General features: G+C 56.0%; 41 protein-coding genes. 16 read left to right on the forward strand and 25 right to left on the reverse strand.

Annotated features, from left to right (window positions below):
• Positions 1-19: 19 nt before the first annotated feature.
• Entirely contained in the window at positions 20-1,867 is a 1,848-nt protein-coding gene (locus tag BEI65_RS01600) for a polyurethanase (RefSeq protein WP_099061822.1), read from the reverse strand.
• A 240-nt stretch (positions 1,868-2,107) separates the two neighbouring features.
• Here BEI65_RS01600 and sodC point away from each other — a divergent pair, with 240 nt between their 5' ends.
• Complete coding sequence (sodC, locus tag BEI65_RS01605; protein WP_099061823.1) at positions 2,108-2,629, forward strand: superoxide dismutase family protein; 522 nt, start codon at positions 2,108-2,110, stop codon at positions 2,627-2,629.
• A 9-nt stretch (positions 2,630-2,638) separates the two neighbouring features.
• Here sodC and BEI65_RS01610 read toward each other — a convergent pair whose 3' ends face one another.
• The 3 genes from BEI65_RS01610 to BEI65_RS01620 are packed head-to-tail and all read right to left on the reverse strand — an operon-like array spanning position 2,639 to position 5,779.
• Positions 2,639-4,672: an FUSC family protein gene (locus BEI65_RS01610; protein WP_099061824.1), complete on the reverse strand. Its 2,034-nt coding sequence runs from the start codon at positions 4,670-4,672 to the stop codon at positions 2,639-2,641.
• 9 nt (positions 4,673-4,681) lie between these two features.
• Positions 4,682-5,539 (reverse strand): HlyD family secretion protein, encoded by an 858-nt coding sequence (locus BEI65_RS01615; protein WP_099061825.1) that lies wholly within the window; start codon positions 5,537-5,539, stop codon positions 4,682-4,684.
• A 3-nt stretch (positions 5,540-5,542) separates the two neighbouring features.
• Complete coding sequence (locus BEI65_RS01620; RefSeq protein WP_170925021.1) at positions 5,543-5,779, reverse strand: DUF1656 domain-containing protein; 237 nt, start codon at positions 5,777-5,779, stop codon at positions 5,543-5,545.
• 180 nt (positions 5,780-5,959) lie between these two features.
• On the opposite strand from BEI65_RS01620, the gene slyA reads away from it, so the two are divergent.
• Positions 5,960-6,394, forward strand: a complete 435-nt coding sequence (gene slyA / locus BEI65_RS01625) for a transcriptional regulator SlyA (RefSeq protein WP_099061826.1) — start codon at positions 5,960-5,962, stop codon at positions 6,392-6,394.
• Between the two features lie 87 nt (positions 6,395-6,481).
• On the opposite strand, the gene BEI65_RS01630 is transcribed toward slyA, so the two are convergent.
• The gene (locus tag BEI65_RS01630; RefSeq protein ID WP_099062075.1) at positions 6,482-6,946 is read right to left on the reverse strand and encodes a glycine zipper 2TM domain-containing protein; all 465 of its coding nucleotides are present in this window, start codon (positions 6,944-6,946) and stop codon (positions 6,482-6,484) included.
• A 367-nt stretch (positions 6,947-7,313) separates the two neighbouring features.
• Here BEI65_RS01630 and anmK point away from each other — a divergent pair, with 367 nt between their 5' ends.
• The 5 genes from anmK to pdxY all read left to right on the forward strand — a co-directional run bounded on the left by anmK (position 7,314) and on the right by pdxY (position 11,991).
• A complete protein-coding gene (gene anmK / locus BEI65_RS01635; protein ID WP_099061827.1) occupies positions 7,314-8,435 on the forward strand; it encodes an anhydro-N-acetylmuramic acid kinase in 1,122 nt (373 codons plus the stop codon).
• 45 nt (positions 8,436-8,480) lie between these two features.
• A complete protein-coding gene (locus tag BEI65_RS01640) occupies positions 8,481-8,783 on the forward strand; it encodes an MliC family protein (RefSeq protein WP_099061828.1) in 303 nt (100 codons plus the stop codon).
• Positions 8,784-8,870: 87 nt separating this feature from the next.
• Positions 8,871-9,524 carry a pyridoxamine 5'-phosphate oxidase gene (gene pdxH, locus BEI65_RS01645; RefSeq protein ID WP_099061829.1) on the forward strand — a complete coding sequence of 218 codons (654 nt, stop codon included), beginning with the start codon at positions 8,871-8,873 and terminating at the stop codon, positions 9,522-9,524.
• Positions 9,525-9,790: 266 nt separating this feature from the next.
• A complete protein-coding gene (gene tyrS, locus BEI65_RS01655; protein WP_099061831.1) occupies positions 9,791-11,065 on the forward strand; it encodes a tyrosine--tRNA ligase in 1,275 nt (424 codons plus the stop codon).
• A 65-nt stretch (positions 11,066-11,130) separates the two neighbouring features.
• On the forward strand, positions 11,131-11,991 hold the full coding sequence (gene pdxY, locus BEI65_RS01660) for a pyridoxal kinase PdxY (RefSeq protein ID WP_099061832.1): 861 nt from the start codon (positions 11,131-11,133) through the stop codon (positions 11,989-11,991).
• A 51-nt stretch (positions 11,992-12,042) separates the two neighbouring features.
• Here pdxY and gstA read toward each other — a convergent pair whose 3' ends face one another.
• The 4 genes from gstA to BEI65_RS01680 all read right to left on the reverse strand — a co-directional run bounded on the left by gstA (position 12,043) and on the right by BEI65_RS01680 (position 14,859).
• Positions 12,043-12,648, reverse strand: a complete 606-nt coding sequence (gene gstA / locus BEI65_RS01665) for a glutathione transferase GstA (RefSeq protein ID WP_099061833.1) — start codon at positions 12,646-12,648, stop codon at positions 12,043-12,045.
• Between the two features lie 92 nt (positions 12,649-12,740).
• The gene (gene dapA, locus BEI65_RS01670) at positions 12,741-13,625 is read right to left on the reverse strand and encodes a 4-hydroxy-tetrahydrodipicolinate synthase (RefSeq protein WP_099061834.1); all 885 of its coding nucleotides are present in this window, start codon (positions 13,623-13,625) and stop codon (positions 12,741-12,743) included.
• A 204-nt stretch (positions 13,626-13,829) separates the two neighbouring features.
• Positions 13,830-14,096, reverse strand: coding sequence for a DUF3811 domain-containing protein (gene yjbD / locus BEI65_RS01675; protein WP_085116604.1), 267 nt, complete (start codon positions 14,094-14,096; stop codon positions 13,830-13,832).
• Between the two features lie 97 nt (positions 14,097-14,193).
• Entirely contained in the window at positions 14,194-14,859 is a 666-nt protein-coding gene (locus BEI65_RS01680) for an HD domain-containing protein (protein ID WP_099061835.1), read from the reverse strand.
• 233 nt (positions 14,860-15,092) lie between these two features.
• Between BEI65_RS01680 and BEI65_RS01685 the strand changes: the two genes are divergently transcribed.
• On the forward strand, positions 15,093-15,488 hold the full coding sequence (locus tag BEI65_RS01685; RefSeq protein WP_099061836.1) for a nuclear transport factor 2 family protein: 396 nt from the start codon (positions 15,093-15,095) through the stop codon (positions 15,486-15,488).
• Here the strand turns inward: BEI65_RS01685 and BEI65_RS01690 are convergent.
• Positions 15,485-15,754: a hypothetical protein gene (locus tag BEI65_RS01690; protein ID WP_099061837.1), complete on the reverse strand. Its 270-nt coding sequence runs from the start codon at positions 15,752-15,754 to the stop codon at positions 15,485-15,487. The genes BEI65_RS01685 and BEI65_RS01690 overlap by 4 nt on opposite strands.
• Positions 15,755-15,868: 114 nt before the next feature.
• Positions 15,869-16,246, reverse strand: coding sequence for a RidA family protein (locus BEI65_RS01695; protein ID WP_099061838.1), 378 nt, complete (start codon positions 16,244-16,246; stop codon positions 15,869-15,871).
• A gap of 143 nt (positions 16,247-16,389) precedes the next feature.
• On the opposite strand from BEI65_RS01695, the gene BEI65_RS01700 reads away from it, so the two are divergent.
• Positions 16,390-17,244 carry an aminoglycoside phosphotransferase family protein gene (locus BEI65_RS01700; RefSeq protein ID WP_099061839.1) on the forward strand — a complete coding sequence of 285 codons (855 nt, stop codon included), beginning with the start codon at positions 16,390-16,392 and terminating at the stop codon, positions 17,242-17,244.
• Here the strand turns inward: BEI65_RS01700 and BEI65_RS01705 are convergent.
• The 3 genes from BEI65_RS01705 to BEI65_RS01715 all read right to left on the reverse strand — a co-directional run bounded on the left by BEI65_RS01705 (position 17,209) and on the right by BEI65_RS01715 (position 19,557).
• Positions 17,209-17,709 carry a cupin domain-containing protein gene (locus tag BEI65_RS01705; protein WP_099061840.1) on the reverse strand — a complete coding sequence of 167 codons (501 nt, stop codon included), beginning with the start codon at positions 17,707-17,709 and terminating at the stop codon, positions 17,209-17,211. The two genes, BEI65_RS01700 and BEI65_RS01705, sit on opposite strands and share 36 nt — an antisense overlap.
• Before the next feature lie 70 nt (positions 17,710-17,779).
• On the reverse strand, positions 17,780-18,259 hold the full coding sequence (locus tag BEI65_RS01710; protein ID WP_099061841.1) for an MEKHLA domain-containing protein: 480 nt from the start codon (positions 18,257-18,259) through the stop codon (positions 17,780-17,782).
• Positions 18,260-18,375: 116 nt separating this feature from the next.
• Positions 18,376-19,557 (reverse strand): benzoate/H(+) symporter BenE family transporter, encoded by a 1,182-nt coding sequence (locus tag BEI65_RS01715; RefSeq protein WP_099061842.1) that lies wholly within the window; start codon positions 19,555-19,557, stop codon positions 18,376-18,378.
• Positions 19,558-19,670: 113 nt separating this feature from the next.
• Here BEI65_RS01715 and BEI65_RS01720 point away from each other — a divergent pair, with 113 nt between their 5' ends.
• Complete coding sequence (locus tag BEI65_RS01720) at positions 19,671-20,234, forward strand: helix-turn-helix domain-containing protein (protein WP_099061843.1); 564 nt, start codon at positions 19,671-19,673, stop codon at positions 20,232-20,234.
• A 164-nt stretch (positions 20,235-20,398) separates the two neighbouring features.
• Positions 20,399-22,489, forward strand: coding sequence for a prolyl oligopeptidase family protein (locus BEI65_RS01725; protein ID WP_099061844.1), 2,091 nt, complete (start codon positions 20,399-20,401; stop codon positions 22,487-22,489).
• 81 nt (positions 22,490-22,570) lie between these two features.
• On the opposite strand, the gene dtpA is transcribed toward BEI65_RS01725, so the two are convergent.
• From dtpA to rsxD, 5 genes are all read right to left on the reverse strand, one after another.
• Positions 22,571-24,091, reverse strand: a complete 1,521-nt coding sequence (gene dtpA / locus BEI65_RS01730; protein ID WP_099061845.1) for a dipeptide/tripeptide permease DtpA — start codon at positions 24,089-24,091, stop codon at positions 22,571-22,573.
• Positions 24,092-24,695: 604 nt separating this feature from the next.
• A complete protein-coding gene (gene nth, locus BEI65_RS01735) occupies positions 24,696-25,337 on the reverse strand; it encodes an endonuclease III (protein ID WP_099061846.1) in 642 nt (213 codons plus the stop codon).
• Complete coding sequence (locus tag BEI65_RS01740) at positions 25,337-26,035, reverse strand: electron transport complex subunit E (RefSeq protein ID WP_099061847.1); 699 nt, start codon at positions 26,033-26,035, stop codon at positions 25,337-25,339. The genes nth and BEI65_RS01740 overlap by 1 nt, the downstream gene beginning before the upstream one ends.
• A complete protein-coding gene (gene rsxG, locus BEI65_RS01745; RefSeq protein WP_099061848.1) occupies positions 26,032-26,661 on the reverse strand; it encodes an electron transport complex subunit RsxG in 630 nt (209 codons plus the stop codon). The genes BEI65_RS01740 and rsxG overlap by 4 nt, the downstream gene beginning before the upstream one ends.
• Positions 26,662-26,670: 9 nt before the next feature.
• Positions 26,671-27,756 (reverse strand): electron transport complex subunit RsxD, encoded by a 1,086-nt coding sequence (rsxD, locus tag BEI65_RS01750; RefSeq protein ID WP_099061849.1) that lies wholly within the window; start codon positions 27,754-27,756, stop codon positions 26,671-26,673.
• A 379-nt stretch (positions 27,757-28,135) separates the two neighbouring features.
• Here rsxD and BEI65_RS01755 point away from each other — a divergent pair, with 379 nt between their 5' ends.
• Positions 28,136-29,029, forward strand: a complete 894-nt coding sequence (locus BEI65_RS01755) for a helix-turn-helix domain-containing protein (RefSeq protein WP_099061850.1) — start codon at positions 28,136-28,138, stop codon at positions 29,027-29,029.
• Between the two features lie 95 nt (positions 29,030-29,124).
• Here BEI65_RS01755 and rsxC read toward each other — a convergent pair whose 3' ends face one another.
• The 6 genes from rsxC to BEI65_RS01785 form a co-directional block, all read right to left on the reverse strand.
• Positions 29,125-31,350, reverse strand: coding sequence for an electron transport complex subunit RsxC (gene rsxC, locus BEI65_RS01760; RefSeq protein WP_099061851.1), 2,226 nt, complete (start codon positions 31,348-31,350; stop codon positions 29,125-29,127).
• Positions 31,343-31,915 (reverse strand): electron transport complex subunit RsxB, encoded by a 573-nt coding sequence (rsxB, locus tag BEI65_RS01765; RefSeq protein ID WP_085116623.1) that lies wholly within the window; start codon positions 31,913-31,915, stop codon positions 31,343-31,345. The genes rsxC and rsxB overlap by 8 nt, the downstream gene beginning before the upstream one ends.
• Positions 31,915-32,496 (reverse strand): electron transport complex subunit RsxA, encoded by a 582-nt coding sequence (rsxA, locus tag BEI65_RS01770; RefSeq protein ID WP_085116624.1) that lies wholly within the window; start codon positions 32,494-32,496, stop codon positions 31,915-31,917. The genes rsxB and rsxA overlap by 1 nt, the downstream gene beginning before the upstream one ends.
• Before the next feature lie 271 nt (positions 32,497-32,767).
• On the reverse strand, positions 32,768-33,208 hold the full coding sequence (locus BEI65_RS01775) for a DUF2569 domain-containing protein (protein ID WP_099061852.1): 441 nt from the start codon (positions 33,206-33,208) through the stop codon (positions 32,768-32,770).
• 159 nt (positions 33,209-33,367) lie between these two features.
• Positions 33,368-34,873 (reverse strand): L-arabinose isomerase, encoded by a 1,506-nt coding sequence (araA, locus tag BEI65_RS01780; RefSeq protein WP_099061853.1) that lies wholly within the window; start codon positions 34,871-34,873, stop codon positions 33,368-33,370.
• A gap of 34 nt (positions 34,874-34,907) precedes the next feature.
• Positions 34,908-36,593, reverse strand: coding sequence for a ribulokinase (locus BEI65_RS01785; protein WP_099061854.1), 1,686 nt, complete (start codon positions 36,591-36,593; stop codon positions 34,908-34,910).
• 361 nt (positions 36,594-36,954) lie between these two features.
• Between BEI65_RS01785 and BEI65_RS01790 the strand changes: the two genes are divergently transcribed.
• From BEI65_RS01790 to BEI65_RS27070, 4 genes are all read left to right on the forward strand, one after another.
• A complete protein-coding gene (locus tag BEI65_RS01790; protein WP_085116628.1) occupies positions 36,955-37,938 on the forward strand; it encodes an arabinose ABC transporter substrate-binding protein in 984 nt (327 codons plus the stop codon).
• 60 nt (positions 37,939-37,998) lie between these two features.
• Positions 37,999-39,534, forward strand: a complete 1,536-nt coding sequence (araG, locus tag BEI65_RS01795) for an L-arabinose ABC transporter ATP-binding protein AraG (RefSeq protein WP_099061855.1) — start codon at positions 37,999-38,001, stop codon at positions 39,532-39,534.
• Positions 39,535-39,551: 17 nt separating this feature from the next.
• The gene (gene araH, locus BEI65_RS01800) at positions 39,552-40,535 is read left to right on the forward strand and encodes an L-arabinose ABC transporter permease AraH (protein ID WP_099061856.1); all 984 of its coding nucleotides are present in this window, start codon (positions 39,552-39,554) and stop codon (positions 40,533-40,535) included.
• Positions 40,536-40,637: 102 nt separating this feature from the next.
• Positions 40,638-40,922: AraC family ligand binding domain-containing protein (locus tag BEI65_RS27070; RefSeq protein ID WP_232518952.1), on the forward strand; the 285-nt coding region annotated here is incomplete at its 3' end.

A 40,922-nucleotide genomic window follows, 5' to 3' on the forward strand; every position in this document is an offset into this window, starting at 1 on the left:
TATGCCGGAGGATATTTATTTACGCCAGTACCACCTGGCCGTCAGACAGGCTGCTCAGCCCCTGACCGACCAGCGTGACCGTATTACCGCCGAAGTTAAACACCAGATTGTCGTTCACTTCAGAAACAAAATCGCGGAAGTTACCGCCCGCGCTGCTGCCATCGGTCCCGATAAACACCAGCTTGTCCTGCGCCTGATAGCCGTAAATCTGATCCTGACCAAAGTCGCCACTGAACAGGAAGGTGTTGCTGCCGCCCTGACTGTGCATAACGTCGTTACCGGCACCGCCGACAAAGACATCATTACCTTTGCCACCGAACAGTTGGTCATTGCCCTCCAGACCGAACAGCCAGGAACCGGAAGCCTTGGCGGTCAGGGTGTCATCGGCTGCACTGCCGTTGGCCGAACTGGCATAGGCGGTCAACCCTTTGTCGGATCGCAATCCGCTGTCGGTCACCTGGTGATCAACGTTTTTGGTAAAAATCAGCAGTGCTGATTCTTTGCTTTTCAGCGTATTAATCGAACTTGCCAGAGTGATGCCGCCTTTGGCATCGCGCAGGTAGAGCGTATTACCGTCGTAGGCGACCTCGCTATTTTTCAATGCATGCTGCAGATCCAGGGTGTTATTGCCTTCGCCGCCGGAAATAATATTAAAACCGCCGCTGTCACGGAAAGTGTCATTGCCGGCACGGCCTTCAAGATAATCATTACCGGCACCGCCCTTGATTAAATCATTGCTGTCGCTACCCACAATAAAGGTTGGGCCGCTGTGGTGCTCGGCGTTGCGATTGAGATCCTCAACCCAGGTATTGCCGCGAGTCACATCGGAGAGGTTGGAGACAATCACCGTCGAGTCTTTATTGGTCAGCGAGTAAAACTCTGAATTTAATACTCGCATCAAGCCGTCCTGATAAAAGAACGGCAGGTGGGATAGCCAGGTCGGAATATTCAGGATCGAGAAGGGCAGAATATTCCAGGCATCAGAGGCGTAATGGTCGTTGAAATTAACGATATTATTGGTGGCGGACTCCTGCGGCGCATCATGCACCCCTAAGGAGGCCAACGTCAGGTTTGTGCCGTCCAGTGCGCGGAATACCGGGTCGTTTTCATAGCCGATATTAATCACCTTGCCGCCGGTCTCGTATTGCGTGGGGGATGCGAATGCCACATAGCTGGATTGCGCATAGAAACCGCCCCAATTGTCGTCGCTGAGCGCCGCCATGCTGTTCACCGCCAGCCCACCGAGACTGTGCCCGCTGATGGTCACGTCATCGCCGCTCAGCCCGTTTGACTGGGCGAATTTAGCGACGTCGCCCAGCAGGGTGCCAAAGGCCTTCAGGCTGTAGTTATCGGAATAACCGGCAGGGCCAAATCCCGCCAACAAGTCATTGATCAGATCGCCGATGGTATCGGTAATCAGGGATTCCCGCGGCCCGCTGGTACCACGAAAAGCAATGCCAATGCCGGTGAGGTTGCCTTCGCTGTCATATTTCCCCAGTACTTCAGCCTGGGCGGTGGTGTAGCCCAGAGTTTCGCCATAATAGGTACCACGGGCATCGGTCTTACCCTGGTAGCCTAATTGGTCAGCGCCAATTAATGACCAACCGGCGTTATTGACCGCTTCCAGCGCCGCCTTTTCCGAGTCGGGGTTCCAGGGAATACCGGGTAATCCGCCCTGTGATTGCGTGCTGCCAATCAGCGCTGTCACCAACGTCAGGGGTAAGCCCAGACCGAATCCGGTATTGTGGTAGCCCTCATCAAATCCATTGTCGATATTGTGATAGGCGTAAGTAGAAATTGCCAAGGCGTCACTAAACAATACTTTGGACTTCGCATCATCGAGATCTTGATAATTAAAGATTCCCATATCAGTTCCTTATGAATTCGCTGCATTGCCGGGTTGATCTTTGAATAGCTATTGCAGCTTGTGTCGGTAGGTAAGGTATACCGAACGGCAGCTGGTCAGAGGACCGACATCGGTAGAATTATTATTAGTATGAATTATTAAGAATGCGAATTTGATCGGCAAAATTGTGTGCGTTTTGAGCGGTGGCTTACAGCTTCCCCTATACTTGAAGGCTCACAGTGAGTTCAGGGAGATTAATTAATGAAATATTATTGGTATGCGGCCTTCGGCCTGATGGCCTGCGGAGCCGCTCAGGCGGCAACGGTGGATGTTGACATGAATCTGGTGACCGGACAGGGAATAGGTCAGGAAATTGGCAAAGTGACAATCAGTGAAACGCCTTATGGCCTGCTGTTTACCCCACAGCTCAAAGCGTTACCAGCCGGGGTACACGGTTTTCACGTTCATGAGAACGGCAGTTGCGAGCCGGGAATGAAAGAGGGCAAGGCGGTTGCGGCATTGGCGGCGGGCGGCCATTTTGATCCGCAAAAAACCGGTAAACACCTTGGCCCCTATGCCGATGGCCATTTGGGAGACCTGCCGGCAATTTACGTAACGAATGACGGCATGGCCAGCGATCCGGTGTTGGCACCGCGGCTGAAAAAAATCAGCGAAATAACCGGTAAGGCGCTGATGGTGCACGCCGGCGGTGATAACCATTCCGACCAGCCTAAACCTCTGGGCGGCGGAGGGGAGCGTTTCGCCTGCGGTGTCATTAAATGATAAAGCCGGTTAGCGTGAGGCGGGGACCGCTGCTGTACTGTCAGGCGGGGTGATCGCCTGCTGTAACTGTTGCAACGAACAGTAAAGTCGCCAAATTAAGCCGGCAAGATCGCGCGCCGCCTGTTCCGGGTGGTGCGCCAGTGCACGACTCATGCGTTGCAGTTCCTGCAAGCTGGCGTCCAGTGAACTGTGCTGTACGCCTTTCTCCGTCATAATGCCCCGCAGGCAGTGAATACAAACATCTCGCACCGCCGAGAGTGGATCGGAGCGGGTCTGCCAGTCGCGCAATTGCCAAACGATATGGCTGCAGTTGAGCAGCACCACGCCCCAGCGCAATAACCAACTGCGTGCCTCTTGATCCTTGCTTTGATTCAATTGGCTGATACGGTGATAAATCAGCGATTCGAACCGACTCTCGCTCTGCTGCGGCTTTTTGCTCAGTTGATCGATAAAGTCGCGTCGCAGGGCGCGGATAATGCGCCGGCTTTTGCGTTTGTCCGAACTGGGCCGCAAGATTTGGAACGCCATACCGGCCAACAGGACGCCGACAATTTTGCCAAGGCTGTCATTGATAAACGACTGATAATCGTAACTCGGTGGATTGGTGACGGACAGAAACGAGCCCATAAACACGATCAGTTGCCCCCAAAGCGCGGCATAGGGGGGATTCTGCAGCTTGAGCATCTGCATGGTCACCAGCACCGGGAACAGGAAGGCGCAGAACAGCCACAAATCATCTATCTGGATCATCAGGCCAAACTTCACCATAAAACAGACGATCGAAAGCAGCGTCACCGCCTTCAGCAAAGTCGTGATGCTGTTGATCGGCGAAGGCGTGGAGGAATAGAGCACGCAACTGATGGCGACCAGCGTCAAAGCGGAGCTCCCGGCTTCCCATTGGGTGTTAATCCAGTAAGCACAGCCGAGGACAATGCACAAAAAGGTGCGTAACCCGTTATAGGCGGCTTCGTAGCTATCTGTGTGACGTGCCAGAGAGGTCACATGCGGCGGTTGGATATCGCTGACCGGGGTAGCGTTTTCCAGCCGCAGCAGCCAGCGACTGCAATTCAGATACAGCCAGCAGAAATGCCGTAGCCGCAACCAGAAGGCGCGGTGGCGGTAGTCGGCAGGATCTTGCGGGGCGATTTGCTGCAGAATACGGGCCAGCCGATATTTATCGGTATCAGGACTGCGCAGCTCGTTCAGCAGTTGATCCAGCACGCTCGCCAGATTGGCCGGGCGATCCGGCCAGTTTAACAGCATGCGGCGCAGGCTGGAGATCACGCTGGTAATGCGCAACTGCTGATGCAGCATATAATTGAGCAGGTTATTTTGCCTACGCAGCCGATAGTGGCTCCAGAAGGCCTGAATACGCAGCAGGTTCATGGTCAGGATCTGGCCGATGACCCCTTCGTGCGACGTACGCATCTGCACGGTAATTTCCGGTTGCCACAGCATGGCGGCATGCTCCAGCAACCGCAGGTGCATGCGCCGCAGTGAGGTCAGCAGGGCTTCACCGTCCGAGGTGCTGGGCAGGATCATCATCATCAGACCACCGCACAGAATACCGGTGATCACTTCGCAAACGCGCGCCTGGGCGATATCAAAGATTTGCTGGGTGTCGGTCACGTTGACCGTGCTGAAGGCGATGATGGCGGCGGTATAGCCCGCCAGCGCAAAGGCGTAGGAGACATTGTTCTGATAATGATTGGAAATGTAGGTGCACAGGCCAATCCAGGCGGCAATAAACAGGGTGAACAACCAGGGATCGTTCAGGCAATGGCCGGCAATCGCCACCGAGGCGGCGGCTCCGACCAGACTACCGAAAACACGACCGATGCTTTTACTGATCACGCCGCCGACGGTAGGAAAACTGACCACCGCCGCCGAGGTTAGCGCCCAGTAGGGTTCGTCAAGATTGAGAACAAAAGCCACCCACAGTGACAGGCACATCGCCAGCGAATTGCGCAGTGCATAGCGCCATTGCCCGCCGGTGGCTTTCCCCCAGGGCGTGCGGTTCCATTCCAAAAAAGGCAGATTCACTGGTTAGCCTTACTGATGAATGGAGATGGTGCAGGTGGTGCCGGCCACCAAGGGCAAATCGGCGGGCACGTTCAGCAGTTTTATCCGCACCGGTACGCGTTGCGCCAGACGTACCCAGGGCACGTTGGGCTTTACGTCCATTAATAAATCACTGCTGCTGTCGACGCTTTGATCGTAAATGGCTCGGCCAATGCTCTCCACTTCGCCCTGGAGCGGGATGTTGCCATTATATAAAACGATATCCGCCTGATTGCCTTCTTTTATATGTTTTAGCTTGGTTTCCTCAAAATAACCGAGTACATAAAAAGAGTGCACGTCAACCAGTGCGACCAGTGGGGTTCCGGCACTGGCATAGTTTCCAACCCGTGCCTGTAAATTGGTGATATAGCCGTCGGTAGGGGCGAAAATTTTAGTTTTACTTAAATTCCATTTGGCCTGTTCCAGATTAGCTTGCGCGGCTTTATACGAAGCCTTCATTGCCTGGGCCGCTAAATTTGACTCGTCCATGTCTTCGGCAGAAATAACATTTTTCGGCAGGCCGCGACGGCGTGCCGCCTCATGGTCGGCCTTGGCCATATCTGACTGCGCTTTTGCCAGCGCGGCCTCAGCATTGTCGAGTGCAATCTGGTATGGAACCGGGTCGATCGTAAAAATCAGACTTCCCGCAGGTATGAACTGATTGTCATGAACGGTTATTTTCTCTAATCTTCCAGATACTTCTGGCGTGATATTGACGAGTTCTGCGCGCACCTTTCCGTCACGGGTCCACGGGGATTGCATATAATAATTCCATAGCCACCAACCGGCACAGATGGCAATGGCGCAGACGATTACCGTAGAAAAATATTTTAAAGTTTTATGCGTCATCAGTTACCAACTCGCTAAAAGCCACAGGGAGCCGCTGACGGCAATGACGAAAATAGACAAATCCATCAGCATGGGATGCCAAATTTCGCCGGAATAAATCCAGTCTCGCAGCAGGTGGTGTACCAGTAACCATAAAACCAGGCCAAGCAACACAGCCTTAAATATGGGTGGAAAATAAAGCGAGGCGCCCAGCACCAAATCGGGTAGCGGGGACGAGGCATGAAGCCATGAAGTATTCACATTAACAATCCCGATGAGTGAATATGTTGAGTCTTTGCATAGAGAATAAACAATAACAGATCAAAATGGTGGCTATTTCCACAATATACATTATATACATTTGTGTTTTTAATGTTTGTTACTCAAAATAGTCTAAGCTCTGGGAGGGTATGTTAGCATGCTAATTATAAGGAGGGGTAAGTGGAGTCAACATTAGGTTCAGATTTAGCACGATTAGTTCGTGTATGGCGCGCGCTCATTGATCATCGGCTCAAGCCACTGGCGCTCACGCAAACACACTGGGTAACCTTGCACAGTATCAATCGTTTGCCGCCGGAGCAGTCGCAGATCCAACTGGCCAAGGCGATCGGCATTGAGCAACCGTCATTGGTTCGTACGCTGGACCAACTGGAAGAGAAGGGGTTGATTACTCGCCACACCTGCGCCAATGACCGGCGTGCGAAGCGTATCAAACTGACCGAAGCGGCCGACCCGATTATCCGGGAAGTGGACAGCGTCATCAGTTCTACGCGAGGTGAAATTTTGAGCGGAATTACCACCGATGAAGTGCATTTGCTGGTGGGTTTGATTGGCAAGTTGGAACAAAACATCACTGAACTGCAAAATAAACAATAATAATTTCTTCTTTTTTCGATTTGATTTCACAGCATCGGAAATGAAACCGGAGGCCTAAAGCCTCCGGTTTTACCTGCTAGATTCAGCTTACAGCGGGGATACGGTAATGGTATCGCCAGTGCGAGCCATACGAACGCGTTGCCCTGGGCTGAACTTGGTGTCGCCTGCCTTCTGAACCACCACGATGTTCTCTTTCTGGTCGGTCTTGATTTCCAGCTCATAGCCTGTAGTACGACCGGCTGCTTCACCGATACTGTTACCGGCAACGCCACCCGCTACCGCACCGGCTGCCGTTGCCAGGCTACGGCCTGTGCCGCCGCCAACGGTGTTACCGAGGAAACCACCCAGCACGGCACCGCCGATGGCGCCAATGGTGTTCGATGTTTCACTACCCTGGATCTTGACCGGGCGCACAGAAACCAGCGTGCCATAAGTCACGGTTTGCACCTGTTTGGCCTGCGAAGCGGAATAAACGTCGCCGGACATGGAATCATTGGCACACCCTGCCAGCGTAACTGCGGCGATGGCAACGACGAGAAGACGCTTGATCATATAAAACTCCTGTTGGTAGTAGTCCATAACCTGGGGAACCTTTCCAGGCCAGATTCATAAAAATGATAGACAAAGTATGGCCTAAACGCACGCACATCACCATGACCCGCTACTGCACGCAGCTTAACTTTGCTCTGTTCAACCAATATTAAACGGTGGTTTAGCTTTATAACAGCGTCGAAAGAAAATACGTTGCGGGTTGAACCACTGTTTAACCGTAGTTATCAATATGTGGCTCTGGCAGGAAACAGGCACATTGCTCACAGAGGTGAAAAAATACAACATAATTCATGGCGTTAATGTGGCAATTCTGGTTTATTTGTCAGGTCAAAATTTTGCTTCCCCGTAAAGGGTAAAGGATGTCGCTATGAAGTCAGGCCGCTATATAGGTGTTATGTCTGGCACCAGTCTGGATGGCGTCGACGTGGTGCTCGCTGCGATCGATGGACGTATGGTTGCGCAACAGGCCAGTTACAGCCATCCGATGCCGATCCAACTGAAGCAGGATATTCTCGGGATGTGTCAGGGCCAGCAGACCACGCTTTCTGCGGTGGGACGGCTGGATGCACAGCTTGGCACGCTGTTTGGCGAGGCCGTACTGGGCTTGCTGAAGCAAACCGGTGTGGCGGCGCACGACATCACTGCCATCGGTTGTCATGGGCAGACGGTCTGGCACGAACCGGAGGGGGATGCGCGTTTCTCTATGCAGCTGGGTGACAATAATCGCATTGCCGCGTTGACCAATATCACCACCGTTGGTGATTTCCGCCGACGTGACATGGCCTACGGCGGCCAGGGGGCTCCGTTAGTGCCTGCCTTTCATCAGGCGCTGCTGGCGCATCCAGTAGAGCGTCGTATGGTGCTGAATATCGGCGGCATTGCCAATCTGTCGATGTTGTTGCCGGGGGCTGCGGTGCGTGGCTTCGATACCGGGCCGGGCAATATGCTGATGGATGCCTGGATATGGCGTCATCACTCACAGCCTTACGATAAGGACGGCGCTTGGGCGATGGAAGGACGGGTTTGCTTACCGCTGTTGCAACAGATGTTGGCCGATCCTTACTTCGCGCTGCCGGCACCGAAAAGCACCGGGCGAGAATATTTCAATGCAGCCTGGCTGGAGCGTCAGTTAGCGGGTTTGGCGGCGATAAGCCCGGTTGATGTGCAAACCACGCTGACAGAACTGACGGCAATCACCATTTGTGAACAGGTCCAGTTGGCGGGCGGCTGCGAACGTGTGCTGGTCTGTGGCGGTGGGGCGCGTAATACCTTGTTGATGGCACGGATGTCTGCGCTATTGCCGGGTACCGAAGTGTGCCTGACAGATGATTTCGGCATCAGCGGTGATGATATGGAGGCTTTGGCCTTTGCCTGGCTGGCGTTTCGCACCTTGTCCGGGCAGCCCGGTAACCTGCCTTCGGTCACCGGCGCCAGCCGTGAGACCCTGCTGGGTGGGATTTATCCGGTTTTGCCTTTAGGGGGCCGCTAGCTCTGTTAGGATAGAAATCGATGGATTTCCCTAAGGAGCAACAGCATGAAAAAAATCATCATTGCCGCTGGCGTACTGGCACTGGCTGGCTGCAGCTACGTTCTGCCGCAAAACAGCCAGACCTTGCATTACCAGTGCGGCACCACGCCGTTAACGGTGTCACTGGACGGTAACGAGAGCACCGTCAGCATGTTGATGGACGGTGAGCAACTGAAGCTGAAACAGGTGCTGGCCATGTCCGGTGCAAAATACAGCGACGGTAAATATACCTTTTGGTCGAAGGGCCAAAACGCCTATCTTGAGCGCAATGGCAAAGTGATCATGAGCGATTGTACGTTGACGAATTGATCAGGCCGGTGCGGCGTCAGAGCGATTGAGATCCTGACGCCGCTGGCGCAGAATAGAATCACGATTTTTCAGTTGGTTGATAACCGAATGATTGAAAATAATGAATTTGATGTTGCGGACCTGCGCCGCGAATACACCCGTGGCGGCCTGCGCCGTAACGACCTGTCCGCCAATCCGCTGGAACTGTTCGAACATTGGCTGAAACAGGCCTGTGACGCCCGCCTGGCCGATCCGACCGCCATGTGTGTGGCGACGGTGGACGAAAACGGCCAGCCCTACCAGCGTATTGTGTTGCTCAAGCATTTTGATGACAAAGGGCTGGTGTTCTACACCAACCTGGGGAGTCGCAAAGCTCAGCAACTGGCGAATAACCCGCACATCAGCCTGCTGTTCCCGTGGCACATGCTCGACCGTCAGGTGATTTTCCTCGGTAAAGCAGAGCGCTTGTCTACGTTCGAAGTGATGAAATACTTCGCCAGCCGGCCGAAAGACAGCCAGATCGGTGCCTGGGTGTCGCAGCAGTCATCGCGTATTTCAGCGCGTGGCGTGCTGGAGAGCAAATTCCTCGAACTGAAGCAAAAATTCCAACAGGGCGAAGTGCCACTGCCGAGTTTCTGGGGTGGATTCCGGGTTAATTTCGATTCCGTCGAGTTCTGGCAGGGCGGTGCCAACCGTCTGCATGACCGTTTCCTGTATCAGCGGGACGGGAATGACTGGAAAATTGACCGACTGGCACCCTGAACAGCGAAAATCCCCCTTAAGCGCTGGTACTGATGCCGCTGGCGCTTTATTCTATATCCCCTTCATACTTGAAGCTGCATCTGTGTTGGCGGCGTCCGCGCACCCCAGTCACTTAGTTGACTAAGCTCCTGGGGATTTACGGTCTGGCCGCCTTGATGCAACCCCAATTATTTTGGGTATAGTCGTTATTCTGAATTTAATATTTCGCCAGTGGGCGAAAGGTCGTGTACCGACAAAGGTGCATTCGTTTATACATGGAGTCATTGATGGCAAGCAGCAACTTGATTAAACAACTGCAAGAGCGGGGCCTCGTTGCCCAGGTTACGGATGAAGAAGCGTTAGCAGAGCGACTGGCGCAAGGGCCAATTGCACTGTATTGCGGTTTCGATCCGACCGCTGACAGCTTGCATTTGGGCCATCTGGTTCCTCTGTTGTGCCTGAAGCGCTTCCAGCTCGCCGGGCACAAGCCGGTAGCCTTGGTTGGCGGTGCCACCGGTCTGATTGGTGACCCGAGCTTCAAAGCGGCTGAGCGCAAGTTGAACACCACCGAGACGGTGAATGAGTGGGTGGATAAAATCCGCAAACAGGTTTCTCCGTTCCTCGATTTCGACTGCGGCAGTAACAGCGCAATTGCCGCCAACAACTACGATTGGTTCGGCGGTATGAACGTGCTGACCTTCCTGCGTGATATTGGCAAGCATTTCTCCGTCAACCAGATGATCAATAAGGAAGCGGTGAAGCAGCGTCTGAACCGTGACGACTCGGGCATTTCTTTCACCGAGTTCTCCTACAACCTGTTGCAGGGCTATGACTTCTCCGAACTGTACAACCGTCATCAGGTTGAACTGCAGATCGGCGGTTCCGACCAGTGGGGCAATATCACCTCCGGTATCGATCTGACTCGCCGCATGCACCAGCAACAGGTATTCGGCCTGACCGTACCGTTGATCACCAAGGCTGACGGGACCAAATTCGGTAAGACCGAAGGCGGCGCAGTCTGGCTGGCACCAGAAAAAACCAGTCCGTACAAGTTTTACCAGTTCTGGATCAACACGGCCGATGCCGACGTATACCGCTTCCTGAAGTTCTTCACCTTTATGGATCTGGCCGAGATCAACGCGCTGGAAGAAGAAGACAAGAACAGCGGTAAAGCGCCACGCGCCCAGTATGTTCTGGCAGAAGAAGTGACCGGTATGGTACACGGGGCGGAAGGTTTGGCCGCGGCCAAGCGTATCACCCAGAGCCTGTTCTCTGGCGCGCTGCACGAGATGACCGAAGCAGACTTCGCCCAGTTGGCGCAGGACGGCATGCCGACCATCAAGCTCGATGGCGACGCCGATCTGCAACAGGCGCTGGTAAATGCCGAACTGGTGCCTTCCCGTGGCCAGGCGCGCACCATGATCGGTTCCAATGCGGTGACCATCAACGGTGAGAAGCAGTCCAACGCCGAATACGGCTTCAGCGATACCGATCGCCTGTTCGGTCGCTACACGCTGCTGCGCCGCGGCAAAAAGCATTACTGCCTGGTCGATTGGAAGTAATCAAAATTACAGCAAAGGGGCCCTCAGTGGCCCCTTTATTTTTAAGGCCTCAGAGTAGGTTTTTGATGAAAAACATTCTTTCTATTCAATCCCATGTGGTATTTGGCCATGCAGGCAACAGCGCGGCTGAGTTTCCGATGCGCCGCATGGGTGTTAACGTTTGGTCGCTGAATACCGTGCAGTTTTCCAATCATACCCAGTACGGCAAGTGGACCGGTTGCGTGATGCCAGCCAGCCATCTGACGGAGATTGCTCAGGGCATTGCGGATATTGACCAACTGAAGCATTGCGATGCCGTACTGAGTGGTTATATCGGTTCGCCGGAGCAGGGCAGCCATATCCTGGAGATTGTGCGTCAGGTCAAACTGGTCAATCCGAACGCCTGGTACTTCTGCGATCCGGTGATGGGTCATCCGGAAAAGGGCTGTATCGTGGCGCCGGGTGTGGCAGAGTTTCACTGTCAGCAGGCTTTGCCGTGCAGTGACATGATTGCCCCCAACCTGCTGGAACTGGAATTGCTGAGCCAGCGCACCGTGAGCAACGTGGAGCAGGCGGTTAGTGCTGCACGCGAGTTGATCGCCAAAGGGCCGAAAGTGGTGCTGGTCAAGCATCTTAGCCGCGCCGGTTACCATCTCGACTGTTTCGAGATGCTGTTGGTTACGGCAGACCAAGCCTGGCACATCAGCCGTCCGTTGGTAGATTTCGGCGAGCGTCAACCGGTCGGTGTCGGTGATCTGACCAGCGGTCTGCTGTTGGTTAATTTGCTGAAGGGCGAGGCGTTGGACAAAGCGCTGGAGCACGTGACGGCGGCGGTGTATGAGGTGATGCTGACGACTCAGGCCATGGGTGAGTATGAATTGCAGGTGGTCGCGGCTCAGGATCGTATTGTGCAGCCGGGCTGTGAGTTTAAGGCGGTAAAACTGTAACTTTGCTGACGAAGTGCCCCGGCGGCGGATTGTCGCGCCGGGGCGCAGATATTATTTCAAACCTTCCGCATTCAAGGTCGCATCTACGGCTGGTCGTGCGGCCACGCGATCAAAATAGGCCGAAAGCTGGGTGCGCTTTTTGATATCAAACTGCAGGGCGATGGCCCAACGCATCACGGTGAACAAATAGGCATCCGCCACGCTGAACTTGTTGCCCAACAAGAAATGCTGCTTCGCCAACACTGAATCCAGATAGTCGAACTGCTTGTCCAGTTTTTCCCGCGCGATGGTTTTGTATTCTTCCGGTGTTTTTGGGTTAAACAGCGGGCTGAATCCCTTGTGCAACTCAGTGGCGATATAGTTCAGCCATTCAATCGCATGATAACGCGACAGCGTACCAGCAGCGGGGATCAGGCCGCGATCCGGCACGCGGTCCGCCAGATATTGCACAATCGCCACACCTTCGGTCAACAGGCTGCCATCATCCAGCAGCAGCGCCGGCACTTGTCCTTTCGGGTTGATGGCCAGGTAGTCCGCGCCGCTTTCGGTTTTTTTCAGCGCCAGATCAACCTTTTCCGCTGTGAAATCCAGGCCAGCTTCGCGCAGAACAATATGGGGAGACAGAGAACAGGCACCGGCTTTATAGAACAGTTTCATCGAAAGCTCCTTGATAGTGATGAGTGACAGGCATGCTTAACCTGTGATCCTAGCTCTATAACGTCAAAATTACAGCGGTTTAATCGACAAATTTAACTTATCAGTTCGGTCTGCGGCTGCAACTGCGCCAGGGTATCGGCAATTTGCTGTTGCAACGCCTGCGGCACGGCTTGCATGGGTGAGCGCAACTCATTGTGAATCAACCCCTGCTGTGCCAGCGCCGCTTTGACCGGTGCCGGATTAGGGAAGCTGAACATCTGGTGGATCATCGGCAGCAGGGCATAGAAATTTGCCCGGGCGGCAATCAAATCTCCCTCTGCGACCTGTTGTACCAGCTGTACAAAGCGCTGCGGGTGAATGTGTGCAGAGGCAGAAATTGCACCGGTACCGCCCAGGCACAGCGTAGTGAGGATCAGGTTATCTTCACCGGTCAGTACGTCGATGTCACCGTCATTAATCAGCGCCATCATGGTGTCAGGATTACCGCTACATTCTTTGATCGCTTTCACTTGCGGGTGACGCGCGATCTGCCGCAGGGTAGCCAGCTCGATCACAATACCGGTGCGTTGCGGAATGTTGTAGAGGATCACCGGTACGCTTGAGGCATCGGCAAGCTGGGTGAAGTAGTCCACCAGGCCGCATTGCGATGGGCGAATATAATAAGGGGCAGGGATCAATACGCCGGCGATATCACGCAGTTGGATCGCCTGCTGCATTTGCAAGGTGTCGACCATGTTATTGCCGGACAGGCCCATAACCACCTGATGAGCCGGGGTGACGGCCAACACCGCATCGAGCACTGCCAACTGCTCGTCCTGGCTTAACGCGGCTGCCTCACCGGTAGTGCCACAGACCACCAACCCATCGACGCCAGAGGCGATCAGATGTTGAGCCAGTCGTTGGGTCGCAGGCAGGTCGACGGCGTGATGATTAAATGGGGTAACCAGCGCCACCCAAATACCGGAAAATGAGGCCATAGTAAGTTCCTTCAGTGCGAGCAATAAGAAGCCAGATAAGAAAACAAGCGAGGAGATGATGCGCTGATAATGAATATTCTGCATGAGGCTGTCAATTTACAACCGCTTGATAACATGGTTATTCATGATTAAGTCGTGCAGATGAGTTTGGCTAATAAAAAAGGGAAATAAAAAACCCCGCCTTGGCAGGGTTTTCTGGCGGTCTTAGCGGGGGCGGCGGGTGCTGTTCATCGAGGCCGTCCAGTTGAAGGTTTCACCGGTGGGCTGGATGCGATTGGCTTTACGCTCGGCCCGGGTGGCTTTTTCAATTTTCGCTCGGGCGGCAGTAATGCGTGCCACCACTTCATCTTTGATCTTGTTATTTTCGGCGTTGGTTAATGCACGGCCGAGGTTTTTGCGTGCTTTATCCAGCTCGGTTTTAACTTCACGTTGCTCGCTTTCTGTCATGTCTTTCAGCGTCAGTTTTTTCATTGTTGTAGCCTGGTCAGTGAAGATGACAACCAGTGTACAGCAATTAAAGGCCCGAAGATGCCGCTGCCGTAACCTAAATGCCGAGAGAGCCAGCTTGTCACATCTCTTCCTGCAACTCGCTGAGAAAACGCCGCATGCGCTCGGTGCGTTCCAGCGCCATTTTCTTGCCGGTCGCGGTTTGAAAACCTTCCTGCAACTTGAACAGTTTGGTTTCGAAGTGATCCAGACAAAAACGCTTGTCGTCATATTGGCGCTGCTGTGCCAGCGGATCGGCAGCATCGTACAATGCGCTGCGCATACGCCCGCCAATATAGAAACAGCGCGCCACGCCAATCATGCCGATGGCGTCCAGGCGGTCGGCATCCTGAAGTATTTTGGCTTCCAGCGTTTCCGGGGTAATGGCGGCGGAGAAACTGTGGGCCTCGATAGCATGGGCGGTTTTGGCGATCTCCTGCGGCTCCCAGCCCAGTTGCGTCAACATCAGGGTGGCTTTTTCCGCCGCCATGCGTGAGGCCAGATGGCGCTGTGGCGAGTTCTTTTCCACCGCCACACAATCATGTAACAGCACGGCCGCACAGAGCACGCGGCGGTTACCGCCTTCCTGCTGGCTGATAGTGTGAGTATTTTTCCACACGCGGTGCAAATGAGCCACGTCATGTGAGCCGTCATCGGAGTCGAGAGTCAGTGGCAACAGTGCCTGGGCCAATTCCTGATGAGGTGAAAACGGCTGCAGCAATTCCTGCGCCAGGGTTGAAAAATGCACGCTATGCTCCTTATGGGTGGCAAACCTAAAATCATAGCAGCCGACGATGAGGCGGTTATGACAGATCTGTAAAAGGATTGTTTACTGTATTGCAACAGACTATTGCCGTAATCGCGGTTTTTATACCGGAATAAGCAACCTAGAATGTCCCTATTCCGGTCATCCCCGCTTGGTGTAAGCCTGTGTCCGTGGGGTTGGCCGGAGTATCCCGCTTATGCAACTGGAGAAAAGCCATGTCAACGAATCTTGAAATCGTACGCGCTACCTATGAAGGCGGCAGTGCCGAAGAGAATGGCCGCAACCTGCTGGCGGCATTGGCGCCAGACGCGCAATGGACCGAAGCCGCAGGCTTTCCCTACGCCGGCACCTATATTGGTCCAGAGGCGATCTTCAAAAATGTTCATCAGCGCCTGGGAACGGAATGGCAGGGTTATCGCGCCGAAGTCGATCACTTCTATGATGCCGGTGAGAACGTCATCGCCCAGGGCTTCTACCATGGCACCTATGGCGCGACCGGCAAATCATTCACCGCATCCTTTGCACATATTTATCAGTTGCGCGCCGGAAAAATCATCAAGTTTGTGCAAATCGTTGACAGTGCAAAAGTGCTGGAAGCCATGCAGGGCTAAAGGCCGCTGTGTTTGCCAAATTTGCGATCGTACTCCCGTCGGTAAGCGCGTGCCTTGTTGCGATAGCGGATCCACAAATAGCCGCATACCAGTGCGACAGCGCCTGAAAAGGTAATGTTGCGCATATCCCGGTCATAAAAAAACACCAGCACCGCGTCCATCGCCGCGATAAAGGCAATCCACTTGTACATATGGGATTGCCGTCGCGTGGCGGCGTTGAGGCGCTTTAACTGTCTGGCTTCGTGCATAACCGGCTTTTGCTGCATAACGTCTCGTCGGTAATAAATTTCTTAGGATAAATTAACAGAAGTCTCCTGAAGGTGGTAAAGACAAACGTGCGCCGGGTCGGTTTTCATAGGGCGGGCTATAGCGCCCTTATCTTATAACGCCAGGACGGCTTCGATCTCAACGCTGACCTGCGGTGAGAACAATGCGCTGACCGCGACCAGTGAACAGGCCGGTAGCGCCCCATCAAAATAATCAAACAGCACCGGTCGTACGGCCTGCAGATCGCCGATATCGGTTAAAAACACCGTTATTTTAATCAGCGCCTTGAGATTGGTCCCTTCGTCGGCGGCAATAGTCGCCAACTGCTCAATAATCGCCTGCGCCTGTTGCGCCGTGCTTTGCCCCTGAGCCTCGGTGGCAAATGCCGTCAGTCCGGAAATATACAGCGTATCCCCATGGCGCACCGCATGGACATAGGGTCCGCCCGGCGTCGGCAATTGCGGATAATTAATGCGCTTTAATGATGTCATGGTAAAAACCCCGAGAGATTAATTAAAAAAGTAAACAAACTTGGTTAGGATGGAGTAGTGAACATCGGAAGTACGCTGAGACTTATTGCTTTTAAATAATATCACTAACATTCATTTATAACTGTGAAGGACGTTTCAGGGTAATGAATCAGGTCTTAATTCCCTATATGCAACGTTGGCAGTTGCAGCCCGACGGCCCGGCATTTGAAACTCACAGCAGCCTGCTGATGCCGGTACGCTATCAGGGGGTCGCCGCCATGCTGAAAATTGCCCGCGAACAGGAAGAGAAGTTCGGCGGACTACTGATGTGCTGGTGGCAGGGCGAAGGCGCTGCGCGAGTGCTGGCCTGGCATGACGATGGTATTTTGCTGGAGCGCGCGCAAGGTGGCCTCTCACTGCCGCAGATGGTGCGAGACGGCGACGATCGGCAGGCGACGGCGATCCTGTGTCAGGTGATTGCCCGTCTGCATGCGCCGCGCGCTCAGCCTTTGCCGGAGCTGATCCCTTTAGATCAGTGGTTTAACTCGCTGTGGCCGGCGGCGCAGGCGCACGGCGGCATGCTGCGTCTCAGTGCCACGGTGGCGGCGGAGCTGCTGACCAGTCCGCGTGAACTGAGCGTGCTGCATGGCGATATTCACCATGACAACGTATTGGACTTCGGCGAGCGCGGCTGGTTGGTGATCGACCCTAAACGTCTGTATGGCGAACGCGCCTTCGACTACGCCAATATCTTCTGTAACCCCAATTACGGTATTGCTACCGACCCCGATATTTTTCTCCGCCGGGTAGAGCAGGTCTGCCAACTGGCCGGGCTGGATCGCCAGCGTCTGCTGCAGTGGATCCTCGCCTGGGCCGGGTTGTCCGCGGCCTGGTTTATGGAGGATGGAGAGGCAGCGGATATCGATTTCCGTGTCGCAGAACAGGCCGCACGCGCGTTGGACCTCCCGCTACCGGAAGGGGACTCAGGGTTCATCCTGCCAATAATCGAGCGAGGCTGAAGGACGTTGCACATAGCGCACCGGTTCACCCTCATGCAGCGCCGTCGCCTGAAACTTGCCTGAGTCCGGGTATTCCACCAGTTCTGGCTGTTCGCGGGTGCTGATGGAGAGGTATTTCAACGGCGCGTCCGAACTGTTGATGATCTGATGTGGGTATTCCGGCCCCGGCGGGATAAAAATCATGTCACCGCTTTTAATTGGCAGGTGTTCGCCAGCCACCCGTAAAGTGCCGGTTCCCTCCAGTACGATAAACATTTCTTCCTGTGCATAGTGAAAGTGATAAGGGCAGGAACGCATGCCCGGTGCCACGATATCGATGGAAGCCCCCAGCTTGCTGGCGGCAGTAGCGGTACCCAAACGGGCACCTATGCTGTCATACAGCGGCGGGCGGGAATCGTGCGTTTTTTCAACCTGTTCGAAGTTACGGATCAGGCGCTGGGCAAGCAGCGCGGCAGGGTCATTCATGACTATCCTCGTGACATTGTCACTTAATCGTTAACAATGGCGAAACCGGCAGCAGCACGGCCTCCAGCCTTTATCGATTTGCATGTTCCGGGTGGTTATACCAGCCCGGTCGGCGTTTGGGTTGTGGCCAGAACAGCGCGGCCTGACCTCCGTTTGGGATCTGCCACACCTCACAATCATAAATAGTAAAGGTGTCACCGAATTTATCGACGCGCAGGCCGCGATAGCCTTGAGCAATACCTTGCCGAGTCACCGTATCCAGTAATTGCTGGCGCTCTGCGCGGTCCGCCGGGGATGCACTTAACCGCGAAGGCAACGCGATAAACTCATCGAAGGAATAGCCAAAGCACTGCTGAGCACAGTGGTTGGCATAGATAAACACCGGGTCACCGCCGCCGGTGTGAGCCAGCAGGCTGTAGGGGGCCTGCTGATGTAGCCAGGGGAAGCGTTCGGCGGTAGCCGCCTGTGGGCCGGGCAGGCCTTCGCCAGTCCAGTGTTGGTACGCGACATCTATCTGTTGAATCAGGTCAATCTGCGCGGAAGATGGCATAAAGGCTCCCTTAACGGTCCCGAGGGGCAACAATCGTTCCCCCTCTCAGTTAAGCAGAAGATCGCCGAAGGGGGAACATATTGCCGGGTGAACCGAGACTTAAACGCAGTTTGAGGCTATTTTGCCCGCTGCGGCAGCGACAGGATGATATGGGCAACCGCGCCGCCAATAATTCCCCAAAAAGCAGAGCCGACGCCGAGCAGCGTCACGCCGGACGCGGTGATCAGGAAGGCGATCAGCGCGGCGTCGCGCTGTTTTTCATCCTGCAGTGCGCGTTGCAGACTACCGGCGATAGTGCCCAGCAGGGCCAGCCCGGCAATGGTGTGGATCAAGGCGACGGGTAATGCACTGAACAACATACCGATAACGCCGCCGAACACGCCGGCCAGCAGATAAAATACCCCGGCGGCGACGGCAGCCATATAGCGGCGTTGTGGATTGAGATGCACGTCCGGCCCCATACAGATAGCCGCGGTGATGGCGGCGATACACACCGAGAACCCACCGAACGGCGCCAGCAAGAGTGCTGTCAGCGCCGTCCAGCTAATCAGTGGCGAAGTTGGGACGCTGTAGCCGGCCGCCTTTAGCGTGGCGATGCCGGGGGCGTTTTGTGACGCCATGGTGACCACAAAGAACGGCACGCCAATGCCCAGCAGTGTCGACCAGCTAAAGTGGGGCGTAATAAATTCCGGCATGGCGAACGCCAGCGGTTGCGGTGAAAGATGAATATTGCCCTGCAGTGCCGCAATCGCCAGCCCGACCAGCAGCGTCAGCACAATCGCATAACGCGCCAGATAGCGCCGTGTCACCAGATACACCAGGCCCATTCCGGCACTGAGCACGAAATTGACCTGTAGCGAGGCAAAAGCATCCAGGCCAAAGCGCAGCAGGATCCCCGCCAGCATCGCTGCCGAAATGGCCTGCGGAATATAATCCATCAGTCGGGCGAACAGCCCGGTTACGCCGCATAGCAGGATCAGCCCGGAGGCGAAGATGAATACGCCAATCGCTTCGTTAATCGGCGTGCCGGGCAGGCTGGTGACCAGCAGGGCGGCACCGGGGGTCGACCAGGCCGTCAGAATGGGCGTACGGTAATACAGCGACAGCCCGAGCGAGGTAATGCCCATCCCCAGCCCCAACATGCTCAACCAGCCGCCGATCTGCAACGGCGTGGCGCCGGCCGCGGCAGCAGCCTGAAAGATAATCGCGGCAGAACTGGTGTAGCCGACCAATACCGCAACAAAGCCAGCCATGACGGCAGGCAGGGACAGATGACGTAAAGAGATAGCAGGGCGCATGGCACACTCCGGCAGCAGCTGTGCGTTATAACGCACGATGAACGGCGAGCATAGCACCGTGCGTTATAGCGCACAAGTGGCTATAATCAGCCGCATTATCAGGGGAGAGAAATATGCAGGAATTGTCTGGCCATCTGGCACAAACGCTTCGATCGCTACGCATGCAGCGCGGCTGGAGCCTGGCGCAGGCGGCCGAAAACACCGGTGTCAGCAAGGCGATGCTGGGGCAGATCGAACGGGGGGAGTCCAGCCCGACGGTGGCTACCTTGTGGAAAATCGCTACCGGTTTTAACGTGGCTTTTTCTGCCTTTCTGGAGATCTCGCCGCTGCAACAGCAGGCCACACTGCATCGCTATGGCGATGCTCCGGTGTTCAATCAATACAATGCCGATATGCGGGTGGTGCCGTTGTTCCCATTCGATCGGCAACTGGGTTTTGACCTGTTCGTTATCGATCTGGCGCCGGGCGCGCTAAGCGAATCTTCGGCCCACGAGCCGGGCGTGATTGAGCATGTGATTGTCATCAGCGGTGAGCTGGAACTGGCGGTAGACGGCGAGTGGCACCACCTGACCCACGGTGAGGCGATGCGCTTTCAGGCCGATCGGCCCCATGCCTACCGTAATGCCAGCCAACAGACGGTGCGTATTCACGATTTGATCCACTACCCTAAATTTTGACTTAACGATGTTGGCGCAGGCTTTGACTCCGCCTCACCAAACGCCTACTTTATTGAAAATGATTCTTATTAACTATCAAAGGGAGCTTGATTTTGCCAATCACCCACCGCAATCGACGCCAGTTTCTTAAACTCAGCGCACAAACCGCAGGAGCCGTATTCGCAATGACTTCATTACCTAACAGTATCCGCCTGGCGATGGCGGCAGAAGGCGGCGCCAGCGCCACCGATGAATTTTTATGGCTGGAAGAGCTGCAGGGCAAGGCCGCACAGGAGTGGATCAAGCAGGAAAATCAGCGGACCACCGCGCGTTTCGCTCAGGGTGAAGGCTTCCGGCAGGTGGAAAAGCAGGTGCTGGATATTCTGAATAAAGACAGCCAAATCCCGTGGGTCGCCAAGCGCGGCGATTACTATTACAACTTCTGGCAGGATCAAACCAACCCTCGTGGCTTATGGCGACGCACCACGCTGCAGGAGTACCGCAAAGCCAAACCAGCCTGGGAAACCGTGCTGGATATAGACGCGTTGGGTAAGGCCGAGGGCAAAGACTGGGTGTTCCATGGTTCGCAGTCACTGGCACCGGAATACCGCTATTGTCTGCTGGAGTTGTCGCCGGATGGCGGTGACGCGACGGAGATCCGCGAGTTTGATCTGGTCAGCAAGCAGTTCGTCAAAGATGGCTTTGTGCTGCCGGTAGCGAAAAGCCAGGCTTCGTGGATCGATAAGGACACGCTGTTTATCGCGACTGATTTCGGCGCAGGTTCGATGACTCAGTCCGGCTATGCGCGCATAGCCAAACGCTGGCGGCGTGGTACACCGCTGAGTGCCGCTCAGACGCTGTATGAGGCGCAACCGCAGGATATGACGGTATTTGCTTATCACGACCAGACGCCGGGCTTTGAACGCAACTACGTGGGACGCAGTCTGGATTTTTACCGCCGTGAAACCTATCTGCTGAATGCACAAGATCAACAAGTCAAAATCGATATTCCCGCCGATGCCGAGTTCAGCACGCACCGGGAGTGGATATTGATTAAACCGAGCAGCGACTGGGAGGTGGGGGGAACTCGTTATCCTTCAGGCTCACTGCTGGCCGCCCATTTTGACGATTATCTGGCGGGTAAGCGTGAGCTGACGGTGTTATTTACTCCGACGGCCCAGGCGGCCCTGAGTGGCTACAGCGGCACGCGTGACCATCTGATCCTCAGCATCATGGATAACGTGGTCAACCGGCTGGAAGTGCTGACGCCGCAGGGCAAAAGCTGGCAGCGCAAGCCGTTGGGCAAACCGGGGGCGATCAGCACTATTTCTGCCGGTGGCGTCGATGACGAAACCAACGATTATTTCCTGACGCTCAGTGGGTTCCTGCAACCGACCTCGCTGTACCTGGGTAATCTCGACGGCGGTGAGGCGGAATTGCTCAAGCAGGGGCCGCAGGACTTTGACGCCAGCGGCTATCAGGTCAGTCAGCACTTTACGGAGTCTAAAGACGGGACACGCGTGCCGTATTTCCAGATCTCGGCCAAGGGCATTAAGCTGGACGGCAGTAACCCCACGCTGCTGTACGGCTATGGCGGATTCGAGGTGTCGTTGTTACCGGGGTATATGGGAGCCAAGGCACCGGCCTGGCTGGAGCGCGGCGGGGTGTATGTGGTGGCGAATATTCGCGGCGGTGGTGAGTATGGCCCGGCCTGGCACCAGGCGGCGCTTAAGCAAAACCGTCATCGTGCTTATGAAGACTTTGCTGCCGTGGCGCAGGATCTGATCACCCGTAAAGTGACATCGTCACAACATCTGGGGGCGCGGGGTGGCAGCAACGGCGGCTTGTTGGTGGGCAATATGCTGACGCTGTACCCGCAGCTTTTCGGCTGCATCGTCTGTGAAGTGCCGTTACTGGACATGCAGCGTTATACCCAGCTTTCTGCCGGTGCTTCCTGGATTGCCGAATACGGCGACCCAGGCAAAGCGGAAGAGTGGGCGTACATCAAAACCTTCTCGCCGTATCACAACATCAAAGCGGGCGTATCCTACCCGCCGGTGCTGTTTTACACCGCCACCAGTGACGATCGGGTCAATCCGTCGCACGCCCGTAAAATGGCGGCACGCATGCAGCAGATGGGCTATCCGCAGGCCTACTTCTATGAGAATACCGAGGGCGGACACAGCGCCGCAGCGGACAAGAAACAGGCCGCGTTCCACGGTGCACTGGTCAGTGAGTTTATGTGGGTCAATCTGAGCGCTAAATCCACCGCCTGAGCCACGTGAGTATGACGTAAAAAAGCCGGGGCACATTAATGCCCCGGCTTTCTTTTACCTGTCTGAAACCTTTGTCAGCGATCAGTTGGCGATAGCGGCTGCCTGAGCTTTCTTCTCGGTATCTTCTGCGGTGTCCAGCGTCATGCGATACAGCTTCGGCGCGGTCAGCATCATCAGAATGGCGATCACGGCGGTGGCGATACCGATCTGCATAAACACGTGGCTGTAGATAGCCAGTGAAGCGTGCGCATCGTTGATGTTGGCAGGCACGGCAGTCAGCCCCGCGACCTTACCGGCAATCAGCGCAGCAGCAGCCGTGGTCAGGAACCAGGACCCCATGATAAAGCCCATCAGGCGTTGTGGCACCAGTTGCGCGACCATTGCCAGACCCAGACCGGAGATCATCAGCTCGCCGATACTCTGCAGTGCATAACTCAGGATCAGCCAGTTAACCGAAACGATGCCCTGTTCATTGGCGAAGCTGGCACCCCATGGCAATACCAGGAAAGCGCCGGAGCACAGGATCATACCGAAAGCGAACTTGTGTGGCATCGGCAGACGGTCACCCATCTTGTTATACAGTGCTGCCAGAATCGGGCTGGCCAGCATGATCCAGAACGGGTTCAACGCCTGATACTGCTCAGGTTCGAATGCCAGGCCCAGGATGTTGTGCTCAACGTTATGGATGGCGAAGAAGTTCAGTGAGGTTGGCATCTGGGCGTACAGCACGAAGAACACCACCGCTTCCAGCATCAGCAGGAAGGCAACGATCATCTTGCGGCGTGCCGCGCCGTGCAGAGCAAAGGCTTCCTTGGCGAACACGATCACGATACCGATGGAAATAAGCGCCAGCGCCCAGCGTGCTACCACCTGGTTGTGCAACAGCCAGCTTGAAAGGGCGACCAGCGCAACCACGCCAACCAGCACCATCAGCAGTTTCTGCACTTGCAGCGGTTTAAAGTCAGGCTTGGAACCGTGATTCTTCACCCACTTGTGGCAAACCATAAAGTTGACCAGGGTGATCAGCATGCCCACCACGCTCAGTGAGAACGCGACGCTCCAGCCATATTTCACTGCCAGCCAAGGCGTGGCCAACATCGACAGGAAAGACCCGATATTGACGGACATATAGTACATGGTGAATGCACCGTCCAAACGCGGATCGTCTTTCTCATAGCAGGTTGACAGCAGGGAGGACGGGTTGGCTTTGAACAGACCACTACCCACGGCGATGGTCGCCATCCCCAGATACACCCAGAAAATTTCATGGCCGGAGTAGGCCACCATGGCATAACCGACGGCCAGCACCAGCGCACCCAGCACGATCACGCGCTTGGAGCCCAGCACTTTATCGCCGAGCCAGCCGCCGATGGCAACGAAGCCATACACCAGCGCACTGAAGGAGGAGAACAGGGTAATGGAGTCGGCTTCGCTCAGGCCAAGCATCTTGACCAGATAAACCGCCATGATGCCTTGCAGGCCGTAATAACCAAAACGTTCCCAGAGCTCGATGGAGAAGATCAGGTAAAACGCCTTAGGCTGTTTGAAGGCGTTGAGACTGACGCTTTCAGGATGTTCGCTGTTGTTGTTTGCAGTTGACACTGGTACCTCTGATTTTTCACTGCCCCGACTCAGAAAGACGGGAAATTGCAAAAGGTGATGCAGGACTGCATCCTTCTGCGTTGTTATAGGATGGGATGACGGCGGTTAATGTTCACTATCTTTGTCAACGAGGCAAGACGTTTGTCATATTCTGTTACATATAACGCTCGTGAAGTGAAACGACCATGTTACAAATGTTATGCAGCATTAACTTTCGACTTTGTTTACTTTGCCGAGTTTTTGTTTTGATTAAAAGGGATACAGAATTTAAACAGTGAGATATTCTGCTGTAATGACTTTTGATGGTTCATATCAATAGGTGTGGTGAATAATCCATTGGATTGTTGTGCATATGGCGGCTTTTGTAAAATTATAGAAATTTGAGAAAACGACCCTGGCGGTTGTGACGACAATGTGATCGTCAAAACGTGAGGTTTACCGCAATTTTTGACTAATTTTTCGCTTGAAAATAAGCGAGAAGTGAGTTTTTCACTGAAACCCGTGGAAACACCAAGGTTACTGCTGCTTGATATCACATTTCCGATAAAAAATAGGTCAGTGCGGTGGGGACCCGAAACGGGGTGCTGCGTTGCACCCATCGGGTTCAGGCGTCGGGATAAACTTTCTCTTTAAACTCGCAGAGGTCTTCAATCATGCAGGAACCGCAGCGGGGTTTACGCGCGATGCAGGTATAGCGGCCGTGCAAGATCAACCAGTGGTGGCAGTCGACCTTGAATTCGGCCGGCACCACCTTCAGCAGTTTCTCCTCCACCAGATCGACGTTCTTGCCCGGTGCGAAATTCGTGCGGTTACAGACGCGGAAGATATGGGTATCGACGGCAATGGTTGGCCAGCCGAAAGCGGTATTGAGCACCACATTGGCGGTTTTGCGGCCAACGCCGGGCAGGGCCTCCAGCGCAGCGCGGTCTTCCGGCACCTCGCCGTCGTGCAGTTCCAACAGCATACGGCAGGTTTTGATCACGTTCTCGGCCTTGCTGTTAAACAGGCCGATGGTCTTGATGTAGCCTTTAACGCCGTCGACGCCCAGTGCCAGCATGGCGGCCGGCGTATTGGCCACCGGATAAAGCTTGGCGGTAGCCTTGTTGACGCTGACATCGGTCGCCTGTGCAGAAAGCAGCACGGAGATCAGCAGCTCAAACGGCGTGGTATACACCAGCTCGGTGGTCGGGTGCGGATCGTTATCACGCAGGCGGGTAAGAATTTCCAACCGTTTTTGCTTGTTCATTACGCTTTCTCTGCCTGTCCTTGTCCCTGCGCCGGTTCAGCCCGTAACGCCCTGGCCGTGCGCGCTTTCATCCTTTCATCAATCAGGTATTTTACCGCCAACAGCAGACCCAGGCCAATAAAGGCCCCCGGTGGCAGCATTGCCAGCAGGAACGGGCTGTCGAAGTGAACCACCTCAATACGCAGTACCTTGGCCCAACTGCCCAGCAGCATGTCGGCCCCGTCGAACAGGGTGCCGTTGCCCAGCAGTTCGCGCATTGCACCCAGCGTCACCATCACGCCGGTGGCGCCCAGACCAATAGCCAGGCCATCCAGAGCGGACAGGCCGACCGGTTTTTTAGAGGCCACCGCTTCGGCGCGACCGACCACAATGCAGTTGGTGACGATCAGCGGGATAAAGATCCCCAACGACTGGTAAAGGCCGAAGGCATAGGCATTGATTAACATTTGCACGATACTCACCGCAGCCGCGATGATCATCACGTATATCGGGATGCGCACTTCATTCGGCACCCAGCGGCGCACCGCAGATATCGAGGTATTGGTCAGTATCAAGACCAGCGTGGTCGCCAGCCCCAGACCGAGGGCGTTAGTGACGGTGGAGGTGACGGCCAGCAGCGGACACATCCCCAGCAGTTGCACCAGCGCGGAGTTGTTCTTCCACAGCCCCTGGACAATCAGATCTTTGGCTTCACTCATTCGCTGGCTCCACAGGCAGGTAAGCTATCAAGTTTAGGCGGCAGCGTTTCCATATACAATGCCGTACGCCGAACGGCGTTGACCACGGCGCGCGGTGTGATGGTCGCACCGGTGAATTGGTCGAACATACCGCCGTCTTTCTTCACCGCCCAACGTTTATCGTCCGGGCCGTCGATCTTTTTGCCACTGAAGAACGAGATCCAGTTCGAGATACGCAGTTCAATTTTATCGCCCAGCCCCGGGGTTTCGTGATGTGAGACGACCCGGGTACCCAGCACGTTACCGTTGAAATCGGCACCGACCAGCAACTGAATGGCGCCGGAGTAACCGTCCGGTGCGGTAGTTTCCAGCGCGGCTGCGGTGGGTTGACCGTTTTTGCGCGCCAGATACAGACGATGCGGCGAGCCATTGCCCAATGCCGGATCGCTGACCAGGAAACACTCGGTCTGCATGTTGTTGTCGTAGTGTTCCGGTGGCACCACCTGATCAAGCAGCGTTTTTTGTTGTAACGCCGCCTGATGGGCGATGGTGTTCTGCGTCAGGCTATGGACTACCGCAGTCAGGCCGGTGGTCACGGCGGCAAATACCGCCAGCGTAGTGCCATGCTTTCTCATTGAATTTAGCATCATGGCTCCTTAGCGATGGCCGTACACGCGGGGCTGCGTATAGTGGTCGATGAGCGGAACGGTAATGTTGGCCAGCAATACCGCGAAGGCCACGCCATCCGGATAACCGCCGTAAACGCGAATCAGCCACACCAGCACGCCCACCAATGCGCCGTAAATCAGGCGACCTTTCGGCGTGGTGGAGGCGCTGACCGGGTCGGTGGCGATAAAGAACGCACCCAGCATGCTGGCGCCGGAGAACAGGTGGATCAGCGGCGAGGCCTGCTGCGCCGGATCAAGCCACCAGGCCAAACCTGAGCACAGGGCGATGGCCGCCAGCATACTGAACGGGATCTGCCAGTGGATCAGGCGACGGCCCAGCATAAACAGGCCACCGGCCAGGAAGCCCAGGTTAACCCATTGCCAGCCGATACCGGCCAATGCACCACCGAACAGCGGTTGTTGCAGTACCTGTTCAACGCTATGGCCGCTGCGCAGGCCGGTTTTGAAGCCGTCCAGTGGGGTGGCCTGGCTGATGCCGTCGATGCCCATTTGCAGTTCATGGATGGTGGCACCCTGACCGGTATGACCGCTGAAAATGGCCAGCAGGGTATCCTGGAACGACAGCGCGGTGGCGCGCAGCTCATCCGGCGGCAACCAACTGGTCATCTGCACCGGGAAGGCGATCAGCAACACCACGTAACCGACCATCGCCGGGTTGAATGGGTTTTGCCCGAGGCCACCGTACAGCTGTTTGGCGATGACGATGGCAAAGAAGGTGCCGATGACAATCATCCACCAGGGGGCCAGCGGCGGCAGGCTGATCCCCAGCAGCAGGGCGGTCAGCAGGGCGGAGTTATCCGCCAGTCGGGTCCGCACCGGCAGCTTGCGTAGCGCAAGGATAGTGCCTTCTGCCAGCAGGGCGACGATCATTGCCAGCGCGGTCTGAACCAGCGTGCCATAGCCAAAAAACCATACCTGCGCAGCGATACCGGGAATGCAGGCCAACATCACCCACAGCATGATACGGCTGGTGCTTTGCTGGTTATGGGTGAAGGGGGAGCTGGCGATGTGCAAGCCTTTGGCGGCTGTGGGTTGTACCGGCCTGAACTTCATAGAATAACTGTACCTATCTTTGCCGGACATCGGCAGGTTCAACGCGCCTCTCAGCGGAGACGCAGGAAAAATTATAGCGCTGCATTCTACCTGAATCACCGCAAGGGTAATACGTCTTAATGGTAGGGTTATTAGCCTTATAGCACGGGGTGTACGCTGTGGTTTGAGCGTCATATGGCGCGATCGGATTTTTTTTGCTGATAAAATCGGGTTAGTTTGGTGATGCAGCTGTAAACTGTCGGCATTAACTCCCGGCGCATAACGATAACCGCTGGATTAACATGGTATTTTTGGTTCGTTTTTTCGCACAAAATAACAACTTTTACATAATCTATGTGGGTTATTATCCCGAGTATTATTGAGTTAGTGAATGTAAATAATGACAAATGAAGATGTCTTTTTTATTGAAGAATTGATTGAATGGGTTGAGATACATCTGGAAACACGGCCAAACCTGGATGAAGTCGCGCGCATTTCCGGCTACTCCAAATGGCACCTGCAACGCAAGTTCAAACGTATCACCGGTATTCAGCTCGCCACCTATATTCGCTCACGTATCCTGACGCGTGCCGCAGTGGCGTTGCGTATTACCCACCGTTCCATCATCGATATTTCAGACGAACTGGGCTTCGATTCCCAACAAACCTTCACTCGCATGTTCAAACAGCGTTTCGACACCACGCCTAACCGTTACCGTTCGATGGAAAGGTGGGACGTGAAGAATTTGATGCCACGTTTCAGTTTTGATGCCAACTTTGCGGCCGATTACTACCCAGAGATCAAACGCCTGACGCTGCCTGATATGCAGCTTGTGGGTTACTCGCGGCAGTTGGATTTTGCCGGAGAAACGGAGATTGAACATTCGTCCTGTATGGCGATGAAGGACGAGATCTTTACCGATTTTTTCCGTGGGTTGAATGTGGATTGCCGCCGGGTGTACAGCATCCATTCTGTCCGTAATCGGGGAGGTAACGAATGTTCGGCGACTCATATCATGGCGGTGGATCCTGAGAACAAAAAGGATATTCTGTCGGGCTACCAGATCGACGATATTCCCATTGCTGGGCGTGAATATATCTCTATCAATCATTTGGGGACTGCCAAAGAATGCTCGCAGTTCTTTGCCTATCTGAGTACTCATGTGATGCCGGGGTTGCGTCATGAAGTACAGGGGAGCGTGGAGATGGAAATTATTCAAACCAAGGAATGGAATCAGGACTCGAAGATGCGCCAGATTGACGTTGATTACACCTACCTGATTTCTATCGATTAGTAGGTTGCGTCCCTCAAATGACCTCCAGCGGTGCTGACCTATCATTGAGGGACACAACCTGTGCCGCCTTGCTTCCTGCAAGGCTTCTGCGTTAATTACTCTTTATCCGTATCCGCCGTGGTCAGGCTTTGTGCCGCTTTTTTGGCTTTGGCGCGGGCGATGGCTGCCGCCACTGCCGCCTTGCGCGGATCTTCTTCCGTTACCGCCGCGGGTGGCTCGGCCGGGGTTTCCACCGCCGTCTGCTGTGCGGCTTTCTTGGCTTTTGCGCGGGCAATGGCTGCTGCCACTGCCGCCTTGCGCGGATCTTCTTCCGTTACCGCCGCTGGTGACTCGGCCGGAGTGTCCGCCGTCGCCGTCTGCTGTGCGGCTTTCTTGGCTTTAGCGCGGGCAATGGCTGCTGCCGCTGCCGCCTTGCGCGGATCTTCTTCCGTTACCGCCGCTGGTGACTCGGCCGGAGTTTCCACCGTAGTCGCCTGTTGCGCGGCTTTCTTGGCTTTGACTCGCGCCAGTGCAGCGGCCACTGCCGCTTTGCGCGGGTCTTCTTCCGTTACCGCCACCGATGGCTCGGCCGGAGTATCATTCGTAGTCGTTTGTTGTGCGGCTTTCTTGGCTTTGACGCGTGCCAGTGCAGCGGCCACCGCCGCCTTGCGTGGATCCTCATCTTCGCTAGCCGATGCCGTTACCGGTGCTACAGCAGTTTCCTGCTGTGCACGTCGTTCACGCGCCTGTGCCTTACGGGCCTCGCGGGCAGCGATCATCTCGCTGTTATCCGGTGCAGCGCCGCTGATGGTGCCGGTCGCCGGTGCCGTATTTTTACTGCGAACCCGAGCCAGGGCGGCCTGAACGGCATCCTGATCGCCATCGGTCAGCTTGACCGCCGCTTTCTTATGACGCTCTTCACGCGCCAGTTTTTCACGTTCCAGGCGCGCCAGTTTGGCTTCGTAACGTGCTTTGGCTTCGGCGGTGCGAGCGGCTTCCTGATCGATGGCTTTGATCTCGGCCTTTTCCTGGCGGTAGTACTGCACCAGCGGGATATTGCTCGGGCAGACAAAGGCGCAGGCACCACATTCAATGCAGTCAAACAGATTGTGATTGCGGGCTTTCTCGTGTTCTTCGCCGCGACTGAACCAGTAAAGCTGTTGCGGTAACAGGCCTGCCGGACAGGCGTCAACGCACAAACCACAGCGAATACAGGACTGCTCCGGCTCCTGCGGTGCCATTTCGCTGACCGACGGTGCCAGAATACAGTTGCTGATCTTGACGATGGGTACGTTGAGTGCGGGCAGGGTAAAGCCCATCAGCGGGCCACCCATCACCACCATTTGCTGAGCCTGCGGCTGGAAACCGGCAAATTTCAACAGGTGCTGTACCGGCGTGCCGATGCGCGCCCACAGGTTGCCCGGTTGGCTGAGGGCCTCACCGGTCAGGGTCACCACTCGCTCGATCAAGGGTTCACCATCGACAATCGCGCGTTTAATGGCAAAGGCGGTGCCGACGTTCTGCATCAGCACACCGATAGCGGAGGAGTGCTTGCCGTGCGGGACTTCTTTACCTGTCAGGATCTTGGTGAGTTGCTTGGCGCCGCCAGAAGGGTATTTGGTCGGAACCACCCGCAGAGCGATGCCTGGCTGGTCGCGCAGTGCCAGTTTCAAGGCGGCGATCGCTTCGGGTTTATTGTCCTCGATGCCAATCAGCGTGACCTTGGGTTGCAGCAGGTGGCGCAGGATCTGCGTGCCTTCAATCACTTGATCGGCATGTTCCTGCATCAAACGGTCATCGGCAGTGATATATGGCTCGCATTCTGCGGCGTTGAGGATCAGGGTTTCCACCCCGTTCATGCCGCCCTGCAGCTTGCTGGCGGTCGGGAAACCGGCACCGCCCAGTCCAGCGATGCCGGCCTGATGAATACGTTGGATCAACTCGCTGGTGGCCAGTTGACGGTAGTCTGCCACCGGTGCACGCTCGCACCAGCGGTCTTCGCCGTCTGGCTGAATGATCACGCACAGTTCCGCCAACCCGGAAGGGTGAGCGGTGATATGCGGTGTGATGGCGCTGACAGTTCCTGAAGTCGGTGCGTGCACCGGTACGGTACGGCCCCGACCGACGGTCAGCGGCTGGCCTTTCAGCACCGGGTCGCCGACATTGACGCACAGTTCGCCTTCCGGGCCCAAATGCTGTTGCAGTGGGATCACAAAAATATCGGGCAGTGGGGCGGTACGCAACGGCACGCCGCTGGACAGGGTTTTCATTTCCGGCGGATGGATCCCGCCGTCGAAATCCCAAATCCGGTCTTTTTTGAAGGCGGCGAACAGATTAAGCATGTTGCTCCACGTGGATCACTTGCACCGGGATCGTCTTCATGTCCCACTTCCAGTTGGCGGTAGTGGTGGCGACCGGTCTCATTTCAATACAGTCGGTAGGGCACGGCGCAACGCACAGGTCGCAGCCGGTACAAAGATCGGTAATGACGGTGTGCATGGCGCGGGTAGCCCCGACGATGGCGTCCACCGGGCAGGCCTGAATGCACTTGGTGCAGCCAATGCAGTTGGCTTCGTCAATGTAGGCCACCTGGCGCACCGGTTCGACGACGGCTTCGCTGCCCAGGGGTTGCGGCTCGACGTTGAGCAATTCGGCCAACTTCAGCATCACCTGCTCGCCACCCGGCGCGCATTTGTTGATCATCTCACCGTTGGCGACCGCTTCGGCATAAGGACGACAGCCGGGATAGCCGCACTGGCCACACTGGCTCTGCGGCAGGATCTCGTCGATCTGCTCGGCCACCGGATCTTCTTCTACTTCAAAGCGGCGTGCGGCAAAGCCCAGCACCAGACCGAACAGCAGGCCAAGGGCACTTAACGCAGCAATCGCAATCCATAACGCGGTCATTAGAATTTCACCAGCCCGGTAAAGCCCATAAAGGCCAGCGACATCAGCCCGGCGGTGATCAGCGCGATGGAAGAACCGCGGAAGGGTGCAGGCACGTCGGCAACCGCCAGACGTTCACGGATCGCGGCGAACAGCACCATCACCAGCGAGAAGCCCGCGGCGGCGCTGAAGCCATATACCGCAGACTGCAGGAAATTGTAGCCCAGGTTGACGTTAAGCAACGCAACGCCGAGCACCGCACAGTTGGTGGTGATCAGTGGCAGGAAAATGCCCAGCAGGCGATACAGCGCCGGGCTGGTTTTGCGGACCACCATCTCGGTGAATTGCACCACCACGGCGATCACCAGAATAAATGACAGCGTGCGCAGATACACCAGATCCAACGGAACCAGAATAAAGGTATTGATCACCCAGGCGCTGACGGAGGCCATCGTCATCACGAAAGTGGTGGCCATTCCCATACCAATGGCACTTTCCAGCTTCTTGGAAACGCCGAGGAACGGGCACAGGCCAAGGAACTTCACCAGGACGAAGTTATTCACCAGTACGGTGCCGACAAACAGGAGCAGGTATTCGGTCATTGCGATGCCTAAAAAAATAAAAGCCGCCTATTATCGGGAATTGGCGGCCTGATCACAACATAGGGAAAGCAGGGTTATTGCCCTTTTTGCCACTTTTTGCCCATTTTTGTTGAATATTTACACAACCAGGCCCTATGAATTTCAAATCGCAGCTAGGCGCCCAGCTCGCTCATCCCCAGGCGCTTACTTAAGTAAGTAACTGGGGTGAGCGAGTGCAGGTAACAACGCTGCGGTTTGAAAGGCGACGGGCCATATTTATGTACAACGTGGTTTAGTTCTCGGTGAAGGTGCCTTTGACTCGCTTGGAACGCTTCATATAGGGCACCAATAATGCCGCCATTAACAGTGGCCAGCCGAGACTGCGTACCGCCAATTCATCCGGCACCGGCGCAAAGGCAAAGGCTTTCACCGCCAGCAGCACGGTAATCAACAGCCACAGCAGGAACAATTTGGGGAACCGCTGTGCGCGGTGGCAGAACAACCACAGCAGCCACAGGGTAAAGCACCACATCGCCAGGGTGGTCAGCACCGAGAAATACCACTGCATACTAAACGCCTGGGCGTTGGTGAGCAGATATTCGCGCGATTCCGGTACGAAAATCGCCATGCCATACAGGAGCAGCATCAGACTGGCGCTAAGCAGGGTGACAATCAGATAGGCCATCGGGGCCAGCAACCAACCGCCAATACGGGTGTATTCAGCTTGAGACATAAACGGCTTCCTGGGTAAGACATGATCCAATGTGACAGCCGCATAGCTTAGCGGGTAATGCGGGCTTCGTCATCAATATCAAACGGATGGTCGGACTCAGGCGGGGGTTGCAGCACGTTTGGCTACCGACAGCCCAATGTGCTGCCGGTAGCCGGCCGATTAACGGCGGTTAAGTTGATAGTAGGCTTCGTTCCAGCGCAGCTCGTTTTTGAACGACGGCAGGGTGGTATCCTGGTCGATCAGCAAGAACTCAATGTTATGCATTTCGGCATACAGCCGCAGCATATCGGCATCCAGCGCCTGCGAGAACACCGTATGGTGCGCGCCGCCTGCCAGGATCCAGGCTTCGGCCGCAGTCGCCAGGGTGGGTTGGGCCCGCCAGATGGCACGGGCCACCGGCAATTTGGGCAGCGGATGCGGCTGTTCCACGGTATCCACCTGATTGACCAGCAGGCGGAAGCGATCCCCCATGTCGATCAGGCTGGCATTGACGGCCGGACCGGCAGGTGTCGAGAAAATCAGTCGCGCCGGGTCGGCCTTGCCACCAATACCGAGCGGTTGAATATCCAGCAGCGGCCTGGATTCTTTGGCGATCGACGGGCAGACCTCCAGCATGTGCGAGCCGACCACCAGATCGTTACCCGGCTGGAAATGATAGGTGTAATCCTCCATAAACGAGGTCCCGCCGTGCAACCCACCGGCCATCACTTTCAGGATGCGCAGTAACGCTGCGGTTTTCCAGTCGCCTTCGCCGCCAAAGCCGTAGCCTTGCTGCATCAGGCGTTGCACTGCCAGCCCCGGCAATTGCTTCATGCCGTGCAAGTCTTCAAAGTTGGTGGTGAAGGCCTGGAAGTGACCCTGTTCGAGGAAACGTTTCATCCCCAGTTCGATGCGTGCCGCGTCGATCAGGTTTTCACGTTTTGCGCCGTTGATTTTCGCCGCGTCGCTCAGCACATAGCTGGCTTCATACTCTTCAATCAGCGTATCCACATCGCCACGGCTGACTTCATTGATCACGCTGACCAGGTCGCCGATGCCATAGGCATTGACCGAGTAGCCGAACTGGATCTGTGCGCCGACTTTATCACCATCGGTCACCGCCACCTCACGCATGTTGTCGCCAAAACGGGCCACTTTCAGCTGCTGACTGGCCTGCTTGGCGGTGGCGACCCGCATCCATTGGGCAATGCGTCGGTGTGCCTCGGGATCCTGCCAGTGGCCGGCAATCACGCTGTGCTGCTGACGCATACGGGCACCGATAAAGCCGAACTCACGGCCGCCGTGGGCGGTCTGGTTGAGGTTCATAAAGTCCATATCCATGCTGTCCCATGGCACCTGGGCGTTGAACTGGGTATGGAACTGCAGCAGCGGCTTGTGGAGCACGGAGAGCCCGGCGATCCACATTTTGGCCGGTGAGAAGGTGTGCAGCCAGGCCAGAATGCCTACGCACTGTGGCTGATAGTTGGCGTCACGGCACAGGGCGGTGATTTCATCCGGCGTGGTGACCAGCGGTTTCAGCACCAGTTTTACCGGTAACCCGGCTTCGCGGTTGAGGCTTTCCACCACCTGTTCGGCGTGCGCCTTGACCTGCTGCAGGGTTTGCGGGCCGTACAGGTGCTGGCTGCCGATGGCGAACCAGACTTCGCGCTGCTTGAATGCGTCCATTAAAAACTCCTGAATTGTCATGTCGAATCAGGGTTCAGCTTGCTGAACCGGAGGTAGAGGCGTAGCGCGGCTCGGCGGCCTGGCACCACTGTTGATAGTGTTGGTAAAGCTGTTGGTAGCGAGCGACGTGTTGCGGGCTCGGTTGCAGGGTGCGTTCGATACCGCAGGCCATCTGGCGCTGGGCTTCGGGCACGCTGCCAAATTGACCGGCGGCCACGGCGGCGAAGATCGCTGCACCCAGCGCACAGCACTGATCGGAAGCAACGATTTGCAGCGGCCGGTTCATGACGTCGGCGCAGACCTGCATGATCGCTGGTGATTTACGCGCAATACCGCCCAGCGTCAGCACGTTATCGACCGGAATATCCTGCTGTTCAAAGCACTCCATAATCGCGCGGGCACCGAAGGCGGTGGCGGCGATAAATCCGCCGAACAGCGTCGGCGCATCGGTACCGAGGTTCAGATCGGCGATCACGCCTTTCAGCCTCTGGTTGGCGTAGGGGGTGCGGCGGCCGTTAAACCAGTCCAGCACCACCGGCAGATGATCCAGTGACGGGTTTTCAGCCCAGGATGCGGTTAGCGCCGCCAGCAGGCCGGCTTCAATCTGTTGTAGCTGGGCTTGCAGTTCAGGCTGATTTTTCGCGGCTTCGCGCAGTGGCCAGCTCAGCAGGCGGCTGAACCAGGCGTACATATCGCCAAAGGCCGACTGGCCTGCTTCCATGCCGATCATTCCCGGCACCACACTGCCATCGACCTGACCGCAGATCCCCTCGATGGCGCGTCCGTCCACCCGCTGACGATCGGCGATCAGAATGTCGCAGGTGGAGGTACCAATCACCTTCACCAGAGTGTAAGGCTGGGCACCGGCACCGACGGCACCCATATGGCAGTCGAAAGCGCCGCCGGACAGCACCACCGTGGCGGGGAGCCCGAGTCGAGTCGCCCATTCGGCGCTCAGGGTGCCTACCGGCAGGTCGGCGGTGTGGCAGTCCTCAAACAGCGGCCAGGGCAGATGTTCAACCAAGAGCGGATCGAGTGCGGCAAAAAACGCCTTCGGCGGCAGGCCACCCCAGTCCGGGTGCCACAGAGTTTTGTGGCCGACGCTACAGCGCCCGCGTTTTAACTGATGTGGCGCGCAGGTACCGGACAGCAGCGCCGGTACCCAATCGCAGAGTTCAACCCAGGAGGCCGCGGCCTGACGGACTTCGGCGTCCTGGCGCGTGACGTGCAGGATCTTGGCCCAGAACCACTCAGAGGAGTAAACGCCGCCGATATAGCGGGAATAGTCGGGGAATTCGCCGCTGCGGCACAGTCGGTTGATGGCGTCTGCCTCTTCAATGGCGGTGTGATCCTTCCACAGCACAAACATGGCATTCGGGTTGTCGGCAAACTCCGGGCGCAGTGCCAACACCTGGCCTTGCTCGTCGATCGGCGCCGGCGTGGAGCCGGTGGAGTCAACGCCGATACCAATCACCTGTAGCCGCTGCTGCGGTGACATGCGTTGTACCAGACTGACGATCGCCTGTTCCATGGCTTCAATGTAGTCGAGCGGATGGTGGCGGAAACGGTTCTCCGCCGCATTGCAGAATTCGCCGCGTTGCCAGCGGGGGTAATAGACCACTTCGGTATCCAGCTCAGTACCCTTATGGCAATCGACCGCCAATACCCGCACCGAGTCGCTACCGAAGTCCAGTCCCAGGGCAATAGCACCTGCCGTCATGATGTTGACTCCTGATGTGTTAATACGCTGTGACAACCATAGGAGCCGAAGCGCGGTGCAGGTGAGGAGCCGTTAGCTGGAAGTATGCACTTTTCTGCTTCCCGCAGTGGTTTTGTGACGGCTGTCATAAGTTATCGCTTGGCGGAATTCGCTAAATATATGCACATATCAGCTGTATTCCACGGATGTGATAGCGCTCTACATTTCAGTAACAAATACCCGCTAAAACTTATGCCGTCTTACCCCCGTTGTGGATGAATGCCGCGAGATAAGCGCCACACCGACAACGGATACCCTAATGATAACGTTTTCACCGCGAGCGGGTTTCGTCGCCACAGAGAACAAAATAGCGGAGAGCATCATGCATAAATTCACTAAGACGCTGGCGACACTGGGACTGGCGGCCGTTATGTCACATTCAGCTATCGCCGAGACCATGAAGCTGGGTTTTTTGGTCAAGCAACCGGAGGAACCCTGGTTCCAGACCGAATGGAAGTTTGCCGACAAGGCCGGTAAGGATCTCGGTTTTGAAGTGATTAAAATCGCCGTGCCGGACGGGGAGAAAACCCTCAATGCCATCGACAGCCTGGCAGCCAGCGGAGCCAAGGGTTTTGTTATCTGCACGCCGGATCCGAAACTCGGCTCGGCGATTGTCGCCAAGGCGCGCAGTTACAACCTGAAAGTGATCGCCGTGGATGATCAGTTTGTCACTGCCAAGGGCAAGCCTATGGACAGCGTGCCGTTAGTGATGATGGCCGCCACCAAAATCGGTGAACGTCAGGGCCAGGAGCTGTGGAAAGAACAGAACAAGCGTGGCTGGAAATTACCGGAAACCGCGGTGATGGCGATTACCGCCGATGAACTGGACACTGCCCGTCGCCGCACCGGTGGCTCGATTGCCGCGCTGAAAGCGGCCGGCTTCCCGGAAAAGCAGATTTATCGGGTACCGACCAAGTCTAACGATATCCCTGGGGCGTTTGACGCTGCCAACTCGATGCTGGTGCAGCATCCTGAAGTGAAAAACTGGCTGATTGTCGGCATGAACGACAACACCGTACTGGGTGGCGTACGCGCTACCGAAGGCCAGGGCTTCAAGGCACCGAACGTGATCGGCATCGGTATCAACGGGGTGGATGCCGTCAGCGAGCTTTCCAAAGCGCAGGCCACCGGTTTCTACGGGTCGCTGCTGCCAAGCCCGGATATCCATGGTTACAAGAGCATCCAGATGCTGCATGACTGGGTCGAAAAGGGCGTAGAACCGCAGAAATTTACCGAAGTGACCGACGTGGTGCTGATCACCCGCGACAACTTTAAGACCGAACTGCAGAAAAAAGGCCTGATGTAATTAGCGAGCCGCCCACAGCACGTTGTCGGGCGGCATTTTTAACTGCTGGAGGAGTGCACTATGACCGCCGCACTGCCGTATTTGGCGTTTAAAGGCATCGGTAAAACCTTCCCGGGCGTGAAGGCGCTGGATGACATCAGCTTTAGCTGTCAGGCCGGGCAGATCCACGCCCTGATGGGGGAAAACGGTGCTGGGAAATCCACGCTGCTGAAAATTCTCAGCGGTAACTACGCGCCGACCCAGGGGGAAATTCAGTTACAGGGGCGATCGGTGCAGTTCGCCAACACCACCGATGCGTTGAATGCCGGGGTGGCGATTATCTATCAGGAACTGCATCTGGTGCCGGAAATGACGGTGGCGGAGAACATCTATCTTGGCCAACTGCCGACCAAACATGGGCTGGTGGATCGCAAACTGCTGCGCTACGAATCCCGATTACAGTTGGAACATCTTGGGCTGGATATTGATCCGGATACGCCGCTGAAATACCTGTCGATCGGTCAGTGGCAAATGGTGGAAATCGCCAAGGCGCTGGCGCGTAACGCCAAGGTGATCGCCTTTGACGAACCGACCAGTTCGCTGTCTGCCAGAGAGATTGAGCAATTGTTCCGGGTGATCCGTGAATTGCGCGCCGAAGGGCGGGTGATCCTGTATGTCTCGCACCGTATGGAGGAAATCTTTGCCCTCAGCGACGCCATCACCGTGTTTAAAGATGGTCGCTACGTGCGCACCTTTGACGATATGAGCCAGGTGGATAACGCGCAGTTGGTGCAGGCGATGGTCGGGCGTGACCTGGGGGACGTGTATGGCTATCAACCACGTGAGCTGGGGCCGGTACGTCTGGCGCTGGAAGGGCTGAAGGCGCCGGGGGTCAAAACGGCGATCGACCTGAGCGTGCGGGCCGGCGAAATCGTCGGGCTGTTCGGCCTGGTCGGTGCCGGGCGCAGTGAGCTGATGAAGGGCATCTTTGGTGCCACCCGGATCAGTGCCGGTCAGCTGATGCTGGACGGACAAGCCATTGCCATTCGTTCACCGATTGACGCTATCCGCGCCGGTATCATGCTGTGCCCGGAGGATCGCAAGGCGGACGGCATCATCCCGGTGCACTCGGTACGCGACAACATCAACATCAGCGCACGGCGTAACAGCATTCGTGCCGGTTGCCTGATCAACAACGGTTGGGAGGCCAGCAATGCCGAGCATCATATCCGTGCATTGAATATCAAAACGCCGAGCGCCGAGCAGTTAATTATGAATTTGTCCGGCGGCAACCAGCAGAAGGCCATTCTGGGCCGCTGGCTGTCGGAAGAGATGAAAGTGATCCTGTTGGATGAACCGACACGCGGCATTGACGTCGGTGCCAAGCATGAAATCTACCACGTGATTTACCAACTGGCGCAGCGGGGCATTGCCGTGCTGTTTGCCTCCAGTGACTTGCCCGAAGTGCTGGGATTGGCGGACCGCATCCTGGTGATGCGTGAAGGCGCGCTGTCCGGCGAATTACACCATGACGAGGCCAGCGAGGAAAAAGCCCTCAGCCTGGCGATGCTGCGCACCCCTGATATAGCCCCTGATGCCGCTGCGGCGGTGGCCTGATGGTGAAGGAGAAAGAGATGTCGACCATAACGACCCATTCTGTGAAAAAACGCAGCGGCCTGGGGCTGGCGCGAATTTGGGACAGCTACGGCATGCTGGTGGTGTTCGCGGTGCTGTTTATCGCCTGCGTGCTGTTTGTGCCCAACTTTGGTTCTTTTATCAATATGAAAGGGCTGGGGCTGGCGATCTCCATGTCCGGCATGGTGGCCTGCGGCATGCTGTTTTGCCTGGCCTCCGGGGACTTTGATCTGTCGGTCGCCTCGGTGATTGCCTGCGCCGGGGTGACGACGGCGGTAGTGATCAACATGACCGAAAGCCTGTGGATCGGCGTGGCGGCCGGTCTGTTACTGGGCATGGTTTCCGGGCTGATTAACGGCTTTGTTATCGCCCGGCTGAAAATCAACGCGCTGATCACCACCCTGGCCACCATGCAGATTTTCCGCGGGCTGGCCTACATTATCTCCGACGGTAAAGCGGTGGGGATTGAGGACGAACGCTTCTTCACACTGGGTTACGCCAACTGGCTGGGGCTGCCGGCACCGATCTGGATCACCGTCGCCTGTCTGATCCTGTTCGGTTTCCTGCTCAATAAAACCACCTTTGGCCGCAATACGCTGGCAATTGGTGGTAACGAGGAGGCCTCGCGGCTGGCCGGGGTACCGGTCGTGCGCACCAAAATCGTGATCTTTATGCTGTCCGGGCTGGTTTCCGCTGCCGCCGGCATCATTCTGGCTTCGCGCATGACCAGCGGCCAGCCGATGACCTCAATCGGCTATGAGTTGATCGTGATCTCCGCCTGCGTACTGGGTGGGGTGTCATTGAAGGGCGGCATCGGCAAAATCTCCTACGTGATCGCCGGTATCCTGATCCTGGGCACGGTGGAAAACGCCATGAACCTGCTGAATATCTCGCCGTTCTCACAGTATGTGGTGCGCGGTGTGATCCTGCTGGCCGCGGTGATTTTCGACCGTTACAAACAGCAGGCTAAACGCAGCGTTTAAATTGCCAGCCCTGCTCACAGTTCTGTTATCGGCCCGGGCAGTAATCCGCCGGGCCGCTAAGCTAGGATTGATATCCAAGCTATAAGATTGCCGGGAGGACCGATGTATCATCGCATGGCACAGGAACCTCAACCGAACCCGCTGTTGCCGGGTTACACCTTTAACGCTTATCTGGTGGCGGGGCTGACGCCGATCATGGCGGATGGCCCGCTGGATTTCTTTATCGATCGCCCCGGCGGCATGAAGGGCTATATTCTCAACCTGACCATCAAGGGCCAGGGCAAGGTGTTTGACGGTGAAGATACCCTTTACTGCAATCCGGGCGATCTGCTGCTGTTTCCGCCCAAGGCGGCGCATTACTATGGCCGTTCACCGGAAAGTGACTGT

It is taken from the genome of Serratia sp. BW106 (genome assembly GCF_002607755.1).
GTDB lineage: Bacteria > Pseudomonadota > Gammaproteobacteria > Enterobacterales > Enterobacteriaceae > Serratia > Serratia proteamaculans.

Excerpts from the sequence above, each read along its gene's own strand:
- rsxB (WP_085116623.1), bottom strand. The coding sequence starts at position 31,915 with ATGACCGCGTTATGGATTGCGATTGCTGCGTTAAGTGCCCTTGGCCTG.
- rsxA (WP_085116624.1), bottom strand. The coding sequence starts at position 32,496 with ATGACCGAATACCTGCTCCTGTTTGTCGGCACCGTACTGGTGAATAAC.
- yjbD (WP_085116604.1), bottom strand. The coding sequence starts at position 14,096 with ATGAAAAAACTGACGCTGAAAGACATGACAGAAAGCGAGCAACGTGAA.
- nth (WP_099061846.1), bottom strand. The coding sequence starts at position 25,337 with ATGAACAAGCAAAAACGGTTGGAAATTCTTACCCGCCTGCGTGATAAC.
- BEI65_RS01700 (WP_099061839.1), top strand. The coding sequence starts at position 16,390 with ATGAATCAGGTCTTAATTCCCTATATGCAACGTTGGCAGTTGCAGCCC.
- sodC (WP_099061823.1), top strand. The coding sequence starts at position 2,108 with ATGAAATATTATTGGTATGCGGCCTTCGGCCTGATGGCCTGCGGAGCC.
- pdxH (WP_099061829.1), top strand. The coding sequence starts at position 8,871 with ATGATTGAAAATAATGAATTTGATGTTGCGGACCTGCGCCGCGAATAC.
- BEI65_RS01705 (WP_099061840.1), bottom strand. The coding sequence starts at position 17,709 with ATGAATGACCCTGCCGCGCTGCTTGCCCAGCGCCTGATCCGTAACTTC.
- BEI65_RS01725 (WP_099061844.1), top strand. The coding sequence starts at position 20,399 with ATGACTTCATTACCTAACAGTATCCGCCTGGCGATGGCGGCAGAAGGC.
- araH (WP_099061856.1), top strand. The coding sequence starts at position 39,552 with ATGTCGACCATAACGACCCATTCTGTGAAAAAACGCAGCGGCCTGGGG.
- gstA (WP_099061833.1), bottom strand. The coding sequence starts at position 12,648 with ATGAAACTGTTCTATAAAGCCGGTGCCTGTTCTCTGTCTCCCCATATT.
- BEI65_RS01630 (WP_099062075.1), bottom strand. The coding sequence starts at position 6,946 with ATGATCAAGCGTCTTCTCGTCGTTGCCATCGCCGCAGTTACGCTGGCA.
- rsxC (WP_099061851.1), bottom strand. The coding sequence starts at position 31,350 with ATGCTTAATCTGTTCGCCGCCTTCAAAAAAGACCGGATTTGGGATTTC.
- araA (WP_099061853.1), bottom strand. The coding sequence starts at position 34,873 with ATGGACGCATTCAAGCAGCGCGAAGTCTGGTTCGCCATCGGCAGCCAG.
- pdxY (WP_099061832.1), top strand. The coding sequence starts at position 11,131 with ATGAAAAACATTCTTTCTATTCAATCCCATGTGGTATTTGGCCATGCA.
- BEI65_RS01715 (WP_099061842.1), bottom strand. The coding sequence starts at position 19,557 with ATGCGCCCTGCTATCTCTTTACGTCATCTGTCCCTGCCTGCCGTCATG.
- dapA (WP_099061834.1), bottom strand. The coding sequence starts at position 13,625 with ATGGCCTCATTTTCCGGTATTTGGGTGGCGCTGGTTACCCCATTTAAT.
- BEI65_RS01685 (WP_099061836.1), top strand. The coding sequence starts at position 15,093 with ATGTCAACGAATCTTGAAATCGTACGCGCTACCTATGAAGGCGGCAGT.
- BEI65_RS01720 (WP_099061843.1), top strand. The coding sequence starts at position 19,671 with ATGCAGGAATTGTCTGGCCATCTGGCACAAACGCTTCGATCGCTACGC.
- tyrS (WP_099061831.1), top strand. The coding sequence starts at position 9,791 with ATGGCAAGCAGCAACTTGATTAAACAACTGCAAGAGCGGGGCCTCGTT.
- rsxG (WP_099061848.1), bottom strand. The coding sequence starts at position 26,661 with ATGCTAAATTCAATGAGAAAGCATGGCACTACGCTGGCGGTATTTGCC.
- BEI65_RS01640 (WP_099061828.1), top strand. The coding sequence starts at position 8,481 with ATGAAAAAAATCATCATTGCCGCTGGCGTACTGGCACTGGCTGGCTGC.
- BEI65_RS01600 (WP_099061822.1), bottom strand. The coding sequence starts at position 1,867 with ATGGGAATCTTTAATTATCAAGATCTCGATGATGCGAAGTCCAAAGTA.
- BEI65_RS01755 (WP_099061850.1), top strand. The coding sequence starts at position 28,136 with ATGACAAATGAAGATGTCTTTTTTATTGAAGAATTGATTGAATGGGTT.
- BEI65_RS01775 (WP_099061852.1), bottom strand. The coding sequence starts at position 33,208 with ATGTCTCAAGCTGAATACACCCGTATTGGCGGTTGGTTGCTGGCCCCG.
- BEI65_RS01785 (WP_099061854.1), bottom strand. The coding sequence starts at position 36,593 with ATGACGGCAGGTGCTATTGCCCTGGGACTGGACTTCGGTAGCGACTCG.
- BEI65_RS01740 (WP_099061847.1), bottom strand. The coding sequence starts at position 26,035 with ATGAGTGAAGCCAAAGATCTGATTGTCCAGGGGCTGTGGAAGAACAAC.
- rsxD (WP_099061849.1), bottom strand. The coding sequence starts at position 27,756 with ATGAAGTTCAGGCCGGTACAACCCACAGCCGCCAAAGGCTTGCACATC.
- araG (WP_099061855.1), top strand. The coding sequence starts at position 37,999 with ATGACCGCCGCACTGCCGTATTTGGCGTTTAAAGGCATCGGTAAAACC.
- BEI65_RS01615 (WP_099061825.1), bottom strand. The coding sequence starts at position 5,539 with ATGACGCATAAAACTTTAAAATATTTTTCTACGGTAATCGTCTGCGCC.
- BEI65_RS01695 (WP_099061838.1), bottom strand. The coding sequence starts at position 16,246 with ATGACATCATTAAAGCGCATTAATTATCCGCAATTGCCGACGCCGGGC.
- BEI65_RS01710 (WP_099061841.1), bottom strand. The coding sequence starts at position 18,259 with ATGCCATCTTCCGCGCAGATTGACCTGATTCAACAGATAGATGTCGCG.
- anmK (WP_099061827.1), top strand. The coding sequence starts at position 7,314 with ATGAAGTCAGGCCGCTATATAGGTGTTATGTCTGGCACCAGTCTGGAT.
- BEI65_RS01690 (WP_099061837.1), bottom strand. The coding sequence starts at position 15,754 with ATGCAGCAAAAGCCGGTTATGCACGAAGCCAGACAGTTAAAGCGCCTC.
- BEI65_RS01790 (WP_085116628.1), top strand. The coding sequence starts at position 36,955 with ATGCATAAATTCACTAAGACGCTGGCGACACTGGGACTGGCGGCCGTT.